This window comes from Lentzea sp. NEAU-D7, from assembly GCF_026242055.1.
Lineage (GTDB): Bacteria > Actinomycetota > Actinomycetes > Mycobacteriales > Pseudonocardiaceae > Lentzea.
This window is the reverse complement of sequence record NZ_JAPJDL010000012.1, coordinates 1-57509: the sequence shown is the minus strand read 5'-3', so window position 1 is coordinate 57509 and position 57509 is coordinate 1. Positions and strand designations below refer to the sequence as shown.

Genomic DNA, 57509 nt, shown 5'->3' with positions numbered 1-57509 from the left:
GGACCGGAGCCGGCCGAGCTGGTCACAAGCGCTCACCTCAGGTCTGCCCCCTGGAGATGCTCGGAGCTTGAGCCGATCGTCCACAACGCACACGGACAAGATCACTTCAACAGCGCGCCACGGCCGTTCGTGAGGTACGGTCGGATGGTTGCCGTCGCCAACGGCATGGTGTGCCGGGAAGTCTGGTCGGCGTTGCGGCCGACGACACCCGGAGTGAGCCTTGACCCACGCGACGACCCGGTTGTTCAGCCGCGGTTCCTGGCCCGAGGCCAGGCGCATCGCCGATCTGCTCCGCCTGGAGACGGTCGGCGGTGTCATCATGCTGGCCGCGGCCTGCGTCGGCCTGATCTGGGCCAACTCACCGTGGGCATCGATCTACGAGACCCTGAGGTCGGTGGAGTTCGGTCCCGAGTCGCTGCACCTGCGGCTCAGCCTGGCCGAGTGGGCGTCCGACGGTCTGCTCGTGATCTTCTTCTTCGTCGCCGGCCTGGAGCTCAAACGAGAGTTCGTCGCCGGTGACCTGAGGGACCCCAGGCGCGCCGCGGTGCCGGTCGCGGCGGCGTTCGGCGGCGTCGCGGTCCCCGCGCTGATCTACGCGGGGATCAACCTCGGCGGTGGTCCCGCACTGGCGGGATGGGCGATCCCGACCGCGACGGACATCGCGTTCGCACTCGCGGTCCTCGCGGTGATCGGCCGCTGTCTGCCCTCGGCCTTGCGCACGTTCCTGCTCACGCTCGCGGTCGTGGACGACCTGATCGCGATCGTGATCATCGCGCTCTTCTACACCGATCACCTGTCGTGGCTGCCGCTGGCGTTGATGTTCGTACCGCTGACGCTGTTCACCGTTCTCGTGCAACGCCGGGTCCGGTCGTGGTGGCTGCTCATCCCCCTGGCCGTGGCCACGTGGGCACTGATGCACGCCTCGGGGGTGCACGCGACTGTGGCAGGGGTCCTGCTCGGCTTCGCCGTGCCGGTGATCCGCCGCTGCGGCGAGGGCCCCGGACTCGCCGAGATCTTCCAGTACCGCTGGCAGCCGATCTCCACCGGCGTCGCCGTCCCCGTGTTCGCCTTCTTCGCGGCCGGCGTGTCCATCGGTGGTGTGAGCGGCTTCGTCAGCTCGCTCACCGACAACGTCACCCTCGGCATCGTGCTCGGCCTGCTGGTGGGCAAACCGATCGGCATCACCGCCGCGACCTACCTCGTCGCGCGGTTCACCAAGGCGGAACTGGACGACGACCTGGCGTGGATCGACGCGGTCGGCCTGTCCGTCCTCGCCGGCATCGGGTTCACCGTCTCACTGCTGGTCAGCGAGCTCTCCTTCGGCGAAGGCAGCAGCGACTACAGCAACGCCAAGGTCGCCGTCCTGCTGGGCTCGGTGCTCTCCGCCCTGATCGCGACGGTGATCCTCCGTGTGCGCAACCGGATCTACCGGCGCATCTACGAGGAGGAGAACCGCGACGCGGACAACGACGGGATCCCCGACGTGCACCAGGCGGAGGCGGACAGCAACCGGACAGCGGGCGGCTGACGGGAACCGCGAAGCCGGTCAGCGGAGAGATCCCGTCATTCCTGCCTGCGTTCCTCGGGCTGACCTGTGGGCAACCCGTCCGGGGGCTCGAAACTCAGCGCCTTGGCCACGGGCACGTCGGTCGAGGAGTGCAGCACGATCGACAGCGCGATGGTGATGGCCACGAGGTCGAAGACGTGCTCCCCGGCCGGGATTCCGGCCTGCAGGACCAGCAGACCGTAAACAACCGACGCGAAGCCCTTCGGGCCGAACCACGCCGCGGCGGAACGTTCGCGTGCGGGCAGCGGTGTGCGCAGGAGCGACAACATCATCGCCGCCGGCCGCACGAGCAGGATCGCGATGACCGCGACGGCCCAGTCTCCCGCGGTCAGGTGCGAGAGGCGTTCCGGCGTGATCAGCGCTCCGAAGACCAGCAGTGCGGCGAACTTCGTGATCTCGGACAGCAGGTCGCCGAAGTGCTCGAAGTGCTCCGCGGCGACGCGGTCCAGGGTCGCAATGGTCGAGCCCGCCGCGAACGCGGCCAGGTAGGGGTTGGCGTGCGTCAGGTGACAGGCCGCGTACAGCATGATCGCGATCGCCAGCGGACCGAGTGCCTGCAGCCGCGGTTCGGCGGTGAAGATCTTCAGCCGCCACGACAGCACGACGGCGGCGGGAATCACGATGCCCAGGGCGAGTCCCGCCGCGAGCTCGATGCCGATCGTGGCGAAGTCGGTGTCCTTGTTCGCCGCCGTGGCGAGGAAGATGAGCACGAACGGCAGGGCGAGACCGTCGTTGAGCCCCGACTCGACGTTGAGCAGGCGCCGCAGCCGCGCGGGTACGTCGGTGCGGCCGACGATCGCGGACGCGAACACCGGGTCCGTCGGCGAGAGGATCGCGCCGATCAGGAACGAGGTCGTCCAGTCCAAACCGGTCAGGAAGTGCGCCGGCACCGCGATGCCGATCATGGTGAGCGGCATCGCCAGGCCGAGTGCCCTGCCCGAGAGCCTCCATCCCTGCTTCAGGTCCGGCAAGCCTGCCCGCTGGCCGTCGGTGAACAGGACGGTGAACAGCGCGAGGTCGGCGAGGACCGTCACGAAGCCGCTGTTGGACGGGATGTCGACCAGGCCGAGGCCACCCTGGCCGATCAGGGCACCGGCGACCAGGAACATGAGTGCGGTCGACAGGATCGTGCGGGCGGCGAGGCCGGACAGCGAGACGCTGATCAGCAGTACCGCACCGAACGCCAGAACCAGTGCCATCAACGGACTCCGCCCACGTCGACCAGGCCCACCACGAGTTCGCGGCGAGCGTTGCCGACCAGACTTCCCGGCGCACCGCGCGCAAAGATGCCGCAAACGGTCAGGCAAAGCAAACCGGCGGCCTCGACGACCCGCTCACCAAGGCAGGTCCGTGACGACTGCGGCAAGTGAGCGAATCTGACGTTCTTCACCTCGCGAGGGCGGGTGCCGGCCGTCGTTTCCTCCGGCGGCCGGCACCCCGATCCCCTGGCGGTTCGGCGCGGACGCCCGCCCCGACCGGTCGGCGTCCGCTCCGACAGTCTGCCGGAAACCCGCACTGTGCAACCTTGCGAAGCCCTTGCGGTGCGGACCTCATCGCCGCGGCGAGCGCGAACCGCGGGGACGTCCGCCCGTCCAGAGGTAGATCCCGCCCACCACCGCCGCCATTACGAGGACACCGAGGATCGCGTCGGAACCGCTGTTTCCGCTCTCCTGGGCGATGTCCCGCGTCCTGGGCACGGCGGGTGCCGCCTGGGGAACGGTGGGAGCGGCCGACGGCGTGACCGGTGCGGCGGCGAGCGCGGCGAGCGGGATGGCTTCCGTGTCGTTGAAATCGACCATGCCGGTCGCCTCGAGCACCTGGATGTGGTCGAGCACCACCTCCATGCAGCGCTTGGCGAAGTCGCGGATGAGCGTGTTGCGCGTGCCGGTGCGCACGACCGCGAGGAACTTGTAGACACCGCCGTGCGCCGCGCGGAGCCGGTTGGCGAAGACCCGGTCGAACTCGGCACTGCCCGCCGGGGCGTTGGTCATCTCCGCGATCCAGCCCTTCTGGTCCGCGCTGGCCTCGGTGGGCAGCGGGACGCCGAGGGTGCGGCCGAGTTCGAGGACCTTGGCGTCCAGCTCGGTGTGGCCGTCGATCAGGTGCCGGCCCGCCTCCTTGACGAGGGGGTTGGCCGACTTCTCCAGGCCCAGCCGTCCAGCCGGTCCCTCCCACAACCCGGCGAGCCGCACCTTGACGAGCATGTCCCGGCCGGCGGGCCCCATCGGACCGAACTGGGTCTGCGTGTACTCCGGCCCGAAGTCCGGCTGGGCCGACGCCTGCGGAACCGCGAGCGAACAGGCGATCGCGAGCGCCGTCACCAGTTGGGCGAGACGTGTGAGCACGTGGATCTCCCTCCGCCTAGAGCGGCGATCGTGTGTACCGACACGGAGGGATACGGACTAATCGGACCGGCAAGATTATTGCACTGTGCAAGCGTTATCTAGTCGTTACCAGCGCAGACCGTGCAGTAGTGCGGCCCCAGCGGCCGATCGTTCCCCGTCCAGCCGGCTTGACCGGCCTGCAGCCACAGGAGGTCCCACGCGAACAGACCGGTGGCGCTCGTGCGGCGGGAGCGTCCACAGCCATCGCACACCAGAACGGTGCCTGTCATGCCTTCGTCGGTGGTAGGCATGCCCGTCACGACTGATATGGCCTTTCGTCACACCCGAGACGGACGCCGGCCGCGCTCCGGCGGCCGGCGTCCGACCTTCCCCGGAAGCGCGCAGGCACGCGCCCACCACGGGCGTTCACCCGCGGTGACAAGCATGCACGACGCGTGCACTGTGCAACCTTACGAACTCCTTCCGAAGAGGACATCTGCTTCGGCGTGCGGTCACCATGGCAGCGTGATAAAAGCAGCACCAGAAACCAGTGAGGAAAAGCAGGACATGGATTTCTCCGTGCTGCTCGTGGATGACGACGAGCGCATCCGCCAGGCACTCGGGCTCGCTCTCGCCGACGAGGGGTTCGACGTCGACGAGGCCGTCTCCGGCGAGGATGCCCTGAGCCGTCTCGACAGCGACTCGTACGACGTCGTGCTGCTCGACCTCATGCTGCCCGGAGTGGACGGTCTGCAGGTCTGCAGGAGACTCCGCGCTCAGGGAGATCTGCCGATCATCATCGTCACCGCCCGCACCGACACACCCGACGTCATCGCCGGTCTGGAGGCCGGTGCGGACGACTACGTCACGAAACCCCTGGTCGCCAGCGAGCTGGCCGCCCGCATCCGAGCGCTGCTGCGGCGCCGCGGCGGGCCTCGGCAGAACATCTCCCACCGGGTCGAGGACCTCGAGATCTGGCCGGACGAGGGTGTGGTCAAGCGCGGCGGCGAGGAGATCCGCCTGACCCGCACGGAATTCCGGCTGCTCGCCGAACTGGCCGCCGCGGGCGGGCGGATCGTGACCAGGGAGCAGCTGCTCCAGCGCGTCTGGGGATACGACTACTACGGCGACACCCGGCTGCTCGACGTGCACATCCGCCGACTCCGCACCAAGGTCGAGCACAACGCCGACGACCCGGTGTTCGTGCTGACCGTGCGCGGCTCGGGTTACAAGATCGGTCCACCGAGGTGATGCTGCGCCGTCCGTCGCTGCGCTGGCGCGTGGCCGCCGCGCTCGGCCTCGGCTCGCTCCTCGTCACCAGCCTGCTGGCGGTCGCGACCTGGAACCTCGCCTCGGACTACATGCTCCGCCAACGCGTGCAGGCGACGACACGTCAGGCCGAGGTCAACCTCCGCCTGGTCGAGGAGGCCGTCCGCACGAACTCCGACGGACTCACCGAGCTGCTGACCGGGCTCACCACCAACCCCGACTCGACCATCATGCTGTTCCGGGGCGGCGACGTGCTCTCCAGCGGACGACAGGTGGATCCGGCCGTCGTTCCCGGTGAGCTGATCACCATGGCCCGCGACGGCACCCCGGCCCGGCAGCGCCTGCGGGCCGACGGGATCCCGGTCATCGCGGTCGCCCAGTCGCTGGCCGACGGGCAGGGCGTCTACGTCGAGCTCTTCCAGCTGGTCCAGCTCGACCGCACGTTCCGGTTCCTCAGCGGCCTGCTGATCGCCGGAACGGTGCTCAGCGGTCTCATCGGAGTGGGACTCGGCTCCTGGGCCAGCAGGCGCGCGCTGAGGCCCTTGACGGAGCTGACCGCCGCGGCGTCGCGCATCGCCGGCGGAGACCTGAAAGCACGGCTGCCGGACCAGGCCGATCCCGACCTCGAACCGCTGGCCACCACGTTCAACACCACGGCCGACGCACTGGAACAGCGCGTGCTGCGCGACGCCAGATTCGCGGGCGACGTCAGCCACGAGCTCCGGTCCCCGCTCACGACGATGGTCAACGCGGCCGCGGTGCTGCGGCGCCGTCAGGCCGAACTGCCCGGCACGACCGGCAAAGCGCTGAACCTGCTGACCTCCGAAGTGGACAGGTTCGCCCGCATGGTCGTCGACCTGATGGAGATCAGCCGCGCCGACCAGGACGGCGACCAGAACGACCTCGAGCCGCTCGACGTCGGCGCGCTCGTCCGGGGCGCGGCCGGACTGCGCCTCGGCGCCGACATAGAGATCGTGGTCGCACCACCGGCTCCGGTGGTGCTCGGTGACCGGCGCAGGCTCGACCGCGTGATCGGCAACCTGATCGAGAACGCCGAGCAGCACGCGGGCGGTGCCGTCCGGCTGGCGGTGCTGCACCGGAACGGGTACGTCCGCCTGGAGGTCGACGACACCGGCCCGGGTGTCCCCGAGGACATGCGGCTGCAGGTGTTCGAGCGGTTCACCCGCGGGGCCAGGGCGGGCAGCCGCGGGGCCGACACCGGCAGCGGTCTCGGGCTGGCGCTCGTCGCCGAGCACGTCCGCCGCCACCACGGCAGGGTGTGGGTCGAGGACCGCCCCGGCGGTGGGGCGCGGTTCGTCGTGGAACTCCCGGAGGCCGACGCATGAGAACAGTCATCGCCGCCGGAGTGGTCCTGCTGGTCACCGGCTGCGGAGTGTCCACTCAGGACGAGCCGGAACCGCTCGGCACACCGACGATCTCCGGCGAGGCGCCGACTCCCGTGGTGACGCAGCGGCGTCATTCGACGCCGGCGTCGAGCGCGAGTACCCCCGCCACGTCGACCGCGGCGACCCCCACCCCGACGGGTGATCGTTAGCCACTCGTCAGGTTCACCGCCGCACGAACTCGGACAGGATGGGAGGAACCCGCCGGAAGGACCCGTTTTGACACGAAGCCGCTCCATGCCCGCCGACGCGGAGGCCGTCTTCGACATCGTCTCCGACCTCGACAACCTGACCACCTGGCTGCCCGACTCGGTCGAGGTGGAGTTGTGCGGTCCCCGCCTCATCCGCATGTGGATGCCCGGTCTCCGCGCCGAGGTCGACGTCGAACGGCAGATCCGCATCGACTGGGAGCGCCTGCGCATCACGTGGGGCAGCGAGACGACGACCTCCTGCTCCGGCGCCCTGCAGGTCCTCCGGCTGACCGAGAACCGCAGCGCGGTCAGCGTGAGGCTCACCGGTCCTCCCGGATCCTCGACAGCCTCGGTCGGCGCCTGGCTCGAGGCGGCACTCGACGCCCTGGAACGGGTCGTGTGCGCCGAACACCTTGCAAAACGGGCAGTGCACCAACCTGCTCAGTGATCGCGGTGCCGCGACTGCGGTACAACAGTGGCATGACCAGGTCCAAGGTCGGCGCGAACGACGTCGACGCGCTCACCGACGCCGTGCTCACGGCCTCCCGCCTGCTGGTCGCGGTGTCCGCGCGCTCGCTCGCCGCCTTCGAGGACACCCTCACCCTGCCGCAGTTCCGGATGCTCGTCGTCCTGGACAGCCGGGGAGCGATGAAACTCAGCTCGCTGGCCGCGTTGCTGGACGTCAACCCGTCCACCGTCACCCGCATGGTCGACCGCCTCGTGGCGACCGGGATGATCGCCCGCCAGCCCAACCCGGCGACACGTCGCGAAGTCGTCACCGAACTCACCGACGAGGGGCGCCGGGTGGTCCGCGGCGTGACCCGCAGACGTCGCGCGGCGATCGGGAAGATCGTCGCGAAGATGGCACCCGAGGAACGGCGAGGTCTCGTGGAAGCGCTCACCGCGTTCACCGAGGCGGGCGGTGAACCCGCCGTGACCGGCGCCGACCTGGACTGGATCTGACGAGCCGCAGGCCCTGCACGAAGCCGGCTACCGGGGTTCTGCCGCGTCCAGCCTCCGGCGCAGTGCGCCGGCGAACTCCTCGGCACGCTCGAGTTGCGTACGCAGTTCATCGCAGCGTTGTTGCGCGGCCTGCTCGAACCTCCGCAGAGTCGCCGTCAACGCCTGCCGCCGGCCGTCGTCGAGCGGCTCGCCGCCGTCGAGCCGGAAGCCGCCCTGGCTCCGCGCCGAGGGAACGACCAGGCCGACTTCGTCGTAGTGCCGGATGGTGCGCTTGCGACAGCCGGGTGCGAGCGACGTCGAGACGGGACGACGACGTGCAGTCGCTACCTCGTCTCGGCCGCGCACCTCGCGCCCCAGTCGCGGGCGCGGTCGAGCTCTCCGTCGACCAGGGGACCCGGTGTGCCGCCGACGTAGAAGTTCTCCGCCTTCGTCAACGCCGGAAAGCCTGCGCGCCGCAGCCGTTTGAGAGCGGCGCGGGCGGCGGAACCCGGCATCTTCGGCCGCTCGACCTTCGTGTCGAACGCGGCGACCACCGGTCGTGTCCCACCGTGGCTGACCTGGTCCACCCACTCGCGCAGTCCTCCACCCGCCGCGATCTTCTCGTCGGCACCCTGTTTGGCCGCGTCGGCACGAGTGCTGGCCTTGCTCATGCTGAACGCGTGGGTCGGACCGCCGACGACGAGCAGTTCGACCTCGTCACCGAGGACGGCCGGAGCGGAACTCACCTCGACGACGTCGACGGTCATCCCGGTCCGCAGTCCTTCCGCGACGGCCTCGGCGATCTTCCCGGTGTTGCCGAACATCGACTCGAACACGACGAGCGCATGCTTCATCACTGACTCCTCCATCTGTTCGTTCACCGGGTCACGTTCTTCGGATCGCTGTCTCACCAGCCGTGTTGACGATCATCACGACGGCCGCGGCGAGGAACACCCCGGCGACCATCGGCTCCGGCACGAAGAAGACCTGGTCGGCCGGTCGTTGCCGATCCGGCTCGCCTCCACTTCGCCTCCTCCGCTCGTGCGCCGCTGATATCGACGTTAGGTGGGCGCGCACAGCCGGAGGAGGTCCGAAGGTCCCGCCGCAACCGAGCACGTAGGACGTGACCGGATGAAGGCGCCGGTCTCCCCCGCCGCTCCTCCCGGTGGCGCACTTGCTGTTCCTGCCGGGACGAAAGAGCCGGTCGACTCGGGCAGGGGGTCCCTGGTCCGGAGCTCGTGACGGCCGGATCGTCAAGAGCCTGACCGATGCGCGGTCCTGACCGACGCGGTGTGTTCAGCGCCGAGCTCGGCGGGTGAGGCCCCGAACATGCGGGAAGACAGGAGTTCGTCATGACCGGCACAGCACGAAAGCCCGCCACGACGGCGCGGCGCGGGAGCTACCTGGCCGGAGCGCTGGCCGACACGGTCCTGCTGGTTCTGGTCAACGTGTCACCCGGCTGGCAGGCCGTGCCGATCCTGACCGACGCGGCAGCCGATGTGGTGGTCGCGGTCGACATCGCGCTGGCCATCGCTCTCGTGGTCAACCTGGTCTGCCTGGCCCGGCCTCACCGTCCGCTCACCGCACTGGGTGATGTGGTCAGCACTGCCGCGGGGCTGGTGGCGCTGGTGCGGACGCTTCAGGTGTTCCCGTTCGCCTTCGCCGAGTCGACGACCGACTGGGCCACCATCACGCGGCTGGCTCTGGTTTCGATCATCGTGGTGGTGTGCATCGCCCTGCTGGTGCAGCTGGTGGTGCTCGTGCGCGTCCTCGTTCACCGGTCACGAGGGCGTCGACCGGCCCGGACACCTTGACCGTCGCAGTCAGCTCGCACCGAGCGGTCCAGGCCGACGCGGCTGACGGCGTTGCTCCGGCACCCCCTCACTTCAGCGTCATCCTCGAGAGGCCGCGGGTGAGGACGTCGGCGGCCGCGGTGATGCCGTCTTCCGCGCGGATCCGTTCGCCGAGATGTGCCGCGCGGGTGCGCAGGCGCTCGTCGGTGAAAGCGGTGTGGAGGGCGGTGGCCAGCGAGTCGACGGACAGCGCGGCGCGCGACAGCGGTCGCGGGCCCACACCGAGCGCGGCGACTCTCTTGGCCCAGAAGGGCTGGTCGACTCCGTGCGGCACGACAACGGAGGGAACGCCCGCACGCAGGGCGGCCGCGGTGGTGCCGGCGCCGCCGTGGTGGACCACCGCCGCCGCCCTGGCGAACAGCCACGAGTGCGGCACCTGGTCCATGACGATGACGTTCTCGGACGTGGCGATGTCGCTCATGCCGCCCCATCCGGTGAGCAGCACCGCCCGCACCCCGGCCCGGCGGACGGCTTCGGTGACCAGTCTGGCGGTCGCGGCGGGGTCGGCGCCCACCATGCTGCCGAAACCGATGCAGACGGGGGCCTCCCCGGCGTCCAGGAACTTCACCAGTTCCGTCTGCGGGGTCCAGGCCGGGTCCTCGGGCAGGAACCAGTAGCCGGTGACGTTCCAGTTCGCGGGCACGGAGACGACGTGTCGGCTGAACCCGTAGAGCGAGAGCGGGGCCTCGCGTGGGCGGGACCGACGGCGGGGCAGGCCGAGCACCTGGGTGCGGACGGCGTGGGAGACGGCGCGGAACGGCAGGGTGAGAGCGGACTCGGTGATCGCCGAGCCGATCAGGTTGCCCACTCCCCCGGTCCAGGCGGGCATCCAGGGCGTCAGCACGCCGGGCAGTGCGGTCGACACCGTCCCCACCGGTTGCAGATGCGCGTGCACGAACGGCACACCGAGACGTTCGGCGATGTCGACACCCAGCACCGCACCGCCCACTCCTCCCATCAGCACGTCGCTGTTCTCGGCGTAGCCGAGCAGTTCACGTGCGTGCCGCAGCGACTGCTGGATCATCTGTTCGCGCATGCCCTTGGGGACCACACCTCCGGAGAACCCCGCCTCGGCCGCCGCGCGCGCCGCGTCCTCCATCCGTCCGGTCAGCGGCACGGCGTCCAGTCCCAGCCGGGTGAGCCAGTCGGTGAAGTCCTCGGGAGCGGCGATGCGCACCTGATGTCCTGCCCGCTGCAGGCCTCCCGCCAGGGCCGCGTAGGGCTGGACACCACCGCGGGTGTCGATGGCGACGATGCAGATCTGCACAGCGACCTCCATTGCAACAATTTGTTGCAATACTACGGGGAGGGCGGATGGCGGGCATGCCAGGTCGTGTCTCGAGTTGCGATGATGATGAACTCATCGATGGATCACATGAGACGTGGTGCGGGACAGGCGAGTGGCCCCAGGATCGGAGCGGGAGATGGGCGATGACCCGAGCACGCCGAATCGCCGCGACGCAGGACGCCCCCGCGGCGCGTCCGTGGTAGCGGCGGTTCTCGCGGCCACGCGCGCCGAACTGGCCGAAAGCGGGCTCGACGGGCTGAGTGTCGACCGCGTCGCCCGCCGCGCCGAGGTCAACAAGACCAGCGTCTACCGGCGCTGGCCCACGAAGGAGGCGCTCGTCGCCGCCGCGATGGACGGTCTGCGCACCGAGTTCGCGGACAGCCCCGACACCGGCAACCTGCGCGACGACCTCCACGCCCTCGCCGAGCCCATCGCCGAGTTCCTGTCCCGCCCCGAAGGAAAGGCACTGGCACGAGCGGCCATCGGCACCGGCGCCACGAGCGAGATCGCCGCGCTCGCCTCACGCCGGATGACCGAGCAGGCGTCACCGGTGTTCGCCATCGCCACACGCGCACGCGGACGGGGCGAGTGGCACGACGACACCGATCCCCAACAGGTGATCTTCAGCCTGGTCGGCGCGATCATGCACCGAGTGCTCCTCGAAGACGCCGACCCCACCGGCCGGTGGCTCGACTCGCTCGTCGACCTCCTCCACCGCGGCGCCGCCGCGACTCCCGTCGCGCCACCAGACCGGACTACACCTTGACAGACGAACCACAGTTCGTCATTCTCGATGCCGAGGGGAGTACCTCAGCGACCAAGCCCGTGTCGTCAGCACGATCCGGCCGATCCGGATCCGGCGCGGGACCCCGCGATCGCCCTGCGCGGGTCGAGGAAGACCTCACGCCACCGACGCCAGCACCGCCCAGGCCGGGCCTGTTCGGTGTGCTCTGGCGACTCGCGGACAGGACCTCGCCGTGGCCAGCACTCCTCTTGCGCACCACCCCGACGACTCGACCGCCGCCCAGAGGCGGCCCGGCGCACCGGACAGTGCCCGGACCACACCGCTCACCACGCACGCGGTGACCGCACTTCAGGCGGTGCGCGCCTATCCGAGCATCTCGCTGCTCGCCTGCACGCGTCCCGGAGCGGTCATGCACCCCGGTGACGTCGCCACCTTGCGCACACTGGCCGCACAGGCGCGGAACCGGCTGGACGCCGAACACGTTCCGAACGCCCGCCCGCTGCTGGACGCCCTGGACACGATGATCCGCGAGGCCGCCGGGCGACCCGCTGACCGGGCCGTCGCGCTGTTCGTCAGCGCCGCCCACAGCCGGCGCGTCGACCTGCCGGTCCCGGTGGTCGACCGGTGCGTGATCGACCCGACCTTCGCCACCCGTGACCTCGTCCGCGCCCTGCAGCACACCCCGCGGCACACAGTGCTGCTGTTGTCAGCCGATCACGCCCGGCTGCTGCACGGCCACGGCACCGTTCTCGTTCCCGCTCCCGGCAGCGCGTTCCCCGCCCGTCGCCGCTCCGACGGCGACCACACCGGCCGCGGCGCCGAACGACCGATCGAGTTCCTGCGCCGAGTCGACCGCGTGCTCGGCGCCGCACTGCGCCTGTACCCGATGCCGCTCGTCCTCGTCGCGGCCGAACCCACCTCCGGCAACTTCCGGCGCCTGTCCCGCAACACCGCCCGCCTCGCCGGCACCGTCAAGGGCAACCACCTGGCCACTCCCACCGAGACCCTCGTCGACCTCATCCGCCCGGTGCTGCGCGACTACCTGCGCTCCCGCGCACAGCAAGCCCTCGACCTGATCGAGCAACGCGCCGCCGAAGGCCGCGTCCTCACCGACATCGGCACGGCCTGGCTCGCGGCTCGCTGGGAACGCCCGGAGATGCTCGCCGTCGAGGAGGACTACTTCTACCCCGCCCGCCTGAACGCCGACGGCGACACCCTCACCCCCGCCGACGACGTCGACCACCCCGAAGTCATCGACGACGCCGTCGACGAACTCATCGAGACCGTGCTGTCCCGCGGCGGCTGGATCGCGCTGCTCCCGCCGGGAGAGCTGCCCGGCGGCGCCCGCCTCGCCCTGACCCTGCGCCGCCGTTGAGACCCCTGACGCGCAGCCCGCCCAGCCCGGAAGGAACCGACCAGATGGCCGTCACCGCGCGCCCGAGCACGTCCTCCGAAGCCCTCGCCGCTCTGGTCGAGGGCAACCGCCGCTTCGTCGCCGACCAGCCCGCCCACCCCAACCAGGACGCCGCACGCCGCCGCAGCAGCGCCGGCACCGGCCAACGCCCGTTCGCGGTCGTCCTCGGCTGCTCGGACTCCCGCGTCGCCGCCGAGATCGTCTTCGACCAGGGCCTGGGTGACCTGTTCGTCGTGCGCACCGCCGGTCACCTCGCCGGCACCGACGTCCTGGCCAGCGTCGAGTTCGGCGTCACCGTCCTCGGCGCCCCGCTGGTCGTCGTCCTCGGCCACGACAACTGCGGGGCCATCACCGCGGCCCTCACCGCCCACGACACCGGCACGCTCCCGCCCGGTTTCCTGCGAACCATCGTCGAGCGCATCGGCCCCGAGGTGCTGGCCGCCCACAGCGCCGGCATCACCGACCGCGACGCCATCGGCCAACTCCACGTCGAGCACACCGCCGAGATGTTGCTGCAGCGCTCCGCACTGCTCACCGACGCCGTCACCAGCCACCACGCCGCCATCGTCGCGATGACCTACCAACTCGACAACGGCCGTGTCCACCTCGTGGCCCAGCACGGCGACGCGCTCACCGCAGCGCTCGCCGAGAACACGATCACGTAGAAGGATTCGGCCGCAGGGACTTTTGGACCCGGACGAGTGCGTCCAACGGCCGTGGAGCCCGGCCTTCACCGACCTGACACTCGGATCTCACAGGTACGAGGAGGGTCACCATGAAGAGAACGATGCGCACCGCGTTGTCCATCGCCGTGACGGGCTGGTTGATCGCCTCGATCCCGCCCACCGCGGCTTTCGCCGGCCAGACCTCGCAGCCGGTCGTGCTGCTCCCACCACCGGGATACCAGCACACGTGGCTGAAGGGCATCAACGACGACGGGATCGTCATCGGCAGCGCCACGCTGCCGCAGTCGCTCGCGCCGGCCCGCGCACTGCGGTGGAACCTCGCGGGCGAACTCACCGAGCTCGACGGCCTGGGTGGTCGCTTCCACGACGCGCACGCGATCAACCGGCGCGGCGACGTCGTGGGGTATTCCCAACGCCCCGACGGGTATGTGCGTGCCGTGCGCTGGGACTCGCAGGGCGGTGTCCACGACCTCGGCGTCCTGGCGGGTGACGTGAACTCCATCGCCTACGACGTCAACGACGCGGGCACGGTCATCGGGGTGTCGTCCCCCAACGAGACCCAGGTGGAGGGCAGCACCGCCGTCCTGTGGGACTCGGCGGGTCGCCTGACGGTGCTGGACGCGCCGCCCGGCGCGCGGAGCGTCATCGGGTTGGCGCTCAACCGGCACAGCGAGGCGATCGGCACGTACTTCGACTCGACCGGCGCGAACCGCGCTGTCCGCTGGGACCGCGCCGGGCGCGCGACGGCACTGGCCAACCTGGGCGGTGACCGCGACGAGGTGGTCGGGCTCGCCGACGACGGCACAGCCGTCGGCATGGTGTACGGCAACACCCACCGTGAGCTCGCCGTGCGCTGGGACCGGGCGGGGCGGCTCACCTCGCTGGCCGAGGAGGCCCAGGTGCTGGCCATCGCCGGCCGCGGTGGTTCGGTGGTCGGGCGTCTGTACGCGGGTGGTGCGCAGCGGTGGGACTACCGGCGCGGCGGTGTGGTCGATCTGCTGCCGCCGTCAGGTGATGCGTCTGCGTCCGCTGGCGACGTGAACGGCCACGGGGTCGCTGTCGGGGCCTATGACCGGTCACCGGACGGGGACACGGCCGCTGTTCGCTGGGACCGGGCAGGCCGTCCCACCCCGTTGCCGACACCTGCCGACCACGAGCGCGCCTGGGCAGAGAAGATCAGCGATCGCGGCGACGTCGCCGGCGGCGCATACCGGTCCTACTCCAGCTACGTGGTCGTCTGGCCCCGTCACCGCCAGGGCTGAGCACATCGGTCCGTTCACGTCAGGTCCACGGTCCCTGGCCGGAGATCGGTGAACGTCAGATCGTGGAAGACGTGCTCTTTCATGGTCCCGAACAACGCCGGTGGCACTCGCCACCGGCGCCGATGATCCACCTGCATCCGGGAAGAGGAGCGGCCGCGGCCACCGTCGGTCCGCCGATCGGCCGCATGCCGCAGGAACCGGCCGACCGGTTCCGAGCGCACCTGGCCGCCCGCAGGTGACGGCGCGGCTGTTCGCCGTGGCTCTCGGCGCGATCGCGATGGCGATCGGTGTGGCGTTGCCGTCGGCTGTCCGGATTTTCCGGCTTCCACGTCCGTCCGGGCCGTACGAGGTCGGCACGATCACCCACCACTGGGTGGACGACGACCGCCCCGACCTCTTCACCGCCGATCCTGCTGACCGCCGTGAGCTGGTCGTGCAGATCTGGTACCCGGCAACATGTCCCGCATCGGCCTCACCGGCGCCGTACGTTCCCGACGCCGAGGTTCTCGCCCCGTTGGCGAAGCTGCTCGAACTGCCGCGCTTTCTCCTGCGGCCGCTCGAGCACGTCTCCACGAACGCGGTCCCGTGCGCGCCGGTGGCCGGTGTCGGGCAGAGCTTCCCGGTGCTGATCTTCTCGCCCGGCCGGGGCGGCTATCGGCAGCACAACACCTGGCAGGTCGAGGAACTGGTGTCGCGCGGCTACGTCGTCGCGGCCATCGACCACCCGCACGCGGCCGCCGGCGTGCGGTTCCCGGACGGACGGCTGGTGACGCTCGACTCCCGCATGCTCGACAACGACTTCGTCGACGTCGTGGTCCCGTTCCTCGCCCAGGACGCGGTCTTCACGCTCGACCAGCTGACCGCGCTGAACCACGCCGACCCCACCGGCATCCTCACCGGACGGCTGGACGTCTCCCGTGCGGGCATCTTCGGACTGTCGCTCGGTGGCGAGGTCGCCGCCGAAGCCTGCCGGCAGGAGTCCCGTTTCCGCGCCTGCCTCCCGATGGACGTCTGGATGCCGCCCGGCGTGGTCCGATCAGGCTTGTCCCAGCCCACGATGTGGCTCACCCGCGATGCCGGCACGATGCGGCGCGAGGGGTGGCGACAGGCGGACATCGACCGGACTCTCGACACCATCCGCGCGGTGTTCGACATGTCCGGCGATGCGTACCTGGTGCGGGTGCCCGGGATGTACCACCAGGACTTCTCCGACGCGGCGCTGCTGTCCCCGCTCACCCGATGGCTCGGCGTCACCGGACCGATCGACAAGAACAGGGCGCACGACATCGTGACTGCCTGCTCGCTGGCGTTCTTCGACCGCCACCTCAAGGACCGGCCGGCCGCGTTCGACGGCCTGGCGGAGCGGTACCCCGAAGTGCTCTTCGAAACCTCGTGACACCACCGCGATGACCCGGTTCTCTCCACTTCGCGGCAGCCTCCACCGCCGTCGACGCGTGAACGAGATGTCCGCACTGCTGGACCGGACGCAGAGGCTCGGCGTGAAATCAGCGAGTGTGCCGATGGAGGGCAGGCGATTGCGATGCCCAGGAGTGCGAGTTCGCCGTGGACGCGTCGGCAACCTCACGACGGGTTCTCGGCTGCCAGACACCGTACTTCGACATGTCCGACGTCATGGTGATCGGTCAGCCGGGCGCCCGGCTGGTCGGGCGGCGAGTGAACCTGACCTGCCCAACGTCGCGGTCAGCCGGGCGGCGAAGTCGCCCCGCACCGTCCCCCGGTGAGCGTCACCGGTGCGCGACCGCGAAGTTGTCGAAGCCCGCAGCCGTGTTGAAGACGCGCACACCGTTGGCACCATTGGAGAAGCTGGTGTCGGTCACGGAGATCTTCGGCGTCGCCATGTCGCCGACGTACACCTTGATGGCCGAGCCGATCGCCTCCACCCGCAGGTGGTGCCGGGTGTTCGGCCGGACGGGCACGGCGGCTGACGCGAGCTGCGTCCAGTTGTTGTCGGCCTTGCCGAGCACGACCCGTCCGCTGCCGGTGATCCCGGCGTAGTAGCCGCGGTAGGCGTCCGTCCCGGTGGTCGCCTGCGTCACGCGGAACACGACCCCGCTGTCGCCGGCGGCGGACTTCGGGGTGATGTCGGCGTCCTGCACGAAGTTCGAGAAGTTCGTGTCCAGCAACGACTTCCCGCCGAACGAGGTCCCGGTCTCGTACCGGCCCCCGGTCACCGACCAGGTGCCGCCGTGCGTGGTCCAGCCGACGGAGTTGTCGTCGTCGAAGTTGTCCTTCACCCGCATGGTCACCGGCTGGACGGTGCCGTCGGCGTTGAAGGTCATCCGGTCGTAGGCGACCTGCCTGTCGTTGGCGCCCGAGCGGCTCAGCGGGCGCCGGTGGTAGACGATGTACCAGATGTCCGTGCCGGGCACGTTGATCACCGAGTTGTGGCCGGAACCCCTTGCGACGGCGGCGTCCTGGCTCAGCACGCGGCTGATCTTGGTGAACGGTCCGGTGGGCGAGTCGGAGATCGCGTACGACACCGCGTAGTTCGGTCCGGTCCAGCCGTCCTCGGACCACATGAAGTAGTACTTGCCGTTCCGCTTGAACATCTGCGAACCCTCGGTGAAGTTCGCCGGGGTGATCTCCTGGTACGTGCTGCCGTCGGCGAACTGGCCGAGACTGGTCATGTCCGCGTTGAGCTTGACCACGTTGGCGTGTCCCCAGCCGCCGTAGTACATGTACGCCTGGCCATCGGTGTCGATGAACACGTCCTGGTCGATGGGCTGCGCTCCGTTGACGAACTGGCTGATCAACGGCTTGCCGATCGCGTCCAGGTACGGGCCCTCCGGCCGGTCGGCGACCGCGACGCCGATGCCGCCCAGTTCGGAGTTGCTCTGGATGTCGTTCGCGCTGAAGTACAGGTAGTACCTGCCGTTTCGCTGCACGGGAGCGGGCGCCCAGACGGCTCGGCGTGCCCAGGAGACGTTCGCGGTGGTGAGGACGTCGGGGTGCTTGGTCCAGTTGACGAGGTCGGTCGAGGAGAAGGCGTCGAGGTACGTCTGCTCGTCGTACGGTCGCGACGACGTGGGAAAGACCCAGTACTTGTTGTCGTAGACCGCGACGTCCGGGTCGGCGTACCACCCGTCCACGAACGGGTTGCCGGCCTCCGCTGTCGAGAAGTCGGGCACGGCCGCCGCGGACGAGGCCACAGCGGGCACGCTTCCGAGCAGTGAGAGGGTCAAGGCCGCTAAGACGATCTTTGACGTCACGTCTCGTCCAATCCACAGGGTTACAACGTTGTAAAAACCGTGCGCATTGATCCAATCACTCTCCGTGCGCAGCTGTCCAGATCCGTCTCGGGCGCGGTCGGTGGTCTGCTACCGCAGCCATTACACCTGCCTTGTCATCCGAGTAGTTCTACCGACGTCGCTCCGAGCCACCACATATAACGTGCACGCAGGAGGTGCAGGAGTGAGCACACGGTTGGCCGGTGTGGCCGTCCATCTGCCCGAGACGCGGCTGAGCACGGAAGAGGTGGAGCGGCGTCTGGGACCGTTCACTCCGCCGCCGGGGCTCATCGGCCGGTTGACCGGTATTCGGTCACGGCACGTGATGCGCGATGACGAGCAGGCGTCCGACCTGGCGGTGGCGGCAGCGCGCAAGCTGCTGGCGGACACCGGAACCCAGCCAGCGGACATCGACCTGCTCCTGTTCGCCTCCGCCAGTCAGGACATGGTGGAACCGGCGACCGCCCACATCGTCGCGGCGAAGCTCGAGCTGCACTGCCCCGTGATGGACGTCAAGAACGCCTGCAACAGCGTGCTCAACGCGATCGAGGTCGCCGACGCCTTGATCGCGACGGGTCGTTACCGCACCGTTCTCGTCACAAGCGGCGAGTCACCATCGCGGGCCGTGCGCTGGAACGTGGCGAATCCTGCGCAGTTCCGGCGTGCCTTCCCCGGATACACGCTGTCCGACGCAGGCGCGGCCCTGCTGCTCACCGCCGGTGATGCCGGCGTGCTGGGCAGTGCGTTCACCGCGGACTCGACGTGGTGGGACGTCGGCACCCTCCCCGGCGGCGGATCCCGGCATCCGCGCGATCCGGAGTTCACCTACTTCGACATGGACGGTCCGCGGCTCAAGGACGCTTTCCTGCACCTGGGCCGCGACGTCCTCGACGACGCCCTCCGCGGCCTCGATCTGACGTGGGACGACTTCGCGGTTGCATGCGTGCACCAGGTGTCGTTGCCCTACCTGGAGATCTTCGCCGAGGGCGCGGGCGTGCCGCGCGACAAGCTGGTGGTGACGCTGCCCGAGCACGGCAACGTGGCATCCGCGAGCCTGCCCCTGCAACTGGTCACCGCGCAGCGCATGGGCCGTTGCGGTCCTGGCGACCTCGTCGCGTTGGTGGGCCTGGCCGGTGGAGTGAGCCTCGGTCTCGTGGTGGTGCGGCTGTGAGCCTGTGGGTGGTCGTGCCGGCTTACAACGAGGAACGCTCCATCGTCGCGACGCTGAGATCTCTTGCGGCGCAGGAAGACCAGGACTTCACGCTGGTCGTGGTGGACAACGGCTCGACCGATTCCACAGTGGACCTGGTGCGGCGGTTCCACAGGGAGAATCCGGGGCTGCGGCTGGAAGTCGTGCACGAGCCGCAGAAGGGCACCGGCGCGGCGGCGGACACCGGGATGCGCCACGCGGTCGCCCGCGGGGCGCGATGGCTGGCGCGCACGGACGCCGACTGCCTGCCGGCACCTGACTGGACGGTCCGGATCAAGGCCGCGCTGGGAAGCGGACTTCGTCTGGTGTCAGGACAGCTCTTGCCGCGCAAGGACGAAGGGGTTCGGGCCGTCACGCGGTGGGTGCTCATCGTCGCCGTCGAGGTCGCCTCGGTGTTCGGCAAGATGAGGTCCGGCAACCGGGGTCCCCGCTACCTGGGGCCGTACGTGATGACGCCCGGCTGCAACATGGCGATCACGGCAGAGTTGTACGTGCTCGCCGGCGGGTTCCCGCGGTCGAAGATCGAGGACCTGCACGAGGACCGTGCCCTCGTAAACGCGGTTCGCCTGCACACCACGGCGTACGGGCGGCGGCGGGACGTGGTCGTCCACGGCTCGTCGCGGCGGGCACGGGCGTGGGGGTTGCGCAAAACGCTCGCTTGGTACGCCGACCACCGCTACCGACCGGATGTCGTGGACATTCGATGAGCTGGGAGTTGAAGCTCCACCTGGCCGCGCACCCGGTCGCCTACCCCTTGGTCCGCGCCGTCGGCCGCATCGCACCGGTGATCCGCGTACCGCGGGTGGGGGTCGTGGTCAGCGACGCCGCTCTCGCGAAGGAAGTGCTCAACGACCCGGCGCACTTCACCAAGACCGGACCCGGGTCGCCCGCGGACCTGTGGACGCCTGTGGTGGGCCCGACCGTGTTGCTGAACATGGAAGGCGCGGCGCACGGCGACCTCCGGCGCAAGCTGTCCGGGTTGTTCACACCGCGCAGCGTGTCCGACCTGTGCGGGGCGGTCCTCGACGCACCGGTGGACGAGTTGCGGAATGAACTGAGAGCCGGCCGGCCGGTCGACCTGGTGGCCGTCGTGCGGCGGCTGGTGGGTGCGGTGATCTGCGAGCTGGTCGGACTGGAGGCGACCGAGGCGGTGGCAGCACACGTGGCGGGTACCGCGATCACGTCGGCGATCCGGCTGGGCCGTCGGTCACTGACGCCCGCGCAGGTGCTGCGGTGCCGGCAGTCGCTGGGTGTGCTCACCCGGCCGGCCGCGCGGGCGTGGGCCGACGGTGACCCGGCAACCGTGCCGGGCCGGATGCGGCAGCTGGGACTGACCGAGGAGGAGGCACTCGGTGCGGTAGCGGCCTTCGTGCTCACGGGGACCGAGACACTGGTGTCGTACATCCCGCGGCTGGTGGCGTTGCTGCACGACTTCGGCTGGCTGGACCGGCTGGCCGCCGACAGGAGCCGGGTCGACGACGCGGTCGCGGAGGCGCTGCGGGTGACCGTGCCTTCGCCGGTGATGCTGCGCAGCGTGGCCGCGGACTCCCGGATCGGCCGGGTGCGGGTGCGGGCCGGCGACCGAGTGGTGATCGCGACGATCTCGGCGGCGAACGCGCCGGGGTCCTTCGATCCGGAGCGTCCGCACCCTCCGCAGATCAGGCAGCTGTGGTTCGGTGCGGGACCGCACTTCTGCCTGGGCATGCCGCTGGCTCAAGCGGAGATCCGCGCGGTGCTCGGCGCCGTGCTCGACGCGGCCCCCTTGTCCGTTGTGGACCGCAGCGCCGCCCGACGGGTGCTGATCCCCTGCTACTCCAGATTGGTGGTGCGCCGTGGCTGATGACCTGCTGATCGGGGTGTTGCAGGCGGCCGAGCGCCACAGCCGGCGGCCCGCGCTGACCGACGGACGCGGGAGGACGATGACCTACGCGGAGCTGGCCGACCGCGTACTCGGCACAGCGCATCGGTTGCGCTCGAGGGGTTTTGCGCCTGGAAGCCGGATGCTGTTCTCGGTACGGCCAGGACCCGACGCGATCGTGCTGGCTCTCGGAACCGTCGCGGCTGGCGGCACGGTGGTGTTCGTCGACCCCGGCGGCGGGCAGGAGCTCTTCACGAGGCGCACCGAACTGGCAGGGCCGGGGTGGGCGGCGGCCGAGTCCCTCTTGTACGCGGCCAGCGCACCCGGCCCACTGCGCGCCCTGGCTCGTCGCAGAGGCGTGCTCCTGCCGGACTACACCGCGTTGCCGGTGCGGCACATCAGATCCGGGCCGTGGCTGCCCGGTGTGCCACTGCGCTCGGTGTCCACCCGGAGGCTCGCGAAACCGGTTGCCGACGCGCCACTGCCCGACGCTCGACCGGACCAGGACGCCGTCGTCGTGTTCACCTCGGGCACCACGGCAGAGCCGAAAGCCGTTGTGCACACCAGGGGTTCGCTCGCGGCCGCGCTGAACGTGCTGGCGACGCGGTGCGAACTGGGTGTGGACGCCCGAGTGCACACCGACCAGATGATGCTGGGACTGCCCGCGCTCATCGCGGGCGGGCACTGGTCCATGCCGCCCTACGGGTTCGCACCTGCCGCCGAACCCGCCGCGCTCGCGGCCGGCCTGGAGGGCGCCACCCACACCTTCCTGGTGCCTTCCGACCTGGCCGCGATCCTCGACAGCGGCGTTGCGCTGCCGCGGTCGCTGCGCCAGGTGTTGCTGGGTTCCGCACCGGTCCTGCCACCTCTGCTCCGACGTGCACGCGCCGCGTTGCCGGGGGTCGATCTGCTCGCCGTGTACGGCATGACCGAGATCCTTCCGGTGGCGATCGCGACCGCCGAGGAGAAGCTCGCGCACGACGGCGACCTCCTCGGCCGGCCGCTGCCGGGCGTGCGAGCACGCGTCGCCGAGGACGGGGAGCTGATGGTGTCCGGACCCAACCTGTGCCGCGGCTATCTGGGATCGCCACCGTTGACGGAGCACGCCACCGGCGATCTGGCTCGCCTGGAGGGCGACTTGATCGTGCTCACCGGCCGGAAGAAGGACATGATCCTCCGCAAGGGGACCAACGTGTATCCCGGCTTGTACGAACCTGCCATCACCCGCCTGCCGGGCGTCACGGCAGCCGTCATGATCGGCGTGCCGGACGAGATCGGTGACGAACGGATCGTGCTGGCGATCGTGCCCAGCCCTGACGCCGGCCCCGACCTGGCCGCGCGGGTCCAAGCCTCGCTGCCGGACCTGATCGACGTCTACGCGCTGCCCGACGAGGTCGTCGTCCTTCCCGAACTACCGCTGTCGGGCCGCACCAGGAAGATCGACCGATCCGCCCTCCGCGCGAGACTGGCTCGCTGATGCGGCTCGCGGTGACGGGGGCGACCGGCTTCGTGGGCGGGGCGGTGTGCCGTGCCGCCGAAGCACGGGGTTGGCAGGTGCACGCCTACGGGTCACGTTCGTGGGACATCACGGCGGGGCCGCTGGTCGATCCGCCGGTCGTCGACGCCGTGGTGCACTGCGCCGCCGCCGTGACCGACTGGGGTTCTCCCGCGGAGATCCGACGGGTGAACGTCTCCGGTACGCGAAGCGTCCTGGAGACCTTCCCCGGCGCACGGTTCGTGCACATGTCGTCGGCGAGCGTGTACGACCCGTTCAGGCCGACCGTCTCGGCGATCGAGTCCGCAGCCCCGGTGAGTCGCTACCTCACTGCTTACGGTGCGACGAAGGCCGAGGCCGAGGGACTGGTGCTGGCACGCCCGAACAGCGTCATCCTCCGCCCCCACGCCGTCTACGGCCCAGGCGACCCGACTCTGCTTCCACGGGTCCTGAGCGCGATCCGCGGCCGGACCTTGTTCCTCGCGGGCAACGGGCAGGCACTACAGTCGCTCACGTCGATCGACAACCTCGCACAAGCCAGCCTGCTGGCCTGCACCGGCCAGCCCGGCATCTACAACGTGGCGGACTCTTCGCCGGTCGTACTGGAAAGGGCGTTGCGGGACCTGCTGCGGGAACGTGGCCTGGACGTCCGGATCCGCTACCTCCCCCTGGGGCTCGCCTGGTCTCTGGCAGCGGTGATCGAGCCCGTCTGGCGACTGGCGGGTCGAGCGAAGCCTCCCCGCCTGACCAGGTACGCCATCAGCCACCTGGCCAGCGAGCGCACTCTCGACATCACCGCCGCCCGGACGCGCCTCGGTTACAAGCCCGCACCGACGTCTTTCGCCGGCGCGGCAACGTGGTGAGCAGAAGACGTCCGGCGACGCGAGCTCTTCCCGCGCATGGTCGAGTCGCCGAGTCATGTGTCGAACGCTTCGCGCATCGAGGTTTCGACGGGAAGATCGTTCCTCTGCGGTCGTACCGAGTCAGCGCTGCGGTTGCGCCGCGGCAGCATATGGGAGTATTCGAGCGCGGCTCACACAACAGCCGCACGAGCCGGGTCGAGCAGGTCTACGTCGTTCTCCTCGATGAGGCGCTCGAGAGCGAACGCACCGTTCTCCCGTGCGAACGCCGCCTCGCTCGCGGTGATCGCCAGCAGCCAGTAAATGCTGACGCCGACACCGTCCGCGTGGACGGTCTCGAACTCGTCACCGAACAGGAACGGCGTGCTCACCAGGAAGTGGTCGCAGATGGACCCGGCGAGCCACGGCCTCCCGATGTTGATCACCTTGCCGAGCCGGACGCGGAATCTCTCATCTGCGTGGAACGCGGAGACCATCGCCAGGTTCTCCACCGCCTCCTCCGACTCCCGCGGCGTGAGCGACAAGAACTCCAGCCTGTGCTCGCCCGGCATCGGCACGCGCCACGCCCCGATCGAGGAGTAGAGCCAGGCCCTGCCCACCTCCTTCGGCGCGATCTCCAGCACTGCGAACTCCGGAATGGCCTCAACGATCTTGCCGCGATCCCAGGTCCGCAGACGTGCTTCGCGATCAGGCCAGAAGCCCTGCACGTGGTCCCTGATCGCGGAGCTGACTGCGTCGGTCAAAGCCATACTCCTTTTCCTGGGATATTGGGAGCGCTCGGCAGCCTCTGGGCGCTGGCACTCACCGCAGGCGGAACCGTTCAACGCTTCGGCGCTCGTGCCGCGCGCCTCGCGCTCCTGTTCGCAACACGTGGTGGCCCATTGCAACGGATAGCGCCGAACGAGGTCTGATCTCAACCGCGTTCAGCGATGGAAGCGGCGCATCATGTATGCCACGGCGATAACGCCCACTGTCACCATAACGACAAAGGTCCAAGGCTTTTGCACGTCGAGAATCGCCATGATGGCACCTACGATGATCCCGACTACAACCAGGCCCACTACCGCCGTTGCCTGTGGCTTCCCTCGCAACACGTGGATCGCCCTTTCGCTTGCCGATCAGACGAGGACCACTATTCCGATGCCGAGTCCGAGGCCGACGACGGCCACGGTATCCGCGATCGTGCCCAGGCTGGACTTGAGGTCGTTCACGCTGTAGGCGCCGGTCGGGTCGGTGTTGTTGATGGGATCGGAGTTGTAGTAACGGTTACCGAACAGCGTCAGCCCACCCTTGAGGGTGGCGGCCAGCTTTCCCCACATGTGGCATGACGACGTGGTGTACACCGAAACCTCCTGCGCTCGGAGTACTGGGAGTCGCATGCCCACATCGTGCAGGTAGCGGACCGGTTCTCTACTCTGCGCACGTTGGCGCTGCGGCGAACTCACCGGCAGCCACCGAAGCCGAGGTCCCGGCGCTAGGGCCGTTCCAGCCGATCCCGCAGGCGCGCCAGGTCCGCCGTGATGCTCTTATTCACCTGGCGGCTCATCAGCGGCGTCGCCCAGCCGAAGAACCTCCCGGGCGAGCCGATCGCCCGGATCGCGACGAGCGTGCCGTCCGGTGCGTCCGCCAGTTCGTAGCGCACGGTCATGGGAAACGGCCGGTCGACCTTCATCTCGACGAGCCGGTCCGGTTCGGACCGGGTCACGGAGTAGCCGTAGTCGAACTCGCGGCCGAGGAACCTGGCGGTGCGCACCACGGTCGCTCCCTCGGTCAGCACACCGGGACGCGCCGGTCTGCTGGAGGTGATCCCACCGGTCCACTCGAGGTCGTGGGCAGGGTCGAACATGAACGCGGCGACCTCCGCACGCGGCCGGTGCACGAGCACCTCTGGCCTGACGTCGACGGCCATCGGCCACCTCCTGTTGAGCGACTCCACGCAGTCTGAACGTCGACGCCCCTCCTCGCAGGGGAAGCACGGTCTCCCCGGCAGGCCGGTCGCGGCAAGAGCCTGCAGGGGGCACTTCGAGTCAAGCGAAGTTCTTGGTGAAGAACTCGTCGAGCCTGACGAAGGGGATGAGGTCCTTGCGAGCCGCCAACATGTCGAGGTTCGCCATCAGCGGGAAGGCGAAGAACGACACCGGCGTCGTGGCGGTCCACGCGGTGGTCGAGTTGATCGAACACGGGTGGTAGCCGGCCGCCGCCCGAGCGAAGGCGAGGGAATCGCGTGCCACGCACCCATGACCACGCGCCACTGCGGGGCGTCACGGCGACTGTTCGGTGAGTGGCTGTGCGGTCACATCAACCCGGCCGAGTGGGCGAGGACCGCGAGGCGCACCCGGTTGTCCGCACCCGTCTTCGTCATGAGCGCCGCCACATGGGTCTTCACCGTCGTCACGCCCACGTGCAGCCGTGCGGCGATGTCGTGGTTGCCGAGGCCCTCGGCGAGAAGCACGAGCACGTCCAGCTCGCGCGGCGTCAAACCACGCAATGCGTTCGGCGGTTCCGGGCCGGTCTCCTCCCGGACCACTCTGTTCACCAGGCGCCGCAGCACACCGGGGCTGAAGGGTTGTTCGCCCGCGTCGGCGCGCCGGATCGCCGCCAGCAGTTCCTCCGGGGCGGAGTCCTTCACGAGGAACCCGTGCGCACCGGCTGCCAGCGCGGGGTACAGGTGATCGTCGTCGTCGAACGTCGTCAGGGCGACGACTCGAGATTCGGGGTTGTCGGTGAGGATCTTGCGGGTCGCCGCGATGCCGTCGACGACGGGCATGCGCAGGTCCATGAGGATCACGTCGGGCCGGCACCGCGCCGCTTCACGCACGGCCTCCGCGCCGTCGGCGGCCTCGCCGACGATCTGCACGTCCGGCGCGCTCTCGCAGAGCATCCGCAGACCCGCGCGCACGAGTTGCTGGTCGTCGGCGATGAGCAGGCGGATCATGCGGGCTGCTCCTGGCGGGGCACGCGGGCGCGCACGGCCCAGCCGTGTTCGGTGGGGCCCGCGCGGAAGGATCCTCCGAGCCGCTCGACCCGCTCCGCCATCCCGGTGATGCCGTGCCCTCCCGCGACGGCGGGAGGTGGCGCTCCCCCGGCGTCGCTGATCTCGACGTCGACGGCGTCGGCCGCCTCTCGCACGCTGAGCAGCACCGCCGCGCCCGGTTCGGCGTGACGCATCACGTTGGTGAGCGACTCCTGGACGATCCTCAGCACCACGAGGCGGCGTGACGCGTCCAGTTGTTCAGCGGTTTCGCTGATGTCGGTGCGCACCGCGAAACCTGCGCGCTCGCACCGCTCGGCCGCCTGGCGCACCGCTGTCCCGAGGCAGGCGGGACTCGCACCGACCGAGGAGGGGACCGACGGGTCGCGGAGTTCCGCGACCAGCTCCCTCAGGTCCCGCAACGCGGCTGAGCCGGTGGTGTGCACGTCGTCGAGCACCTCCCGCAGTTGTTCGGCACCAGTCGCGGCGTGACGCGCCACGGCCGAGCGCAGCACCATCGAGGACACGTGGTGGGCGACGAGGTCGTGCAACTCCCGCGCGACGGCGATCCGGTCGGCTTCCCGCGCCGCCGAGACCTCCGCGTCCCGCACCCGCAGGATCAACGCCTTCTCCTCGCGCTGCCGCGCCGCGAGCTCCCGCATCGACCTCAGGTGCCGTCCCGCGAGGACGGGAACAGCGATGACCAGCGCCAGCCTCAGCGCCACGGCCGCCGGCCGGTCGTCCTGCTGGGCGAAGAGGTAGATCGTGTCGACCGCGAGCGCCGCCCCGCACCCGATCAGCAGCCGCGGCCGCCAGGACCGCCGCATCGCGAGCTCGCCCAGCGAGAGACCCGCGCACACCTGCGCCACGCCGAGGCCCGGAGCGTCCATCAGGAACGCGGTCAGCACCAGTGCGTTCTGCGCCAGCGAGACCGCGAGCGGCCACCGCCTGCCCGCGACGAACACCAGCGAGGACGCCACCGGCACGACCCACGTCGACGGCCTGGTGTCGGGCGCCGGAACGGAGAGCCACAGCGTCGAGGCGACCACCAGGCCCAGCGGCGCGAATCTGGGTGCCCATCGCGCCACCACCGGCCACGCGCGGTTCCAGGAAGTCACGACGACGATCGTAGGTCGATCATGTACCCGCCACCTCCTACCGCGGTAGGAGGTGGCTCGTCCTCCAGGCCGCCGAGACGGACCCGGCGCAGGATGTGCCGCTTCCCGCCGATGCCGACGATGAGTTCCGTGCTGACACGACGTCCAACCCGGCGCAACGAACTCGGAGTCGCAGGATGATGATCTGGAGCAAAGCCCCGTCCAAGACGATCCTCGTCATCCGGCTGCTGATGGCGGCGATCTTCATCCTCTACGGGTGCGTCAAGCTGTTCGGCGGCCAGTACTACTACGGCGACTGGGACAACCTGTCCAAGTCGACGGTGGACGGCACCTCCCTGGTGTGGTTGTTCTACGGCTATTCGCCGTTCTACGGCCGGGTCACCGGCCTGTTCGAACTGGTACCGGCGGTCATGTTGCTGTTCCGCCGCACCACGTTCGTGGGAGCGGGCGCCCTCTTCGTGGTCGGGCTGAACATCACGCTGATGGACTTCGCGTTCGACTACCCCTCGGTGAAGTACATGGCCGCGCTGTACACCATCCTTTGTGGAGTTCTCGTGCTCCACGACCGCGGCAAGCTGCGCGACGCCTTCGCCGACCCGCTGGCAGAGCGACGTTCCCATGTGGACGCCGACGCGCCGAAGGGCCGGGGCTGACTCCGATGCCCAAGGCTGTGGTGGTCGGCTCAGGCCCGAACGGGCTGGCGGCAGCCGTCCGGCTGGCCCGGCACGGCGTCGGCGTGACGGTCCTCGAAGCCGCGGACGGACTCGGCGGTGGAGCACGGACGACCGAGAAGCTCGTTGCGGGGACGCTGCACGACGAGTGCTCGGCGGTGCATCCGACCGCCGTGCTCTCGCCGTACCTGCGGGAGCTGGGCCTGGAGCGGTACGGGTTGCGATGGCGGCATCCCGAGGTGATGCTCGCCCACCCCCTGGACGACGGTGCGTGCGGGGTGCTGCGCGGTTCGGCCGAGGAGACCGCCGCGGGTCTGCCGGCGGGCGACGGTGAGCGGTGGCTGCGGGTGTTCGGGCCTCTCGCCGCGCACGTCGAGACCACCGCGGGCGACCTGCTGGGACCCCTGACGCGGTGGCCGTCGCATCCGCTGCACCTGGCCCGGTTCGGGCTGCGCGCGGTGCCACCCGCCTCGCTGATGCGCAGGCTGTGGCGTTCGCCGGCCACGCAGAGCCTGTTCCTCGGAGCGGCCGCTCACGTGATGCACGACCTGCACGCACCGATGACCTCCTCCGTGGCGGCGATGCTGATCGCGGCGGGCCACCGGTTCGGGTGGCCGGTCGCGGAGGGCGGCTCCCAGGCGATCACGGACGCGTTGACCGGGCTGCTGCACGACCTCGGTGGCACGACGGAGACGGGCAGACTGGTCGAGTCCACTTCGGACCTGCCGGAGGCGGACGTCGTGCTGCTCGACACCACTCCCGCCTCGGCCGCGCGGATCTTCGAGGGCAGGCTGCCGAAGCGGGTGCACCGGGCGTACCACCGCTGGCGCCACGGACCGGCCGCGTTCAAGGTCGACTTCGCCGTGCGCGGCGGCGTGCCGTGGCGCAACGCCGCCTGTGCCGCGGCGGGAACCGTGCACCTCGGCGGCGGCCCGGACGAGATGCTCCGCACCACCTGCGAGATCCAGCGGGGCAGGATGCCCGCCGCGCCGTTCGTGCTCGTCGGCCAGCAGTACCTCGCCGATCCGAGCCGGTCCGCGGGCGACGTGCATCCCGTGTGGGCCTACGCGCACGTCCCGCACGGCTTTACCGGCGACGCCACCACGGCGATCATCGACCAGATCGAGCGCTTCGCCCCCGGCTTCGCGGACGAGGTCGTGGCCTTCTCCGCCAAGAATCCCGGCGAGCTGGCCCGGGGCAACCCGAACCACGTCGGCGGCAACATCCTCACCGGGGCCAACGACCCGTTCCAGCTGGTGTTCCGCCCCCGCCTGACACTGCACCCCTACGACACCGGCGTGCCCGGCGTGTACCTGTGCTCCGCCGCCACACCACCTGGGGCGGGAGTGCACGGCATGGGCGGATATCACGCCGCCGGGCGCGCCCTGCGCCACCTGGAACGCGCCAAGGGTGGCCGAATCCGAGTGTTGCAACCCGATTCGGGTGGATGACCCGAAACAACGCAACAGGGCAACTCTCTGCGGTATCTCTGTTACGGAGGGCAACATCGCTCTCTGTAACGCAGAACATGGGGAGTTCGCGTTGAAGAAATCGATTCTCGCCGCAGGGCTCGCGGCCGCCGTGGGTGTCACCACGGCGGCCGTGCCCGCGGCCATGGGGGAAACCACCGCAGCGCGGCACGTCGGCGCGGGTGGTCTGACGACGACGGTCACGCTGATCACCGGTGACCTCGTGCACGTGTCCAACGGGCAGGTGCGGACTCGCGCGGCGAAAGGCCGCGAAGGTGTCCGCTTCCACCACTACACGGACGACCAGGGCGACCTGCACGTCGTCCCTCTGGACGTCCAGCCGCAGATCACGGCGGGCGCGCTCGACCAGCGGCTGTTCGACGTCTCGCTGCTCGCGCAGTCCGGCTACGACGACGCCGGGCGCGACACGATCCCGTTGATCGTCCAGGGCGGCGCGCCGCGTTCGGCGGACGCGAAGTCGTTGCCGAGCATCGGCGCCCACGCCGTCACGGCCGACAAGAAGGGCGGCTTCTGGTCGGCGGCGCGCACCACCGGCGCGGCCAAGATCTGGCTCGACGGGAAGATCACCGCCTCGCTCGACCGCAGTGCCGCGCAGATCGGCGCACCGCAGGCGTGGCAGCAGGGCTTCACCGGGTCCGGCGCCACGGTCGCCGTGCTCGACACCGGCATCGACACCACGCACCCCGACCTGCAGGGCGCCGTGGTGGAGGAGAAGAACTTCACCCCGGCCACCACCACCGACGACAGGTTCGGCCACGGCACGCACGTCGCGTCGACGATCACCGGTGACGGCAGGTACAAGGGCATCGCGCCGGACGCGAAGCTGTTCAACGGCAAGGTGCTCGACGACAGCGGCGGCGGCAGCGAGTCCGGCGTCATCGCGGGCATGGAATGGGCCGCCACCAAGGCGGACGTCGTCAACATGAGCCTCGGCACCAACGCACCCAGCGACGGCACCGACCTCGTGTCGCAGGCCGTCAACCGGCTCACCGCCGAGCACGGCGCGTTGTTCGTGGTCTCGGCGGGCAACTCGGGCGGCCCGGTCGCCTCCCCCGCGGCCGCCGACGCCGCGCTGACCGTCGGTGCGGTCGACCGCGGCGACAAGCTGGCCGGCTTCTCCAGCCGCGGCCCGCGCACCGGTGACGGTGCCATCAAGCCGGACATCACCGCGCCCGGTGTGGACATCGTCGCGGCGAAGGCGAAGAACGGTGTCATCGGCACCCCGGTCGACGAGGGACACGTGTCCCTGTCCGGTACGTCGATGGCGGCACCGCACGTCGCGGGGGCGGCGGCGATCCTCGCGGCGAAGAACCCCACGTGGTCCCCGCAGGACATCAAGACGGCGCTGATGAACTCCGCCAAGCCCTACGCGGACTCCGGCGTGTTCGACCAGGGCGCCGGACGCGTCGACGTGGCGCGCGCGGTCACCACGAGCCCGGTGGCCACCCCGGCCAGCGTCGGCTTCGGCACCGCGCAGTGGCCGCACGACGACGACCAGCCGATCACCAAGAAGATCACCTACCGCAACACCGGCACCGAGCCGCTCACGCTCGACCTGACCGTCACCGACCAGAAGCCGGCGGCGGACGGCCTGTTCAGCGTGTCCCCGGCGAAGCTGACCATCCCGGCGGGCGGGACCGCGGAGGCCACGGCCACCGCTGACACCCGCGTGGCGGTCCCGGACGGCGTGTACGGCGCGGCGATCCTCGCGTCCAACGGCGTCCGCGTGCCGATCGGCGTGCACAAGGAGCCGGAGAGCTACGAGGTCACGCTCAACTACATCGGGCACGACGGCAAGCCCGCCGACGCGTGGCGCTACATGCTGCTGGGCCACGACCGCCGCACGTTCGTCGACGGCGCGGCCCCGACCGGCACGACGAAGATCCGGGTGCCCAAGGGCAAGTACCTCGTGAGCACCTACTTCGACACGCCTTCCGGTGATCCGGCCGTGCGCAGCAAGCTCACCGTGGCCTACGAACCGTCCATCGAGATCACCGGCACCCGGACCCTGACCTTCGACGCCCGCACGGCCAACGAACCGTCGATCACCGTCGACCGCCAGGACGTCACGCAGGCGAGCGGGTCGCTGACCGTGCAGTTCACCACCGGGGACTTCGGTTTCGGCAGCGGCTGGGGCACCGGGGACTGGAACGGCTTCTACGTGCACCCCTCCGCCACGTCGCACGAGGGCTTCACGTGGTCCGCGAGCAGCGTGCTCGCCAAGCAGAACGCCGACGGCACCTTCTACGGAAGCCCGTACCAGTTCCACTCGCAGGCCGTGGGCGAGCACAAGCTCCCCGCCGCGATCAGGCACAGTGACCGCGAACGCGACATGGCCCAGGTCGACACCACGCTGAAGGCCCGCGTTCCCGGTTCGAGCGCCAGCCGCAACAACGGCGTCTACGGCCCGCTTCCCTTCAAGCTCAAGGAGTTCTACACGCCCGGAGTGCCGTGGAGCCGGTCGCTGTTCGAGGAGTTCGGCCCGTCCGTGCCGCCGACCGTCGTCGCCGACGCGAACCCGAAGACGTTCAAGCGCGGCGCCAAGAGCACGGAGCGGTGGAACGCCGCGGTGTTCGGGCCGGCCTTCCCGGCGCTTCCGGCCGAGGCGGCCGGGGCCTGGGCGGGACGGCAGGGTGACCAGCTGTTCGTGAACGCGCAGCTGTTCGCCGACGGCACCGGCGAACACCGGACGATCGACTTCGGCAACAGCAGGGGCAGCACCAAGCTGACCGCGAACGGCGCGGTGGTGGCCGAGTCCGCGGAACCGGGTTACCTGTTCACCCCGGTCCCCGCAGCGAGGACCAGCTACCAGCTGCACACCGAGGGCACCCGCGCAGGGCTGTCGTCCAAGGTGACGGCGGACTGGACGTTCAGCTCGGAGACCGTGCCGGGCGACCGCGCCAAGGCGTTGCCGTTGCTCGCGGTCCGGTTCGAGCCGAAGCTGGACGACGACAACCAGGGCCGCGCGGGCAGCGTGCTCACGGTTCCGGTGACGGTGCAGCGCAACGGTGCCGCGGCAGATGTCACCGACGTCCGCACGCCCCAGGTCGAGGTCTCCTACGACGAGGGCAAGACCTGGCAGCGGACGACCGTCTTCAAGGCCGGCGACAGGTGGCTGCTCACGCTGCTGCACCCGAAGGGCGCGAAGTCGGTGTCGTTCAAGGCGAAGACCGGTGACGCGCAGGGCTCCGTCGACCAGACGGTGGTCGAGGCGTACACGCTGAGGTGACGCGGGTGGGGAGGGGCCGCCGGCCTCTCCCCACCTGTGTTCTGGGCGGCGAGGAGATCACGCCAGGTGGGACGGGAGCGCGTGGTTGGTCACGGCGTCTGTTCCGGCCAGATGGTGATGCGCCATCGTTCGACGTCGCGGATGTTCTCGCGGTGTTCGTGGTGGCGTGCCTTGTAGGCGTCCTCGCGCCCTTCGCACGCCACTGCGCAGCTGATCGTCCCGGCGGCGGGTGCGGGCAGTTCGAGGGCTGGGTAGCCCTCGGTGTCCACGAGGGCGATCTTGTTCGAAGAGCTCCTGAACGAGTGGCGCGGCTGCTGGCTGAGCAGCTCCGGTGGAACGTCGGAGGCGCTGTCGAACACTTCGAGCCGCACATGGGAGCGTCTGATGACTGTCCACGAGGTATCGATACCTGTCTACTTCGCACGGTTCTACCTCGTGAGCTACCCGCAGCGGCTCGAGGAGGACCCGCGGCTTGGCTCCCTTGCTGAACAGCGGTGATTCTGCTGGTGTCCCAGGTCGGACGTGTTCGGGACGACCCGCCTGATCATCACGGGGTGTTGTGCGCCCCACACGGCGCGTATCATCTTGCGCTGGCTCCGACCACCGACGAGCCAGGTCCGAGAGGTCCGTGGGAGACGTCGAGACAGTGCGGCCCACCATCGGCATGATCACGGCAGGCCCGCTCATCGAGCTCGCCGGTGAGCAGTGGCAGGGCGTCAGCGACGGCGTCGCGGCCGCCGGCTGCGACCTCGTCTGCTTCGTCGGCACCGAGCTGGCCCATCCGGACCACCACAAACGGCAGGCCAACGCGGTCTACGACCTCATCGCGCCCGGCCGGATCGATGCGCTCGTCATCTGGACGACGCGGATCAGCCAGCAGATCGGCGAGGCCGCGATGCGCGAGTTCGCTGAGCGCTACGCGCCGATCCCGATCGTCAGCGTCGAGGCGCCCCTGGCGGACTGGCCGACGGTCGTGATGGACAACCGCAGTGGCATGGACCAGGCGGTCAGCCACCTGATCGAGGTGCACGGCCATCGACGGATCGCGTTCGTCCGCGGGCCGCTGGCACACGTCGGCGCGCGGGACCGCTACCAGGGGTACGTGGACGCGCTCGCCCGGCACGGTCTGCCCTTCGAGCCGGGGCTCGTGACCGAGCCCGCGCCGTCCTGGGATCCCGCCGCCGCGGCGGACGCGGTCGCCACGATGCTGGACGAGAGCGCGGAGCCGCCGGACGCCTTCGCGGCGGCCAATGACGAGTTCGCGCTGGGCGTCGTGACCGCGGTGCAGGAGGCGGGCCTGCGCACGCCGGAGGACGTGGCGGTCATCGGGTACGACAACCACACGTGCATCCGCTCGAACGACCTCGGTTACCAGGCGCCCGCGCGGCCGGCCTCGGGCAGTGTGCACCGCCGGGTCAACATCGACGCGGGCACGCCCGCGCTGACGACGGTGCGGGCTCCGTTCTTCGAGATGGGGCGCCGGGCCGCCGAGATCGCGCACGCGATGGTCCGGGGTGAGCCCGCGCCCGCGCTGGAGGTCGTTCCCACCGAGCTCGTGGTCCGCCGTTCGTGCGGTTGCATCCCCTCGGGCAACGGGATCTCGGCGCCGGCGCACGGTGAGCTGGCCGTGCCGGAGCACGACACCGCCGAGGCGGTCGCCGCGAACCTGCGCCAGGGGCTCGGCCCGAAGTCGGCCGTGCTGCCGGTCGGCTGGGCCGAACACCTGATCCGCCTGTTCCTCGACGCCGGACGGCCGGAGGGCTTCCTCGCCGCGTTCGCGGAGCACCTGCGCGACAGCGCCCGCGCCGGATGCGCGGCGCAGTCGTGGTGGGCGCCGTTGTTCTACCTGCGCCGGTTCGCTCTCGCGCGCGGCATCGACGAGGGAGCGGTCGAGGACCTGTGGCTGCGGGTGCAGCTGATGGTGTCCGACGTGGTCGAGCGGGAGAGGACGTTCGAGTACCTCCTGCACGAACGGCAGGACCAGACCGTGCGCGAGGCGGGCCAGCGGCTGATCGTCTCGCGGGACGTCGCCGAGCTCACCGCCGCGCTGGTGGCCGAACTGCCCAGGATGGGGATCCCCGGCTGCCACGTGATGACGTTCGAGCCGACCCGCGGGTGGGCGCGCCCGCTGATGTCGTACGAGAACGGCGAACTCCGGCCGGAGCGCACGGAGCTGACGTTCCGGTCCACCCAGCTCACGCCCCACCGGATCGACCGGCCGGCGCCCGGCAACTTCGTGGCCGCCGCGCTCTTCGGGCTCGAGGAACAGCTCGGGTTCGTGCTGTTCGAGGTGGGCGCGATGCCGGGCTGGGTCTACGAGGCGATCCAGCAGCAGCTCAGCAGTGCGTTGCGCGGCATCAGGATGCTCGAGCGGGAACGGCAGGCCCTCGCCGAGGCCGAGCACGCGCGGCGCTCGCTGGAGCTGGCCCACGCCGAGCTGGAGGACCGGGTGCGGGAACGCACCGCGGCACTGGTCGACGAGATCGCCGAGCGCGAACGGCTGGAGGCACAGCTGCGGCACGCGCAGAAGATGGAGGCGATCGGCCGCCTCACCGGTGGCATCGCCCACGACTTCAACAACATCCTGACCGTCATCAACGGCAACAGCGAGGCGTTCCTGCGGCGCTGTTCGCCCGACGACCCGCGACGCCCGGAGATCGAGGACATCCAGCACGCCGGTGAGCGGGCCGCGAACCTCACCCGCCAGCTGCTCGCGTTCACCCGCCAGCAGGTGCTCGACCCCGAGCGCCTCGACCTCAACGCGACGATCACCGAGGTGCGGGCCATGCTCGCGACCCTGGTCGGCGAGGACGTGGAGCTGGCGCTGGACCTTCCCCCGCACGTGTCGCCGGTCTGGGCGGACGCGGGGCAGCTCGAGCAGATCCTGTTCAACCTGGCCGCGAACGCCCGTGACGCGATGCCCGGCGGCGGGGTGCTCGGCATCAGCACGGACAACGTGCACCTCGACGCCTGCCACTCCGGTCGCATGGTCGACGTGCGTCCCGGGGACTACGTGGCGCTCAGCGTGAGCGACACCGGCACGGGCATGGACGAGGCGGTCCAGGCGCAGATCTTCGAGCCGTACTTCACCACGAAGCCCGTCGGCAAGGGCACCGGCCTCGGCCTGGCGACGGTGTTCGGCATCGTGCAGCAGAGCGGCGGACAGATCGACCTGACGAGCACGCCCGGCGCGGGTACGACGATCACCGTGTACCTGCCCCGTGCGCGGACGCACACCGCACCGCTCCCCCACGCCACGCCCCGGACGTCACCTCCGCGAGGGTCGGAGACCATCCTGCTGGTGGAGGACGACAGCCAGGTGCGCGCCGTGACACGCCACTCGCTGGAACAGAGCGGGTACGCGGTGATCGAGGCGCGCAACGGCCTGCAGGCGCTGAAGCTCGTCGACACCCACGACGACATCGACCTCATCGTGACCGACGTGGCGATGCCGAAGATGGGCGGACCCGAGCTCGCGGCCACGGTGCGGCGGATCCAGCCCGGTCTGCCCGTGCTGTACGTGTCCGGCTGCACGACCGCGGACGAGCTGGACCCCACGGCGGTCCTGCTCCCCAAGCCGTACGCGGAGATCGAGCTGCTGCACGTGGTCCGCAGGCTGCTCGACCAGGCGGTCTGATCACGGCCGGCGGCAGGTCCTCGTCAGGGAGTGCCCAGGATGGCGTGCTCGTAGGCGTAGATCACCAGGTGCACGCGAGTGCGCTGGCCGAGCTTGGCGAGCACGCGCGCCACGTGGGTCTTGACCGTGCCTTCACCGACGGTCAGGGCACGGGCGATCTCGGCGTTGCTGAGCCCGCGCGCCACGTGCCGGAGCACCTCCAGCTCGCGCGGCGTGAGCAGGTGCAGCCCGGCCGGTGCGGGCCGGGGCGCGATCTGCGCGAACCGGCGGATGGCGCGGCGGGTGACCTGCGGGTCGATCAGCCCCTGCCCCTTCGACGCCGCGCGGACCGCCTCGACGAGCAGCGCCGGTTCGCTGTCCTTGAGCACGAAACCCGCCGCGCCCGCCTGGAGCGCGCCGAACAGGTACTCGTCGACGTCGAACGTGGTCAGCGCGACCACGGCGGGCGCGGGGTTCACCGACTCGGTGATCCGGCGGAGGGCCGCCAGCCCGTCCATCCGCGGCATCCGCATGTCGAGCACCACCACGTCGACGCACAGCAACCGGGCCTTGTCGACGGCTTCGGCGCCGTCCACGGCCTCGTCGACCACCTCGATGTCCGGTTCGGCGTCGAGGACCAGCCGCAGTGCCCACCGCGCGGGCTCTTGGTCGTCGGCGACCAGCGTGCGGATCATCGCCCCTCCCCCAGCGGCAGCCGGGCCTCGACGAGCCAGCCGCTGGGCCGGTTCGGCTCGATCCGCAGCGTTCCTCCCAGCAGCCGGGTCCGTTCCCGGAGGCCGCGCAGCCCGGTGCCGTCGGCCGTCGGGCCGGGTGCGGTGGAACCGTTGTCCGCCACGGTGATCACGACGGCGTCCGGCGTGTGGTGGAGGCGCAGGTCCACCCTGGTCGCGTCGGAGTGGCGCAGCGCGTTGGTGAGCGCCTCCTGGGCCAGCCGGTAGCCGGCGTGATCGACCAGTGGCGGCAGGCGGTCCGGCGCCGGGCCGTCCCTGGTGAGGGTCACGGTGCGGTTCGGGCCTGTCACGTGGTTCACGAGGGCGTCCAGATCGGTCAGCGTGGTGCCGTGCGTGGGTAAGGCGGCCAGAACGTCGCGGACCTCGGTGAGCGCGGTGGCCGACACCTCGGCGATCGTGACCAGCGCCCGGTCGGCGACCGGCGGCAGGGAGCGGGCGACGTGCCGGACGGCGTTGGCCTGCATCCGGATCACGGTGAGGTGGTGTCCGACCGCGTCGTGCACCTCGCGGGCGATGCGGGCGTGCTCCTCGGCGATCACGCCGCGGGTCTCCTCCCGGTAGAGGCGTTCCGCGTCGTCGGCGCGGTCGCGGTGCATGCGCAGGGCGTGGCCGACGGCAGCCGGCGCGATGCCGAGCAGGAGCAGGTCCGTCCAGGTCGCGGCCGTCGGTGAGTGCACCCCGGCCACGGACACGACGAGGAACCAGCCCACGGCCAGAGCGAACACCGCCGGCCGGGGACGGTGGTACGCGGCGGAACCGAACGCGGCCATGGCGACCAGGCGCCCGGACCAGTCCGGCACGGCGATGACGATCACGATCGCGGCGGACGCGAACGCCGTGATCAGCGGAAAACGACGTCGCAGCAGCAAGGGGACCGCCACCGCGACCGATGCGGCGATCATGACGACCGGACTCGCGGAGCGGTGTTCCACCAGCCCGAGCACCGCCACGGCGACCGCGGACGTGACGGCGAACAACGCGTCGCCTCCGATGGTGCCGCGAAGCCGCTGGGGAACCGTGCTCCGCGGAAACGACCGCCACGCGTGCGGTCCCACCGGGCGGCCGGTCGCCCGGTGGTCATCCATTCCCCCGTTGTACACGGCCAGGTCAGACCGGTGTGCCGCACCGCGCGTCCGGCGCGGGCAGCTCCCCGGCCAGGAGGTAGCGGTGCACGTGGTCGCGGACGCAGGCGTCGCCGTTGAGGTAGAGCCCGTGGTTGCCCTCCACGGGCAGGTACGCGCCTCCCAGCTGAGCGGCGACCCGGCGGCCGTGCTCGGCGGGGGTCAACGGGTCGTGCTCGCCGTTCGCCACCAGCACGTTCGGCATCGCGGACAACGCGGACGGCGGGTTGAGCCCTTCCGCGGGCAGGCCCGAGCAGTGCCCGGAAACCCGCCACGGAGCCGCCGCCCACCCCAGCCGTGGCGCGACCGCCCGCAACCGGTCTTCCACCCGCTTCACGGCCGGGAAGTCGTCCGGGAAGGGGAAGTCCGCGCAGAACGCCGTCCGCGCGAGCCGGACGTCGGACGGCCCGGGCCGCGGTGTGATCGGCGTCGTGTCGCCGGCCTCCAGCTGTGCGAGTCCGGTGGTCAACGCGGGCCATCCCCTGTCGTTGCCGATCCGCGCCGCAGCCCACCTGAGGACCGCGGACGCCTCCACGCCGGGCATGGACAGCACCTGGTCCCACACGGCGATCACGTCCTTGCCGTGCAGTGCGCAACCGGTGTCGGCCGCGCACCACCGCGCCATCCGGTGGAGGTTGTTCTCCGCCGCGACGGCACCGGACCGAGCCCACTCGGCCGGGTCGCGCCGGGTGTGGTCCAGCACGCTGTCCAGGTACATCCGCCCGACCCGGTGGCCGAACAGCTCCGCGTACGACTGCCCGTAGACCGTGCCGTAGGAGTTGCCGAAGTAGTGGAGCCGACGCTCACCGAGCGCACGCCTGATGGCGTCCATGTCGTGCGCGACCTGGCGAGCGTTGAGACGCCCCCGGTACGCACCCGTGGTCTCCGCGCAGTCCGCCGCGAACCGGCCGTTGGCGGCGGCGTACTCCCGATGGGCGGACTCGGTCACCGGCGAGGACAACGGAGCGGGGTTGGGACTCGGGCAGGCGACGCCCATGCCCCGCGGGTCGAACACCACGACGTCGAACCGCGCCGCGAGGTCCGCGAACTGGTCGCGGTAGCCCGGAAACGCGAAGTTGGGGATGGTCGCCCCCGGGCCGCCGGGGTTGAGCAGGAGGACACCGGCCTTCTGCTCCCGAGCCGGGATCTTCAGCAGCGGCACGGCGATCCGGGTGGCGCCGGCCGGACGGGTCCAGTCGGCGGGAACCACTACCTCGCTGCACTGGAGTCCGCCGTAGCACTCTTTCCACGTCAGGCTCTCGGCAGCGGTGGCGGGGGTTGCGCCTCCTGCGAGCACACCGACTGCGGCCAGGAGCGTCATCAGCGCTTTCATGCCCCGATCCGATCATCCGGAGCACGCCGGCACGTCTGCCTTTCGACAGACATCGCGCTCACCGCGACACACGGGAAGAGGGCGGTATTCCAGTGATTAAGGAATTCTCGGTGCTTTGCGGTCTGCTTTCACGGCACACCGGGCAGAACCACTCGCGATTCGACGAACGGCTGGTACGACACGGCGAACGGACGCCGTTTTCAGCACTGCCGATCAGCTTCTCTGAACTCTTGCCTTCTTTTATCCGACGCCACTGGGAGACCGCTACAGTCGCCGGAACGCGCTCAGCAAGTCGAGCGCTCCTGGCACAAAATGCAGAACGCGCGAGGTCTTGATGCTTGACGAGAACCAGCCGCCGTTCCGATCGCCCGACACAGTGCACAACGAAGTCAGCACGAATGCGGGCGGCGTGGTTGCTCAAACCGGGTCTGTTTTCGGAGATGTCCACCTCCACGGTGGCGACCGAGGGTGCACTGACGATGACCTGCATGTCGCTTCTGCAGATCTCGTCCGCGCGATCAAGGCCCAGTGGCTCCGCGAGGCGGAGAAGCGCCGCATTCGAGACCCTCTTCGGCTGAACGTTCGATTCGGACCGGCACATCAGGAGATGACCGATTACTGGGGTAATGTGTTCGGAGATCCAGCTGTTTCCGAGATCGAGCCTCCACCGCTGTCCGGACTGGTACAAGACTTCACCGAGACTTATCGCGGAGTGCCATCAGGCAGGATGGTGGTGTTGGGCAGAGGTGGCGCCGGAAAGACGGTGCTCGTCTTGCAGTTCGCGCTCGACCTCCTGAAGCAGTGGAGAATCGGCGGTCCCGTACCGGTGATTCTCAGCGTCGGCACCTGGAATCCGACCACAACCTCACTGCGGACCTGGGTCGAGGAGCAACTGGCGCGCGACTACGTCGGACTGGGGAAAATCGGGCGAAGCAGAGCGCCGACCGCGTCCGTTCTCGTGGCGGAGGGTCAGATTCTGCCGATCTTCGACGGGTTCGACGAAATCGCCGCACAGCACAGGAAGCAGGCGCTCAGGTTGCTCAGCGAGTGCAACCTCCCCATGGTGCTGACGAGTCGCACGGAAGAGTACGCAGCGGCTGCCCGCGAGCTGCACGTGCTGTCCCGGGCAGCAGCCGTCGAGCTGATCGACATCTCGCCGGAGGACCTGCGGACGTACCTTCCCCGAACGCGCCGCAACAACCCTGGAAGCGCGTCGTGGGAGCACGTCCTCGACCAACTGGAGCGACAACCTCTCGATCCTGCCTGCAACGACCTGGCAAGAGTTCTGTCCACCCCGCTGATGGTCGCTCTCGCGCGTGACATCTACGGGGAAGGCACTCACCTGGATCCGTCGGTGTTGCTGGACCAGCGGCGGTTCAGCGGCACCGACGCTCTCGAACACCACTTGTTGGACGCCTTCATCTCGGAGCTGTACACACGACCGCAAGAGACGACCGGCAGACGGCGTCGACAGGCACCGCGCTGGGATCCAGCTCTGGTGCAGCACTGGTGCGCCCACCTCGCCAGGCGACTCGACCACCACGGCACACGAGACTTCGTTTGGTGGACCTTGGCCCGAGAGGCACCGCGCCGCGGTAGCGGTGTGTTGCTGGGGCTGGTGGGCGCCACAGTCGGGCACTTCTTGTGCACAACGGACGTCCAGTTCCCCGTGCGGGCGGTGTTCGGACTGGTCCTCGCGGTGGGTTTCTCGATCTGGCTTCACCTCGGACTCGCGGGCGGACTGCCGACCGGGCTGGTCTTCGGAATCGCCGGCGGAATGGCGCTGGGGTGGCCCGCCGGGTTGCTGGCGGGCCAACTGGGTGTTGTGGCGGGGCTGGTCATCGATCGGAGAGCGGGCCCACCACGGCCGGTCGTAGCCCGCCTCGGACTGCGCAGAAACCTCCGCCGAGCAGCTGGCGGCCTGACCACGGTGGCTGCGACCGGAGTGGCGACCGGCCTCGTCGTGGGTGTGCTCAGCGGCTTCACGATCAGCGCTGGAGCAGGAATGCTCGGCGGCGTCGCGGTCGGAGTGGGCACGGCTCTTGCCGCTTTCGTGAACCAACCAGCCGACACCGCACAGGCTGTTGACCCGCATTCTGCTTTCCACGCTGACCGGAGCAGCGTTCTGCTCGTCGGTTCGTTCGGAGGGTTTCTGTTCGGTGTCTCGTTCGGCGTGGCCGGCGACCTGTCTTCGGGGTTCATCGTGTTGTCCGGTGCCGGCTTCACCGCAGTCGGTGTAGCGGCACTGGCCCTCGGGTCCGCATGGGGCGAGTTCTGCCTCGCACGAAGCTGGTTCGGCCTGCGCGGCGAACTGCCCTGGCGACTGCTCACCTTCTTGCACGACGCGCACGACAGAGGACTCCTCCGGCAGTCGGGAGCCGCATACCAGTTTCGTCATGCGCGACTTCAAGATCGGCTCGCGTCACTCTGCAAGAAGTAGCTCGGTGGCGTCGTTTGATCATGTCGCCTGGTGCACGGCCGCCATCACGACGTGGCTCACCACGGTGATCCGGCGAAGAACGAGCAGACCACCCGGCGGATCTCGGGAGGCGCAGGGGTCCCGTCGCGGTCAGGTCCGCGTCGCCCGTGTCCTCCACAGCACCAGGACGAAGTAGGGCGTGCCCAGCAGCGAGATGACGAGACCAGCCGGCACCTGCGACGGCGCGACGACCGTGCGGCCGAGGGTGTCCGCCGCGCTGACCAGGATCGCACCGACCGCCGCGGCGACGGGGATGACACGGGCGTGCTTGCCGCCGACGAGAGAGCGCGCCAGGTGTGGTGCGACGAGGCCGACGAAGGCCACGACGCCGATGGCGGCCACGGCGGTCGCCGCGAGGACGCCGCAGGCGGCCAGGACCACCACGCGCGACCGTTCCAAGGGCACGCCGAGGATGCGGGGCGTGTCGTCGTCCACGCTGTGCAGGTCCAGTTCGCGGTGCCGTGACCACAGCAGCGGCGTCAGCAGGGCCAGGGCGATCAGGCCCGGCACCACCTGGTCCAGCGTGCGGCCGTAGGTGGAGCCGGAGAGCCACGTGAGCGCCTTGGCCATGTTCCACGGGTCCGAGGTGACGATCAGCAGCGTGATCAGCGCCATTCCGCCGGACCAGAGCCCGATGCCGATGACCACCAGCCGGTCGGAGTCCAGGCCCGAGCGCCAGGCGAGGCCGTAGACCAGGGCGAACGCGACCGTCGCGCCCGCGCCGGCGGCACCGGCGACGTGCCACGCGCCGGCCATCGGCACGAACGTGATCAGGGCGATGGCGGCGAGGCCCGCGCCCGCGGTGATGCCGAGCAGGCCCGGTTCGGCGAGCGGGTTGCGGCTCACCGACTGGATTCCGCAGCCGGACACCGCCAGCGCCGCGCCCGCGGTCAGTGCCGCGAGGACGCGCGGCAGGCGTTGGTCGAGCACGTAGGTCAGCGCCGTCCCGGTGTTGCCGGACACCCAGTTCACGAGGTCGCCCAGCAGGACGAGCCGGTCGCCGAGCAGCATGCCGACGATCGGGGCGGCCACCAGCAGGACGACGACGGTGGCGCTGGTGACGACGAGACGCCGCCTCGACCCCGCCACCGCGACACGGCCAGCCGGGGGCTGGCGGCGTGAGCCGCTCGGGCGGCTGCGGCGGGCCAGCCACACCAGGACGATCGCGCCCACCACCGTCGTGATCACACCGGTCGGCACGCGCAGGGCGCCCGCCGAACCCATCACGGCTCGGATGAACACGTCCGCGCCGAGCACGAGCACGGCGCCGAGAAGTCCTGACAGAGGCAGCAGAACGCGGTGCCGGCCTTCCTTGGACATCAGCAGGCGTGTGATCACGGGCGCGCAGAGGCCCACGAACCCGACGGGGCCGGCGATCGTCACGGCGGCGGCGGTGAGCGCCACGGTCAGCAGCACCGCGCCGATGCGGGTGCGGCGGACTTTCAGGCCCAGGACCGTCGCGTTGTCGTCGCCCAGGGCAAGGAGGTCGAGCGAGCGTCCCATGGCGATCAGGGCGACGACCGCAACGAGCACGACCGGTGCCATCTGGGCGACGGCGTCGAACTTCGCGGCGCTCAGCGAACCGCTGCCCCACGCGAACAGGCCGGACGTCTCCTGCTCGTAGGTCAGCAGCAGGAGGATGGTGATCGACTGCAACGCGAGCGTCACGGCCGAACCGACCAGCACGAGCCGTGGCGTCGCCGACCCGGCACCGGACAGGCCCAGCACCACGACCGCCGCGGCCAGGGCTCCCACGAACGCGGCGCCCCCGGCGGGCAACGCCGGCAGGCTCACGCCCAGCGCGGACACCGCGACGACGGCGAGGTAGGCGCCCGCGTTGACGGCGAGCGTGTCCGGTGCCGCGAGAGGGTTGCGGGCCACGGACTGCATGCCCGCGCCGGCGACACCGAGCGCGACACCGAGCAGCAGGGCCGTGAGCAGGCGCGGCAGTCGCGAGCCGGACAGCACGGCGTAGGTCTGCTCGTCACCGGCCCCGACGACGGCGCGCAGCACGTCGAGCACGCCCGTGTCGGCGGTGCCCTGGGTGAGGTGGACGGCGGCGAGCAGGGCGATGGCCACCGCGCTCGCCGCCGTGACGACGACGTTCCTCACGGTCAGGCGAGGGCTTTCACGAACTGGTCGGCGATGCGCACCACGGACTTCGGCCCGCCGAACGTCCACGTGCCCGGCTCGAACCTGTGGACCTGCTGGGCCGACACGAACGGAAGCCGCTGCCACACGGGGTTCTGCGCGAGCCCGGTGGTGAAGACGTCCTCCTCGGACGCGCTGTAGAACAGCACGGTCTTGGGGTCGGCGAGCGCGGTGAGGCCCTCGACGTCGGTCTGGCCGAGCGCCCACTGCGGGTCGACCTGGCCGGTCCACGCGTTCTTCAGCCCGAGCCGCTCCGCGGTGTCGGAGACCAGTGACCCCTTGCCGAACGGGCGGATGCTGACCGTGCTGCCCTCCAGGTAGCCGTCGGCCATGAAGAACGGCGTGCCCGCCTTGGCCTCCAGCGCCTTCTTGCCCTCGGCGAGCTTCGAGTCCATTTCGGACAGCAGCTCGTCCGCCTCCGCGCTCTTGCCGATCGCCTGCGCGACCATCTTCACGTCCTCGCGCAGCCGGTCGAAGTTGCGGGCGGCGTCGCTGGACTTCGTGACGACGACCGGCACGTACTTCTCGAGCTGCGGCACGAGCGTCGTGTCGCGCGAGGAGGCCATGACCACGACGTCCGGGTTCAGCGCGACGATGGCGTCCACGCTGGGCTCGTTGCGCTTGCCGACGTCCTTGACCGAGGCGTCCAGGGGCATCGACGCGTTCCACGTCTTGTAGCCCGCCGTGTCGGCCACGCCCACCGGCATCACGCCGAGCGACGCGACGACCTCCGCCTCGGCCCACTCGAGCGCGACGACGCGCCGGGCGGCGGACTTCAGCTCGACCGCCTTGCCGCGGGAGTCGGTGACCGTGACGGGACCGCCCGCGTTCTCGGTGGGCTGCCCGCTCTGCGGTGTCTCCGTTGTGCCGCAGGCGGTCAGCAGGATCGCGGTGGCCGCGATCAGGACAGGGATGCGCATGACTTGTTCTCCGGGTTGTGGTTCAGACGCGAGGGGTGTGCCTGCCGACCGGGCGGCAGTGCAGCGTTCCGGTGACCGGGTCGTCCGCGACGTGCACGACGACGCCGTACGCCTCGGTCAGGTGTTGTGCGGTGAGCACTTCCTTGACCGTGCCGCTCGCCAGGGCCTTTCCCTGCGACAGCAGGACGACGCGGTCGGCGATGATCGCCGCGTGGTCGAGGTCGTGCAGCACGACCCCGACGGCCACGCTGTGGTCGGTGGCGAGATCGCGCACGACGTCGAGGATCTCCACCTGGTACCGCAGGTCCAGGTGGTTGGTCGGCTCGTCGAGCAGCAGCACGCCGGTCTCCTGGGCGAGGCACGAAGCCAGCCAGACGCGCTGGAGCTCGCCACCGGACAGCTCGTCGACCCCGCGACCGGCCATCTCGGCGACGCCGGTCATCGCCATGGCCCTGGCGACGGCGGCCGCCCCGTCCGGGTCGGTGCCCCGCCACCCCGTGCGGTAGGGGTGGCGCCCGTAGCCGACGACGTCCTCGACGGACACACCCGACGGTGTGGGCCGCTGCTGGGTGAGCAGCGTGACGTTGCGCGCGAACTCCTTGCCCGACAGGGCAGATCCGCGCCAGACCTGGCGGTCGCCGAGGCGCACCTCGCCCTGCTTCGGCTTGTGCAGGCGCGCCAGCGACCGCAGGACCGTGGACTTGCCGGACCCGTTCGGGCCGACGAGGGCCGTGACGGTGCCCGGTGCCAGTTCCACCGACACCCCGTGCACGACCTGGTGCTCGTGGTGGGCCAGGACCAGGTCCTGCCCGGCGAGCATCACCACCGGAGCGTTCGACATGAGGGGAGCCTAACCTAAATTAGGGTCGCCTCATCAACCCGTGACCCACGGCACGTCCACTTCGGACAGCGATAACCGCTTGAGGAACGCGCGGGACGATGCCAGGCTGCGACGGCCGTTGATCGTCCGTCCGCTGGGAGCCGTGCTTGTCCGTCGGAGCCACACCGAACACCGACGCGACGCCGGCGAGGCGGTTGCCTCGTCACGAGGGCGCGATCGGCCAGGCGCACAAGGAGGCCGAGTGGCTGCCCCGGCTCGCCCCGCACCTGCCGCTCGCCGTACCCGTGCCGGTGGAGGTGAGCCGGCCGGACTTCGGCTGTCCGTGGCCGTGGGCGGTGTCGCGCCGGCTGAACGGCGAGGTGGCGACCGTCGAGGCGCTGTCCGGTTCGCACCAGGCCGCCGAGGCGCTGGCCGAGTTCCTCCAGGCGCTGCACCGGTTCGACGCCGAACCGGTCGGCGTCGCCGCACCTCTGTCCACACGGGACGCGGCGACGCGGGCGGCCATCGCGTCGCCGAGCAGACCACCCGCCAGATCACTCAAGCCCCAGCAGACGAAGGACAGCATGCCCACCACAGTTCGTGACGCCCGCCAGGACGACTGGCCGCAGATCTGGCCGATCATCCACGACGTCATCACCCAGCAGGAAACCATCCCCTACGACCCCGGCATGAGCGAGTCCGACGCCCGGCGGATGTGGCTGCTGCCCGCACCTGCGAGAGTGGTCGTGGCCGGTGAAGACCAGGTGCTCGGCACCGCGAACATGTACGCCAACCGGGGCGGCCCCGGCGACCACGTCGCCTCCGGCACCCTGATGGTGGCCGAGGAGGCGCGCGGCCAGGGCGTCGGCCGCGCCCTCACCACCGACATGATCGACTGGGCGCGGCGCAGCGGGTTCGCCGCCCTCCAGTTCAACGCCGTCGTCGACACGAACACGGCGGCGATCAAGATCTACGAGAGCCTCGGCTTCGTCACGCTCGGCACCGCGCCGAGGGCGTTCCGCCACCCGGCTCGAGGGCTGGTGGGCTTGCGGGTCATGTGGCTGGACCTGTGAAGGCTGGTCCGTCCCCGGGACGGACCAGCCACCTCACGACGATCAGGAGCACTTGCGCCCGTCGTTGACGCACTTCACGATCTTGGCCATCGTCTGCTCGGAGTTGACGTTGGCGAAGTCGTTGTGGTCGGAGAACGGGTTGTGGTTCTCCTCCGGGAACGCGTCGAGCTGGTACTGGCCCTTCTGCTGGACGTCACGGGAGATGTTGTAGGAGATGCTGATCCGCAGCTGAGGGATGGCCTTGAAGCCCTGCGGGCACGCGCCGGTCTGCTTGTCGGCGAACCGGACGTGGTCGCGGTGGTTGGCGCTGTCGGCGTTCTGACCGTCCCAGCAGCCGGGGAAGTCGTGCACCCGCATGACCTTGCTGCCGTTCGGGCAGACCACGTACTTGTCGGACAGCCGGTCCTCGAACCCGCCGCAGGTCCACGTCGCACGGGCGTTGGCGGGGCCGCGGCTGGTCGGCTTGGCGTCACCGGTGACCATCTTCAGGAACTGCGGCATGGCCGTGACCTTGCTGGTCGCGTTGCCGCGGTACTCGATCTTCACCTCGGCCGGGCGGACGATCTTGCCGTTGTTGCCGACGAGCTCCAGGTTCCTGCCGGTGGGAGCGGCCAGGGGCGGCGGGGCGGCGGTCGTGGTGGTGGCACCGCCGTTGTTGTTGCCGCCGTTGTTGTTCCCGTTGTTGCCGTTGTTGTTGCCGCCGTTGTTCTCGTTGCCGCCTTCGTCGCCCTCGTTGAGACCGCACTTCGCGAGGCGCTCCAAGCCCTGCGGCTTCTCGGCGTTGCGGCCGATGGCGATGGCGATCCGGTCGAGGGTGGCGACCCGCTTGTCCTTCAACGGCCCGAGGATGGCGTTGTCGACGAAGTTGGCCCCGCCCTGGCCCTTGCTGGTCACGAGCCGCTGGTTGGCCTCGGCGATCTGCTTGTCCAGCAGCGCGAGGTTGCGGTCCACCTCGTCGATGGCCTGGTCCGGCACACCCGGCAGCGCGCCGCGCACCGAGGGGCACTTGATGGTCGGGGTGGCCGCGTCCTGCTCCTGCTGAGCGCTTCCCTGCGCGGCGAACTTGCGCGGGCCGTTCGAGTGCCCGTTGTGGCCGCCACCGTGGCCGCCGTGGCCGAACCGCACGTCGCAGTCGGCGAGCGAGGTCAGGTTCGGCTTGCGCGCGGACCGGCCGATGGCGATCGCGATGCGGTCCAGCGTGGCGACGCGCTTGCTGCGCAGCGGGCCGAGCACGGCGTTGTTGACGAAGTTCGGGTCGCCGGGGTTCTCGTTGCGCGACACCCGGTCGTTGGCCTCCTTGAGCTGCTGCGACAGCAGCTGGAGGTTCCTGGTCACCTCGTCGCGCACCCGCTGCGGCACGGCGGGCAGCCGCTCCGCGACGCCGGGACACGCGACCTCGCCGGGCCCCGTCTCCTTGATCTTGTCCGGACTGGAGCCGACGGACGACGGGTTGGCCTTCGGGTTGATGCGCACCACGGGCCAGAAGTAGGACGAGCGGTCACCGTTGCGACAGGTGGTCTCCGCGTCCAGCAGGCTCTCGTCGGTCGACTCGGCGCTGATCGACACGTTGCCCACGAAGTCGTGCACGTGCTGGGCGCCGTGCCGCAGACCCGGCTGGGCGACCGGGTTGTCGGCGCTGAACTTGCCGTTCTCGTTCGTGCCGCAGTCGACCGTGAACACGCCGCCTGCCCCGTTCTTGCCGACCTTCGGCGTCACCACGTTCTTGCCCACCTGCTCAATGGGCACGAACGCGCTGACCGGCGCCGGCGCGCCGTCCTTCGCCGCCAGCGCGACGGTGGCAGTCCCTGCCGCGACCACAGCCACCGCTGACAGCGAAGCGATCAGGCGGAACTTCCGTCTGTCGGTTACGCGGTGCGTCACTAGTCCTCCTCGTTCATGCCGTGCATGATCGGGAGTACGTACGGCGGAGCCTCCCGGCTCAACCGAAATTCCCGCTTCGCACAGAATCGAACGAGACCGCTCCCATTCGACGACACCGCTTGTCACGATGGGTGATCGGTACCGTCGTGCTGAGTGATCACCCGCCGACGAGTTGTGCACTTATGTGCACTCGCGTTCGCCGATGTCCGTTCGAGTCCGGGAATGATCGTTTCAGTCCACGCGGTCGGTGTTGCACCTGACGCAGCGGCATGTGATGTCCTTCGAAGGACCACAGCACGAAAGGCCCCGCTCGCGATGCACCTCTCCTTCACGCCTCCCCGCCGGGTCAAGATCGGTGACGCCGCCGCCTTCGCCGGAACGACCCCGCGCGCCATCCGCCACTACCACCACATCGGGCTTCTCCAGGAGCCCGAGCGGGGCGGGGACGGACGCCGCCGCTACGGCTACGACGACATGATCCGCCTGTTGTGGATCCGCAGGATGGCGGACGCCGGCATCAGGCTCGACGACATGCGGGCGGCCTTCGACGAGCCCCTCGACGTCGAGGAGAGCCTGAGCCGCCTGGAGGAGAGCCTGGCCGCCCAGGAGGCCGACATCAGGCGTCAGCGCGAGATCGTCCGGCGCCTGCGAGCCGTGGGCAGCCCGCTGGGGCTGCTGTCGGACCTGGTGGCGGAACGGCTCAAGCACCTGCCCGCGGGCGCGCTGCGCACGTCCGACCTCGACACCTTGATGGTCACGGAACGGATCTTCGGCCCGCAGGCCGCCGCGGTCCAGGCCAGCACGTTCATCGTCCTGGCGACCCACCCCGGACTGCGGGCGGAGGACGACCGGCTCGACGCGGCCGAGGCGGCCCTCGACGACGGCGTCGAGCCGGACGACCCACGGGTCGAACAGCTCGCGAGAGAGCGATTCGCCCACTGCAAAGCCGTGGAGCAGGCCATCCAGGCCGCCGGACTGGACACCGCCGAAGAGGAGCTGTTCAAAATGGACGACGAACTGGATGGCGAGCAGGACAGGCTGATGAGCGCTTACGAGGCGTTCACCAAGATGCCGTACGACTTCTCTCCCGCACGGGTGCGCTGCATGGAGCGCGCGGGACAACTGCTCGGACAGGACCTCGCGGACGGCTGACGAGCGGTCAGCCGTGGTTCAACCGGACGGCGCGGACGTCGGCTCCGTCGCTGGCGGTGGAGGTGAAGAACGCGATGACGTCGTTGCCCGAGATCGTCTCCAGTCCCATGTAGTCGCCGAGGAACAGGCCTCGCGGGTCTCCGGGCGCGAAGTACGAGATCGGCGCCCGGTAGTGGTCGAACGGCCCGTGCAGCCGCTGTTCGGGTTCCCACGTGCGGGTGCCGTCGTGCGAGTGGCGGACCCAGACGTCGGTGGTCGCGATGCCGTCACCGAGCACGTTGTTCCGGTCGTCCCAGTAGGTCAGGGTGACCGTGCCGGTGTCCGACACGTCGATCGCGTGGTTGTAGGACTGCACCCCCGGGCCGCCGGTGGCGACCACGGCGGGTCCGCTCCAGTGCCGTCCGCCGTCGGTGGAGCGCGCCAGGACGACCCTGTTCACGGCGGTGCCCAGCCCGTCGGCCCACACGACGTAGATCGCGCCGGTGGTCATGTCGACCGCGATGTCGGGCAGGTAGTCCTCGGCGCGGATCGGGAAGCCGTTGTCGGGCACGACCAGCGGCGCGAACCGGATGGGTGCGATCTGCGCGGGCGCCGACCAGTGCAGCCCGGCGTCCCGGGAGGTCATGACGCCCATGTAGACGCCCCTGTCGTTGAGCCCCGCGCCGGTGAAGAGGTTCGCGGCGACGTTGTACAGCGTGCCGTCCGGGCCGACCGCGATCTGGTTGCCCTGGAAGTAGGCGTTCGAGTCGCGCATCGGCACCGGCGTGGACCACGTGAGCCCGCCGTCGGTCGTCCGGGAGAACATCGGCTTCCCGCGGTAGGCGAACGAGTGCAGGTCCGCGACCGGGTGCTGCCTGCCGTCGCTGGGATAGCTGCCGCGGATCCACGTCGCGTACGCGTGGCCGGGACGGGTCGGATCGCCGGTGATGGAGACCTTGTCGTTGAAGACGCCCCGGTCGCCGGAGTCCTCCTGGATGATCTGCGGCGGACGCCAGGCGCCAGTGGCGCGGTCGAAGCTCGTGACCGCGATGGCGGACAGGCCCAGCGCGGCCGAGTCGATCGGCTGGCCGATGAAGTAGGCGTTGCCCACCTTGTCGTAGGTCACCCACGGGTCCGTGACCCGGCCGAACCGGGTCGGGCCTCCCTGGCAGCCGCTCCACGGCACGTCCGGCAGCTTGGTCCAGTTCGCACCGCCGTCGTGGGTGATCCACGACGACAGGCCGCGCGCGCCGCCGTCCGGCCACCGGTCCTGCTGGGTCGCGCCGATCATCTCGTCCGGGTTGACCGGGTTGACCGCGACCTGCGGTTCGACCTCGGTGTCGTCGTAGGCCTCGGCGAAGTCCGCCGACGCGCCGTAGGGGCAGGCCGTGAGCGTCGACGCGCCGTTGACCAGCACATCCACGCTCAGCGAGAAGGGAGCGGCCGAAGCCCCGGGGGCCGTGCTCAAGAGGATCAGGGGGACGACTGCCGCCGCTGCGGTGAGCCGTCTGGTCGCATGCATAGGGGTACCTCCGCATGTCCACGTTCCCCCTCATGGGGGTATCGCCCCATCAGCTCCGGCCGTTTCGGCAGTGGCGGGCACGATCGCCCAGCCCTGCATGTGCGGCACGGTCGGCGGGACAGTCGTCAGGCGTGCTCGTGCAGGTCGGCGAGGTCCCATTCCGGCAGCGGGTCCTCCAGCGCGCGCCAGTGCGCCGGACCGGCCTCGAACTCCTCGTCGGTCAGCAGCGCCGGCTCCAGGCGGCGGCGTGGTTCGTCGAGGTCGAGGCCGACGCCGATGAAGACCAGTTCCTGGCGGCCCTGCGGGGTGTCCAGCAGCTGCCCCGGTTCGAGGGTGAGGTTCGGGCCTGCCTGTGACCACACCGCGAGCACCTCGGGGCGGCTCGCGATGTGGCAGAAGCCCTTGCTGCGCAACACGCCGTCCCAGTCGGCCAGTGCCGTCATCAGGCGTGCGGGGTGGAACGGCCGCGCCGCGCGGAACGCGACCGAGCGGATGCCGTACTCCTCGGTCTCCGGGACGTGGCCGGTGCCCGCCAGTTCCTGGGCCCAGCCGGGGGCCTGTGCGGCGGTGACCGGGTCGTAGCGACCGGTGTCGAGCACCTCGGCCAGATCGACGACGCCGTGCCGCGTGTGCAGCAGGCGGGCGGCCGGGTTCATCCTGCGCAGCACGGCGTCGAGCGTCGCGAGCTGTTCGCCGGTCACGAGGTCGGTCTTGTTGACCACCAGCACGTCCGCGAACTCGACCTGGTCGGCCAGCAGGTCCGAGATCGTGCGCTCGTCGGACTCGGCGGCGGCTAGGTCGCGCTCGGCCAGGTGGTCGCCGGTGGTCAGTTCGCGCAGGAAACCCGCCGCGTCCACCAGGGTCACCATCGTGTCCAGCCGCGCGTGGTCGGACAGGCTCGTGCCGTCCGCGAACGTCCAGTCGAAGGTCGCGGCCACCGGCATCGGCTCCGAGATGCCGGTGGACTCGACGAGGATCGTGTCGTACCGGCCCGAGCGCGCCAGCTCGCCGACGCTGTCGAGCAGGTCCTCCCGCAACGTGCAGCAGATGCAGCCGTTCGTCAGCTCGACCAGACGCTCCTGCGTGCGGTCGAGGCTCCCCTGGCCCGCGACCAGGGCGGCGTCGATGTTGATCTCGCTCATGTCGTTGACGATCACCGCCACGCGCCGGCCTTCCCGGTTGGCGAGCACGTGGTTGAGCAACGTCGTCTTGCCCGAGCCGAGGAAGCCGGACAGCACGGTGACCGGAGTGCGCCTGAACATATGCACATGATAATCATGTTCAGCAGACCGCACGCGCCGTGGCCCCGGCCGTGGTGGCGTTGGCCCGCCGCGCACGGCACGTTGTGATGGCCGGTCTCGCGATCGCCGGGACGTTCATCGTGGTGCTGTCGGCGTGGGACCTGTTCGGGACGCTGCCGCTCCCCCTCAGCGTCGCGAGCCCCTATTCGGTGAACATGGTGAACGAACGCATCTGGTCGAAGCGCCGCGCGGCGAGATCATCGCGCGGGATCAGGAAGCATCCGCAGTAGACCTCGCTCGGCGTGGGGAACTGGGCGAGCGGCACCCATTCCCGGCTCAACCGGTACGCCGCCTCGCGCCGCAGGCGGAAGCGCTCCTCCTGCGACTCCGCCTGCCGGCTCCTGACGTCGTCGAACGCCATCTGCGACCACGGGCCGTCCTGGCCGCCGATCTCCCGGCAGTACCCGCCGAGGCGGAGCAGGCAGAAGCGGTCCTGGTCCGGCCAGAGTTCGTCGACGAGCTCGCACAACTGCTCGATGTGCTTGAGCTCGCCGAACAACCGTTTCACGGTGTCCGGCTCGTGCTCGACGTCGCGCTCCCGGATCCAGTCCGGCAGCACCGGCCGCACCCACGCGGTGAGCCGGCGCTCGGGCGTGACGAACGGGATGTTCTCGTGGAAGTACGTCCTGGTGTCGTGGCCGGGAGGCGGTGGCGCCGTCTCCGTGCCCGCCGGGACGTGGACGACCCGCGAGAACTCGGTGGTGGGATGTTCTTCCATGTCCTCCTCGTGGTGCAGGAAGAACAGCAGCGATCCGTCCGCCGGCAGGTCGAGCCCCTCGGCCCGCGGAAGAGCCGCGCAGTCGACGGAACCGATGAACGGCAACGGGTAGTCGCCACCCGGCCACTTCACGCCCACCGGTAACTCGGGAAGCCCGCCGAACTGGCCGGCGACTTCGTCCCCGGCACCGCCCGGACCCGCCCAGATCGCGAACCGGAGCTGGTCGGCGAACGCGTCGGCCTCGTCGTGCGGAATGCCTCGATCGACTGCCGCGCTGCGGAACTGCTCATGACGATCCATGGCGCAGCATGATCGCAGACCGGTGGAAGCGCTCCCTCGCGCCGTTGGCCGATGGGCGCGACCCGATTCGCCGACCGGATGTCCGGCTGATCGGAAAACGAATCGACCCGGTTCATCCTCAGGAAGAACTGCCAAATTTTCCCATCACGCAAAATCGATCAAAAATGCCACCGGCGCATGTAGCATGGAGGAGAAAGTGCCGCTCTTCCGACGGCCTCCTCGATCCTTTCCACAAATGGCCTGATTCTCCCCGTCAGGCGGCAGCGTGGGCCGGCTCGCCTGAACCGCGGTCGCCACCATCGAGGAACAGGACACACGTGGACCAGCTCAGCCTCGGAGTCATCGCGCAGACCCACAAGGAGAACGAACGCCGGCTTCCCCTGCACCCGCTGCACCTGGACCGGATCGACGCGGACCTCCGCGGCCAGATCTACCTCGAACACGGCTACGGAGAAAGCTTCGGCATTTCCGACGAGCAACTCGCGGCCTCCGTAGCGGGGCTGCGCACGCGCGAGGAACTCATCGCGGAATGCGATGTCGTCCTGCTGCTCAAACCACTCGCCGACGACATCGCGCAACTGCGCGAAGGTCAGGTGCTGTGGGGCTGGCCGCACTGCGTGCAGGACGAGAAACTGACGCAGCTCGCCGTGGAACGGCGGCTGACGCTCATCGCCTTCGAGGCGATGAACCACTGGACCTCCGACGGTTCGTTCAGCCTGCACGTCTTCCACAAGAACAACGAGCTCGCCGGCTACTGCTCGGTGCTGCACGCCCTGCAGCTCAACGGCTCGACCGGCGACTACGGGCGGCGGCTGCGCGCCGTCGTGATCGGCTTCGGCGCGACCGCACGAGGCGCCGTGACGGCGCTCAACGCCCATGGGGTGCACGAGGTCACCGTCCTCACGAACCGGGGCGTCACCGCCGTCAGCGCGCCGATCCACTCCGCGCGGATCGTCCACTTCGACCACGACGCCGCCGATCCGGATCGCAGCCACGCCTTCACCGAGGAAGGGCGCGTGCCGCTGGCCGGGTTCCTCGCGGAACACGACGTCATCGTCAACTGCGTGCTCCAGGACACGGACGCACCGCTGACGTTCCTCACCAACGCCGATCTGTCCACCGTGGCCCCGGGAACGCTCGTCGTGGACGTCTCCTGCGACGCGGGCATGGGCTTCGAATGGGCGCGTCCCACCACGTTCACCGAACCGGACTTCCTGGTGGGCGACCACGTGCGCTACTACGGCGTGGACCACAGCCCGTCCTACCTGTGGAACTCGGCGACCTGGGAGATCAGCGAGGCACTGCTCCCCCACCTGCGTCCGGTGCTCACCGGCGCCTGGGACTCCAGCGACATCCTCCGGCGCGCCGTCGAGATCCGCGACGGGACCATCGTCAACCCGCGCATCCTCTCGTTCCAGCACCGATCATCGGAGTACCCGCATGCCCGTCTCTGAGCTGCACACCACCGAACTCGCCGACCACTCCGACAGCGCCGGCGCCTGCGCCGTGTGCCCTCACCCGTGGCACGAGCACGACCCGCTCGGCGTTCGCTACTGCACCGCCACCGCAGCCTCCGCACTGTCCCGCGGTTGCATCTGCCGGTGACGTGCCGCCTCGGACGATCGGATTCCACCGCTGTTTCGCGGTCACCGGCAGCATGACGGCGCAGGCCCACCCGCTCGCCCCGGTGCGTCAACGGCCTCATGCGCCGTGCCGCGAGTCAACCGTCCGAGCCGTGCCCATCCTCGTTGCCGGGGTGCGCGGCCGGGGCAAAAGCCTTCTCCAGCACGACGATTCTCTCCTCACGAACTGATCGTTCGACCTGCGCGTCCTGCGAACGAGGAACGGAGCCAGGCGCCCATGCCCTCGACTACGTCTGCGAGGACCGCGCACGTGTCAGCCGAGGGGCGGCGTCACGAAGTCAACGTCGGCAGGGACGTTCGCGATGCCCTGTGTCGAAACAACTCCGAGGCAGGCACCCGCAGCGCGCACGCCCTCGCGCGCCTCAGCGAGGAAGCTCGCGGGTAGCTCGTTTCCGGCGTGGTCGAGCAGGACGTCGTCGAAGCCGAGTGCTGCCGCCTCACGGGCGAGCGCCACGACGTAGCCGCGCACTTCGGGATGGCTCGAGTTGGTGAAGACAAGGTCGCCGTCGCGGGCGGCGTGGTCCCGCAACCCGGAGTGCCACGCCGCCTTCGCCAGCACGGGGTCTCGGAACGGCACCACTCGCGCCACGGCGCGCAGCCCTGCCCGGTGAAGCTGATCCACGGCTGACCGCGGGTCGTAGCGGTCGCTGACCGCACCGATCCGACCGGCCAGCGCGACGTTCGAGAGGTAGGGGATCTGGCCGGTCTCGTCCTTCACGTCGAGCACGACGGTGTCGATCTCGCCCTTGCGGGCCATCGCGAGCACCGCCTGACGTGAGCGCGGTGACGTCCACTCCCCCGGTTCAAGATGCGCAACCCGCATCGCGGGACGCACGACCGGCACGGTCACGTGCTGTCCTGTCGTGTTCCCCGCCGTGTCGCGTGCTTGCACGAACACGGTCGCCGCCGACGGCACGGTCACTTCGAAGGTTCCGTCGTGCAGTCGCGCAGCGCTCTGACCGACCCGTACGAGCACCGCTTCGCTTGTCGTTCCGCGCACGGTGATCGACGTACGCGGATCGGCCGCTTCGGTCCGATCGACGGTGAGCGACGGCGCGGTGTCGTCGATCCTGAAGTTGTGCTCGACCTCAGCGTCCCACCACAGCAGTGAGGCATCGCGGACTCGAGCGCGCAGCGTGTGCACGCCTTCGACCGGCTCGAAGTCGTGCAGCCGCAGCCGGTCTCCCTCACGACGAGTCGGAACAGGCTCGTCGTCGATGAACACATCCACTTCGTCCAACGTGCCCGGGTCGTCAGCGGTGACACTCACCGCGAGCACAGCGGCTGTCTTCAAGACCGAACCGTGTTCGAGTCCGTCGACGGCGAGCCCGAACCGCTTGAGGTGCGACACGGAAGCCTCAACGGTGAACGACACACCGCACACCGCGGCGAGCAAGGCGAGCAGGAGGAGTTCGGACTTTCGCGCTGGGGCGTTCATCGTTCATCCCGTGGCCAGCGCGGTGAGCCGGTCCGCACCACCGCTGAACACGTTCTGGTCGATCGGGGACGAGCTGTGCTGCCAGATGGTGTGGAAAGGCCACTTGTGGGGCATGGGGCCTACCGAGGCCGCGTACCTGGCGAGCCACAACGGGTTGGTGGAGCTGAAGTCGCCGCTGCGTCCCGTGCACTTGTCCCACCACAGCGTGGACGTGTA

Annotated in this window: 52 protein-coding genes; 27 read left to right on the top strand and 25 right to left on the bottom strand. The window is 70.0% G+C overall.

Annotated features, from left to right (window positions below; all coding sequences use genetic code 11):
* The first annotated feature begins 220 nt into the window (after positions 1–220).
* Positions 221–1528: a Na+/H+ antiporter NhaA gene (gene nhaA, locus ORI60_RS24020; protein ID WP_266039999.1), complete on the top strand. Its 1308-nt coding sequence runs from the start codon at positions 221–223 to the stop codon at positions 1526–1528.
* Positions 1529–1563: 35 nt separating this feature from the next.
* Here the strand turns inward: nhaA and ORI60_RS24015 are convergent, their stop codons facing one another.
* Together ORI60_RS24015 and ORI60_RS24010 are read right to left on the bottom strand one after the other, a co-directional pair.
* The gene (locus ORI60_RS24015; RefSeq protein WP_266039997.1) at positions 1564–2766 is read right to left on the bottom strand and encodes a cation:proton antiporter; all 1203 of its coding nucleotides are present in this window, start codon (positions 2764–2766) and stop codon (positions 1564–1566) included.
* 351 nt (positions 2767–3117) lie between these two features.
* Positions 3118–3912: a DUF4142 domain-containing protein gene (locus tag ORI60_RS24010; protein ID WP_266039996.1), complete on the bottom strand. Its 795-nt coding sequence runs from the start codon at positions 3910–3912 to the stop codon at positions 3118–3120.
* A gap of 546 nt (positions 3913–4458) precedes the next feature.
* Between ORI60_RS24010 and ORI60_RS24005 the strand changes: the two genes are divergently transcribed.
* From ORI60_RS24005 to ORI60_RS23985, 5 genes are read left to right on the top strand one after another with little or no spacing between them, the layout of a single operon-like run.
* Positions 4459–5142 carry a response regulator transcription factor gene (locus ORI60_RS24005; RefSeq protein WP_266039994.1) on the top strand — a complete coding sequence of 228 codons (684 nt, stop codon included), beginning with the start codon at positions 4459–4461 and terminating at the stop codon, positions 5140–5142.
* On the top strand, positions 5142–6506 hold the full coding sequence (locus tag ORI60_RS24000) for a sensor histidine kinase (protein WP_266039993.1): 1365 nt from the start codon (positions 5142–5144) through the stop codon (positions 6504–6506). Before ORI60_RS24005 ends, ORI60_RS24000 begins: the two co-directional genes overlap by 1 nt.
* On the top strand, positions 6503–6715 hold the full coding sequence (locus ORI60_RS23995; RefSeq protein WP_266039992.1) for a hypothetical protein: 213 nt from the start codon (positions 6503–6505) through the stop codon (positions 6713–6715). Before ORI60_RS24000 ends, ORI60_RS23995 begins: the two co-directional genes overlap by 4 nt.
* Positions 6705–7202 carry an SRPBCC family protein gene (locus tag ORI60_RS23990; RefSeq protein ID WP_266039991.1) on the top strand — a complete coding sequence of 166 codons (498 nt, stop codon included), beginning with the start codon at positions 6705–6707 and terminating at the stop codon, positions 7200–7202. The genes ORI60_RS23995 and ORI60_RS23990 overlap by 11 nt, the downstream gene beginning before the upstream one ends.
* Before the next feature lie 32 nt (positions 7203–7234).
* Positions 7235–7717 (top strand): MarR family winged helix-turn-helix transcriptional regulator, encoded by a 483-nt coding sequence (locus ORI60_RS23985; RefSeq protein WP_266039990.1) that lies wholly within the window; start codon positions 7235–7237, stop codon positions 7715–7717.
* A gap of 27 nt (positions 7718–7744) precedes the next feature.
* Here the strand turns inward: ORI60_RS23985 and ORI60_RS23980 are convergent, their stop codons facing one another.
* Both ORI60_RS23980 and ORI60_RS23975 read right to left on the bottom strand, forming a co-directional pair.
* Complete coding sequence (locus tag ORI60_RS23980) at positions 7745–8062, bottom strand: MerR family DNA-binding transcriptional regulator (protein WP_323055935.1); 318 nt, start codon at positions 8060–8062, stop codon at positions 7745–7747.
* Positions 8041–8550, bottom strand: coding sequence for a flavodoxin family protein (locus tag ORI60_RS23975; RefSeq protein ID WP_266039989.1), 510 nt, complete (start codon positions 8548–8550; stop codon positions 8041–8043). Before ORI60_RS23975 ends, ORI60_RS23980 begins: the two co-directional genes overlap by 22 nt.
* A 498-nt stretch (positions 8551–9048) precedes the next feature.
* Between ORI60_RS23975 and ORI60_RS23970 the strand changes: the two genes are divergently transcribed.
* Complete coding sequence (locus ORI60_RS23970) at positions 9049–9510, top strand: hypothetical protein (RefSeq protein ID WP_266039987.1); 462 nt, start codon at positions 9049–9051, stop codon at positions 9508–9510.
* A gap of 67 nt (positions 9511–9577) precedes the next feature.
* Here the strand turns inward: ORI60_RS23970 and ORI60_RS23965 are convergent, their stop codons facing one another.
* Positions 9578–10828 carry a glycosyltransferase gene (locus tag ORI60_RS23965; RefSeq protein ID WP_266039986.1) on the bottom strand — a complete coding sequence of 417 codons (1251 nt, stop codon included), beginning with the start codon at positions 10826–10828 and terminating at the stop codon, positions 9578–9580.
* A 145-nt stretch (positions 10829–10973) separates the two neighbouring features.
* On the opposite strand from ORI60_RS23965, the gene ORI60_RS23960 reads away from it, so the two are divergent.
* The 6 genes from ORI60_RS23960 to ORI60_RS23935 all read left to right on the top strand — a co-directional run bounded on the left by ORI60_RS23960 (position 10974) and on the right by ORI60_RS23935 (position 16340).
* Positions 10974–11603, top strand: a complete 630-nt coding sequence (locus ORI60_RS23960; protein WP_266039985.1) for a TetR/AcrR family transcriptional regulator — start codon at positions 10974–10976, stop codon at positions 11601–11603.
* A 211-nt stretch (positions 11604–11814) separates the two neighbouring features.
* A complete protein-coding gene (locus ORI60_RS23955) occupies positions 11815–12957 on the top strand; it encodes a hypothetical protein (protein ID WP_266039984.1) in 1143 nt (380 codons plus the stop codon).
* Positions 12958–13001: 44 nt separating this feature from the next.
* Entirely contained in the window at positions 13002–13661 is a 660-nt protein-coding gene (locus ORI60_RS23950; RefSeq protein ID WP_266039983.1) for a carbonic anhydrase, read from the top strand.
* Between the two features lie 110 nt (positions 13662–13771).
* Positions 13772–14944, top strand: a complete 1173-nt coding sequence (locus tag ORI60_RS23945; RefSeq protein WP_266039981.1) for a hypothetical protein — start codon at positions 13772–13774, stop codon at positions 14942–14944.
* Between the two features lie 62 nt (positions 14945–15006).
* Complete coding sequence (locus ORI60_RS23940; RefSeq protein WP_266039979.1) at positions 15007–15183, top strand: hypothetical protein; 177 nt, start codon at positions 15007–15009, stop codon at positions 15181–15183.
* Positions 15180–16340, top strand: a complete 1161-nt coding sequence (locus ORI60_RS23935; RefSeq protein ID WP_266039977.1) for an alpha/beta hydrolase family protein — start codon at positions 15180–15182, stop codon at positions 16338–16340. The genes ORI60_RS23940 and ORI60_RS23935 overlap by 4 nt, the downstream gene beginning before the upstream one ends.
* Before the next feature lie 349 nt (positions 16341–16689).
* Here ORI60_RS23935 and ORI60_RS23930 read toward each other — a convergent pair whose 3' ends face one another.
* Positions 16690–18114 carry a family 43 glycosylhydrolase gene (locus ORI60_RS23930; RefSeq protein WP_266039975.1) on the bottom strand — a complete coding sequence of 475 codons (1425 nt, stop codon included), beginning with the start codon at positions 18112–18114 and terminating at the stop codon, positions 16690–16692.
* 262 nt (positions 18115–18376) lie between these two features.
* On the opposite strand from ORI60_RS23930, the gene ORI60_RS23925 reads away from it, so the two are divergent.
* Genes ORI60_RS23925 through ORI60_RS23905 form a run of 5 tightly spaced genes read left to right on the top strand, consistent with a single transcriptional unit; the run spans position 18377 to position 23618 of the window.
* Entirely contained in the window at positions 18377–19363 is a 987-nt protein-coding gene (locus tag ORI60_RS23925; RefSeq protein WP_266039973.1) for a 3-oxoacyl-ACP synthase III family protein, read from the top strand.
* Positions 19360–20109, top strand: coding sequence for a glycosyltransferase family 2 protein (locus ORI60_RS23920; RefSeq protein ID WP_266039971.1), 750 nt, complete (start codon positions 19360–19362; stop codon positions 20107–20109). Before ORI60_RS23925 ends, ORI60_RS23920 begins: the two co-directional genes overlap by 4 nt.
* A complete protein-coding gene (locus ORI60_RS23915) occupies positions 20106–21242 on the top strand; it encodes a cytochrome P450 (RefSeq protein WP_266039969.1) in 1137 nt (378 codons plus the stop codon). The genes ORI60_RS23920 and ORI60_RS23915 overlap by 4 nt, the downstream gene beginning before the upstream one ends.
* Entirely contained in the window at positions 21235–22737 is a 1503-nt protein-coding gene (locus ORI60_RS23910) for a class I adenylate-forming enzyme family protein (protein ID WP_266039967.1), read from the top strand. The genes ORI60_RS23915 and ORI60_RS23910 overlap by 8 nt, the downstream gene beginning before the upstream one ends.
* On the top strand, positions 22737–23618 hold the full coding sequence (locus ORI60_RS23905) for an NAD-dependent epimerase/dehydratase family protein (RefSeq protein WP_266039965.1): 882 nt from the start codon (positions 22737–22739) through the stop codon (positions 23616–23618). Before ORI60_RS23910 ends, ORI60_RS23905 begins: the two co-directional genes overlap by 1 nt.
* Before the next feature lie 170 nt (positions 23619–23788).
* Here the strand turns inward: ORI60_RS23905 and ORI60_RS23900 are convergent, their stop codons facing one another.
* From ORI60_RS23900 to ORI60_RS23875, 6 genes are all read right to left on the bottom strand, one after another.
* Positions 23789–24358 (bottom strand): suppressor of fused domain protein, encoded by a 570-nt coding sequence (locus ORI60_RS23900; protein WP_266039964.1) that lies wholly within the window; start codon positions 24356–24358, stop codon positions 23789–23791.
* A 375-nt stretch (positions 24359–24733) separates the two neighbouring features.
* Positions 24734–24958: a hypothetical protein gene (locus ORI60_RS23895; RefSeq protein ID WP_266039963.1), complete on the bottom strand. Its 225-nt coding sequence runs from the start codon at positions 24956–24958 to the stop codon at positions 24734–24736.
* A gap of 131 nt (positions 24959–25089) precedes the next feature.
* Positions 25090–25524, bottom strand: coding sequence for an SRPBCC family protein (locus ORI60_RS23890; RefSeq protein ID WP_266039962.1), 435 nt, complete (start codon positions 25522–25524; stop codon positions 25090–25092).
* Between the two features lie 118 nt (positions 25525–25642).
* Positions 25643–25846 carry a hypothetical protein gene (locus ORI60_RS23885; protein ID WP_266039961.1) on the bottom strand — a complete coding sequence of 68 codons (204 nt, stop codon included), beginning with the start codon at positions 25844–25846 and terminating at the stop codon, positions 25643–25645.
* 62 nt (positions 25847–25908) lie between these two features.
* Entirely contained in the window at positions 25909–26550 is a 642-nt protein-coding gene (locus ORI60_RS23880) for a response regulator (RefSeq protein ID WP_266039960.1), read from the bottom strand.
* Positions 26547–27704 carry a sensor histidine kinase gene (locus tag ORI60_RS23875; RefSeq protein WP_266039959.1) on the bottom strand — a complete coding sequence of 386 codons (1158 nt, stop codon included), beginning with the start codon at positions 27702–27704 and terminating at the stop codon, positions 26547–26549. The genes ORI60_RS23880 and ORI60_RS23875 overlap by 4 nt, the downstream gene beginning before the upstream one ends.
* Positions 27705–27880: 176 nt before the next feature.
* Between ORI60_RS23875 and ORI60_RS23870 the strand changes: the two genes are divergently transcribed.
* From ORI60_RS23870 to ORI60_RS23860, 3 genes are all read left to right on the top strand, one after another.
* The gene (locus ORI60_RS23870) at positions 27881–28357 is read left to right on the top strand and encodes a hypothetical protein (RefSeq protein WP_266039958.1); all 477 of its coding nucleotides are present in this window, start codon (positions 27881–27883) and stop codon (positions 28355–28357) included.
* Positions 28358–28362: 5 nt separating this feature from the next.
* A complete protein-coding gene (locus ORI60_RS23865) occupies positions 28363–29826 on the top strand; it encodes a phytoene desaturase family protein (protein WP_266039957.1) in 1464 nt (487 codons plus the stop codon).
* Positions 29827–29917: 91 nt separating this feature from the next.
* Positions 29918–33094, top strand: coding sequence for a S8 family serine peptidase (locus ORI60_RS23860; RefSeq protein ID WP_323055934.1), 3177 nt, complete (start codon positions 29918–29920; stop codon positions 33092–33094).
* A gap of 89 nt (positions 33095–33183) precedes the next feature.
* Here the strand turns inward: ORI60_RS23860 and ORI60_RS23855 are convergent, their stop codons facing one another.
* Positions 33184–33465, bottom strand: a complete 282-nt coding sequence (locus tag ORI60_RS23855) for a hypothetical protein (protein ID WP_266039956.1) — start codon at positions 33463–33465, stop codon at positions 33184–33186.
* A gap of 257 nt (positions 33466–33722) precedes the next feature.
* Between ORI60_RS23855 and ORI60_RS23850 the strand changes: the two genes are divergently transcribed.
* Positions 33723–36731, top strand: a complete 3009-nt coding sequence (locus ORI60_RS23850) for a substrate-binding domain-containing protein (protein ID WP_266039955.1) — start codon at positions 33723–33725, stop codon at positions 36729–36731.
* 23 nt (positions 36732–36754) lie between these two features.
* On the opposite strand, the gene ORI60_RS23845 is transcribed toward ORI60_RS23850, so the two are convergent.
* From ORI60_RS23845 to ORI60_RS23835, 3 genes are read right to left on the bottom strand one after another with little or no spacing between them, the layout of a single operon-like run.
* Entirely contained in the window at positions 36755–37405 is a 651-nt protein-coding gene (locus ORI60_RS23845) for a response regulator (protein ID WP_266039954.1), read from the bottom strand.
* Positions 37402–38547 carry a sensor histidine kinase gene (locus ORI60_RS23840; protein WP_266039953.1) on the bottom strand — a complete coding sequence of 382 codons (1146 nt, stop codon included), beginning with the start codon at positions 38545–38547 and terminating at the stop codon, positions 37402–37404. The genes ORI60_RS23845 and ORI60_RS23840 overlap by 4 nt, the downstream gene beginning before the upstream one ends.
* Before the next feature lie 22 nt (positions 38548–38569).
* Positions 38570–39916: an alpha/beta fold hydrolase gene (locus ORI60_RS23835; protein ID WP_266039952.1), complete on the bottom strand. Its 1347-nt coding sequence runs from the start codon at positions 39914–39916 to the stop codon at positions 38570–38572.
* 334 nt (positions 39917–40250) lie between these two features.
* On the opposite strand from ORI60_RS23835, the gene ORI60_RS23830 reads away from it, so the two are divergent.
* Positions 40251–42356: an NACHT domain-containing protein gene (locus ORI60_RS23830; RefSeq protein WP_266039950.1), complete on the top strand. Its 2106-nt coding sequence runs from the start codon at positions 40251–40253 to the stop codon at positions 42354–42356.
* Positions 42357–42485: 129 nt separating this feature from the next.
* Here the strand turns inward: ORI60_RS23830 and ORI60_RS23825 are convergent, their stop codons facing one another.
* Genes ORI60_RS23825 through ORI60_RS23815 form a run of 3 tightly spaced genes read right to left on the bottom strand, consistent with a single transcriptional unit; the run spans position 42486 to position 46307 of the window.
* Positions 42486–44507, bottom strand: a complete 2022-nt coding sequence (locus ORI60_RS23825) for an iron ABC transporter permease (RefSeq protein WP_416234487.1) — start codon at positions 44505–44507, stop codon at positions 42486–42488.
* Positions 44508–44509: 2 nt separating this feature from the next.
* Complete coding sequence (locus ORI60_RS23820; protein WP_266039949.1) at positions 44510–45466, bottom strand: ABC transporter substrate-binding protein; 957 nt, start codon at positions 45464–45466, stop codon at positions 44510–44512.
* A gap of 22 nt (positions 45467–45488) precedes the next feature.
* Complete coding sequence (locus tag ORI60_RS23815; RefSeq protein ID WP_323055933.1) at positions 45489–46307, bottom strand: ABC transporter ATP-binding protein; 819 nt, start codon at positions 46305–46307, stop codon at positions 45489–45491.
* A 146-nt stretch (positions 46308–46453) separates the two neighbouring features.
* Here ORI60_RS23815 and ORI60_RS23810 point away from each other — a divergent pair, with 146 nt between their 5' ends.
* Positions 46454–47359: an N-acetyltransferase gene (locus ORI60_RS23810; protein ID WP_266039947.1), complete on the top strand. Its 906-nt coding sequence runs from the start codon at positions 46454–46456 to the stop codon at positions 47357–47359.
* A 42-nt stretch (positions 47360–47401) separates the two neighbouring features.
* On the opposite strand, the gene ORI60_RS23805 is transcribed toward ORI60_RS23810, so the two are convergent.
* Positions 47402–49183, bottom strand: a complete 1782-nt coding sequence (locus tag ORI60_RS23805) for a DUF1996 domain-containing protein (RefSeq protein ID WP_266039946.1) — start codon at positions 49181–49183, stop codon at positions 47402–47404.
* Between the two features lie 372 nt (positions 49184–49555).
* Here ORI60_RS23805 and ORI60_RS23800 point away from each other — a divergent pair, with 372 nt between their 5' ends.
* The gene (locus tag ORI60_RS23800; protein ID WP_266039944.1) at positions 49556–50392 is read left to right on the top strand and encodes a MerR family transcriptional regulator; all 837 of its coding nucleotides are present in this window, start codon (positions 49556–49558) and stop codon (positions 50390–50392) included.
* A gap of 7 nt (positions 50393–50399) precedes the next feature.
* On the opposite strand, the gene ORI60_RS23795 is transcribed toward ORI60_RS23800, so the two are convergent.
* The 3 genes from ORI60_RS23795 to ORI60_RS23785 form a co-directional block, all read right to left on the bottom strand.
* Positions 50400–51839 carry a sialidase family protein gene (locus tag ORI60_RS23795; RefSeq protein ID WP_266039943.1) on the bottom strand — a complete coding sequence of 480 codons (1440 nt, stop codon included), beginning with the start codon at positions 51837–51839 and terminating at the stop codon, positions 50400–50402.
* Between the two features lie 179 nt (positions 51840–52018).
* Positions 52019–53155 carry a GTP-binding protein gene (locus ORI60_RS23790; RefSeq protein ID WP_266039942.1) on the bottom strand — a complete coding sequence of 379 codons (1137 nt, stop codon included), beginning with the start codon at positions 53153–53155 and terminating at the stop codon, positions 52019–52021.
* 181 nt (positions 53156–53336) lie between these two features.
* Positions 53337–54212 carry a DUF1963 domain-containing protein gene (locus ORI60_RS23785; protein WP_266039941.1) on the bottom strand — a complete coding sequence of 292 codons (876 nt, stop codon included), beginning with the start codon at positions 54210–54212 and terminating at the stop codon, positions 53337–53339.
* Positions 54213–54529: 317 nt separating this feature from the next.
* On the opposite strand from ORI60_RS23785, the gene ORI60_RS23780 reads away from it, so the two are divergent.
* Positions 54530–55666, top strand: a complete 1137-nt coding sequence (locus tag ORI60_RS23780) for a N(5)-(carboxyethyl)ornithine synthase (protein ID WP_266039939.1) — start codon at positions 54530–54532, stop codon at positions 55664–55666.
* A complete protein-coding gene (locus ORI60_RS23775) occupies positions 55653–55817 on the top strand; it encodes an RGCVC family protein (protein ID WP_266039937.1) in 165 nt (54 codons plus the stop codon). Before ORI60_RS23780 ends, ORI60_RS23775 begins: the two co-directional genes overlap by 14 nt.
* A gap of 291 nt (positions 55818–56108) precedes the next feature.
* On the opposite strand, the gene ORI60_RS23770 is transcribed toward ORI60_RS23775, so the two are convergent.
* A complete protein-coding gene (locus ORI60_RS23770; protein WP_266039936.1) occupies positions 56109–57293 on the bottom strand; it encodes a putative glycoside hydrolase in 1185 nt (394 codons plus the stop codon).
* A gap of 3 nt (positions 57294–57296) precedes the next feature.
* Positions 57297–57509 (bottom strand): GH25 family lysozyme (locus ORI60_RS23765; RefSeq protein WP_266039935.1); only part of this gene is annotated, 213 nt, incomplete at its 5' end.

What these genes read in the sequence shown, in the direction of transcription:
- ORI60_RS24015 (WP_266039997.1), bottom strand. Translation starts at nt 2,766, where the DNA reads ATGGCACTGGTTCTGGCGTTCGGTGCGGTACTGCTGATCAGCGTCTCG.
- ORI60_RS24005 (WP_266039994.1), top strand. Translation starts at nt 4,459, where the DNA reads ATGGATTTCTCCGTGCTGCTCGTGGATGACGACGAGCGCATCCGCCAG.
- ORI60_RS24000 (WP_266039993.1), top strand. Translation starts at nt 5,142, where the DNA reads ATGCTGCGCCGTCCGTCGCTGCGCTGGCGCGTGGCCGCCGCGCTCGGC.
- ORI60_RS23995 (WP_266039992.1), top strand. Translation starts at nt 6,503, where the DNA reads ATGAGAACAGTCATCGCCGCCGGAGTGGTCCTGCTGGTCACCGGCTGC.
- ORI60_RS23985 (WP_266039990.1), top strand. Translation starts at nt 7,235, where the DNA reads ATGACCAGGTCCAAGGTCGGCGCGAACGACGTCGACGCGCTCACCGAC.
- ORI60_RS23975 (WP_266039989.1), bottom strand. Translation starts at nt 8,550, where the DNA reads ATGAAGCATGCGCTCGTCGTGTTCGAGTCGATGTTCGGCAACACCGGG.
- ORI60_RS23970 (WP_266039987.1), top strand. Translation starts at nt 9,049, where the DNA reads ATGACCGGCACAGCACGAAAGCCCGCCACGACGGCGCGGCGCGGGAGC.
- ORI60_RS23965 (WP_266039986.1), bottom strand. Translation starts at nt 10,828, where the DNA reads ATGGAGGTCGCTGTGCAGATCTGCATCGTCGCCATCGACACCCGCGGT.
- ORI60_RS23960 (WP_266039985.1), top strand. Translation starts at nt 10,974, where the DNA reads ATGGGCGATGACCCGAGCACGCCGAATCGCCGCGACGCAGGACGCCCC.
- ORI60_RS23950 (WP_266039983.1), top strand. Translation starts at nt 13,002, where the DNA reads ATGGCCGTCACCGCGCGCCCGAGCACGTCCTCCGAAGCCCTCGCCGCT.
- ORI60_RS23945 (WP_266039981.1), top strand. Translation starts at nt 13,772, where the DNA reads ATGAAGAGAACGATGCGCACCGCGTTGTCCATCGCCGTGACGGGCTGG.
- ORI60_RS23915 (WP_266039969.1), top strand. Translation starts at nt 20,106, where the DNA reads ATGAGCTGGGAGTTGAAGCTCCACCTGGCCGCGCACCCGGTCGCCTAC.
- ORI60_RS23905 (WP_266039965.1), top strand. Translation starts at nt 22,737, where the DNA reads ATGCGGCTCGCGGTGACGGGGGCGACCGGCTTCGTGGGCGGGGCGGTG.
- ORI60_RS23890 (WP_266039962.1), bottom strand. Translation starts at nt 25,524, where the DNA reads ATGGCCGTCGACGTCAGGCCAGAGGTGCTCGTGCACCGGCCGCGTGCG.
- ORI60_RS23880 (WP_266039960.1), bottom strand. Translation starts at nt 26,550, where the DNA reads ATGATCCGCCTGCTCATCGCCGACGACCAGCAACTCGTGCGCGCGGGT.
- ORI60_RS23870 (WP_266039958.1), top strand. Translation starts at nt 27,881, where the DNA reads ATGATGATCTGGAGCAAAGCCCCGTCCAAGACGATCCTCGTCATCCGG.
- ORI60_RS23865 (WP_266039957.1), top strand. Translation starts at nt 28,363, where the DNA reads ATGCCCAAGGCTGTGGTGGTCGGCTCAGGCCCGAACGGGCTGGCGGCA.
- ORI60_RS23845 (WP_266039954.1), bottom strand. Translation starts at nt 37,405, where the DNA reads ATGATCCGCACGCTGGTCGCCGACGACCAAGAGCCCGCGCGGTGGGCA.
- ORI60_RS23840 (WP_266039953.1), bottom strand. Translation starts at nt 38,547, where the DNA reads ATGGATGACCACCGGGCGACCGGCCGCCCGGTGGGACCGCACGCGTGG.
- ORI60_RS23835 (WP_266039952.1), bottom strand. Translation starts at nt 39,916, where the DNA reads ATGAAAGCGCTGATGACGCTCCTGGCCGCAGTCGGTGTGCTCGCAGGA.
- ORI60_RS23830 (WP_266039950.1), top strand. Translation starts at nt 40,251, where the DNA reads ATGCTTGACGAGAACCAGCCGCCGTTCCGATCGCCCGACACAGTGCAC.
- ORI60_RS23820 (WP_266039949.1), bottom strand. Translation starts at nt 45,466, where the DNA reads ATGCGCATCCCTGTCCTGATCGCGGCCACCGCGATCCTGCTGACCGCC.
- ORI60_RS23815 (WP_323055933.1), bottom strand. Translation starts at nt 46,307, where the DNA reads ATGTCGAACGCTCCGGTGGTGATGCTCGCCGGGCAGGACCTGGTCCTG.
- ORI60_RS23800 (WP_266039944.1), top strand. Translation starts at nt 49,556, where the DNA reads ATGCACCTCTCCTTCACGCCTCCCCGCCGGGTCAAGATCGGTGACGCC.
- ORI60_RS23790 (WP_266039942.1), bottom strand. Translation starts at nt 53,155, where the DNA reads ATGTTCAGGCGCACTCCGGTCACCGTGCTGTCCGGCTTCCTCGGCTCG.
- ORI60_RS23785 (WP_266039941.1), bottom strand. Translation starts at nt 54,212, where the DNA reads ATGGATCGTCATGAGCAGTTCCGCAGCGCGGCAGTCGATCGAGGCATT.
- ORI60_RS23775 (WP_266039937.1), top strand. Translation starts at nt 55,653, where the DNA reads ATGCCCGTCTCTGAGCTGCACACCACCGAACTCGCCGACCACTCCGAC.
- ORI60_RS23770 (WP_266039936.1), bottom strand. Translation starts at nt 57,293, where the DNA reads ATGAACGCCCCAGCGCGAAAGTCCGAACTCCTCCTGCTCGCCTTGCTC.